This is a genomic window from Cyanobacteria bacterium GSL.Bin1 (assembly GCA_009909085.1).
Lineage (GTDB): Bacteria > Cyanobacteriota > Cyanobacteriia > Cyanobacteriales > Rubidibacteraceae > Halothece.
This window is the reverse complement of the sequence record JAAANX010000090.1, coordinates 1-45,426: the sequence shown is the minus strand read 5'-3', so window position 1 is coordinate 45,426 and position 45,426 is coordinate 1. Positions and strand designations below refer to the sequence as shown.

Below are 45,426 nucleotides of genomic sequence, written 5' to 3'. Positions count from 1 at the left end.
GTCCCTGCGTTTGACGCAGATTGCCCAAAGCAAACCAAGCTTTGACCGCATCGGGCTGCACTTGGGTCGCTTGAGTGAATAAGTTTTCAGCCTCTAAAAATCTTTGGCTTTGCTGGGCAATGAGACCTAAGCCGTATAACGCCTCGGGATGGTGGGGCTGAATCGATAAAACTTGCCGATACGCCGCCTCGGCTGACTCGAAATGCTGGTCCCGATGGGCTTGGAGCGCCCGGCGCAAGGGTTCGGCTACCGGAGTGGTTAGGGATCTTCTCGGCTTCCCAACAACATGGCGTAAAAAGTCCTCTAAGGCTCTGACGGGTTTGAGGTCGCCATAGAGGTAATGCTTGTTCTGAGCGATGAGCTGGGAAATCGACTGGCGAGATTGAAGATCTTGACCTAAGCGAACAGCCATTTGCACATATTCTTCTTTACTCGAAGCGATGGTTTCTTCGATGCCCATCATTTTGAGAATTGCCATCGAATGCCGTCCCCGCATTAACTCTCCCGGTAGCGTAACAACAGGAACATGATGAGCAATGGTTTCTAAGGTAGTGTTGCCTCCTGACCAACCGAGGCTATCGAGACAAACATCTGCGATGGCTGCTGTGCCGCTAAAAGTTTGGGTATCCATGCGGGGCAGAAAAATGCAGTAGTCTCGATCATGCAGCCCGAATTGCTTAAAGGCAGCTCTTAAACGTTGGCAAAAGACTTCAGTGATATATTCACTCTGATGTTTGATAAAGACAAACTTCGCCTGGGCTAACTCCCTGGCAATTCGGGGAAAGACATCGTCATGTTCGGGTAAATACTTAAATAGAGATTGACAACACCAGAACATGATTTCATCTTCAGCCAAGCCCAAGTCTTTTTTGCTAACCGCTTTCGTTTCCAGGGCTAACGGGGTGTAAGAAATCGAGAGATTGGGCAATCTGACTAATTGTTCGGTGTAGTGTTCTTGAGCGTTTTCCGGTTCCATCAAATCGCTGCTCAAGTAATAGTCAATGGTGGGCAAGCCGCTGGTATTTGGGTGTCCCCAAGAGGTCATTTGAATCGGCGCCAGTCTTAAACAACCCAGCTTCAGTGCCGTTGGGTCCATGCCAAATTCAGGAAAAATCAAGACGTGTAATTGATCTTGTTGAATTAAGTTACACCACTGTTCTAGCGAACGCGAACCTTGAGTAAATTTGTCAAATGCTTTTGCAGTTTTGGCAGTCTGCCGATCGCGCTCAAAGCCAGTGTGATACCCAAATAATTCAAACTCACTCCGATTGAGGTTTTCGACCCAACCCTTCATGACAATCTTCCAAACGGAATGAGTGTAGAAAAATCGAGAAACAAACCCGACGCGAATTTTCTCGTTAGCTTGTAATTTGGGCAGCGGAAGCGCTTGACTCCATTGGGGATATTGACTGGACATAATCCGAACCAGCATTTCCCCATAGGTTTGCTGTAATGCGCGATCATTTAAACCTTGATACGCCAAATAAAACGGCTGTAACGCTCCGACCAATTCGACGGCTGCTTTGAGTTGTTGAGCATCGGCGTTTTGATAGTGTTGGGCTAATTCATTGAGGTGTTGCCGATAGTCATTTCGTCTCTGTTTGATTTCTTCACAACTGGAATAGATAATCGGCAATTGATTGATGAGAATCCCTAATTTAGCCAGAGAATAATCAGGATTAATTTTTAAAGCCTGTTGGTACGTTTCTATGGCTGCGTCTAATTTACCCTGGTTGGAATAGATATTGCCCAAGTTAAAATAAGTATTCTTACGAGCCGAGTCGGGCAAAAATTTTAGGGCTTGCTGATAGGATTTTTCGGCAGCGTCTAGTTGCTCTTGCGACTCAAAGACACAACCTAAACTGTGATGAGCTTCGGCATGATCCGGTTTAATTTTCAAAGCTTGCTGATAAGCTTCTCTCGCGGCGTGTAACTGACCTTGTTCCTGAAAAAGTCTGCCTAAATTATAATGCGCCTCAGCATAATCCGGTTTAATTTTCAAGGCTTGCTGATAAGCGTCTCTCGCGGCGTGTAACTCGCCTTTGCGCTGGAAAATTCGACCTAAATTGTAATAAGCGCCAGCATAATCCGGCTTAAATTTTAAAGCTTGCTGATAGGAATCTCTTGCGGCATCGAACTGACCCTGAAACAGGAGAAGATTGCCTAAATTGTGATGACTCATCGCATGATCCGGCTTGAATTTTAAGGCTTGCTGATAAGACTCTATGGCAGCATCTAACTGACCCTGAGACAGGAGAAGATTGCCTAAATTGTGATGACTCATCGCATGATCCGGCTTGAATTTTAAAGCTTGCTGATAAGAGTTGATGGCAGCATCAAACTTGCCTTGTCGCCGGAGAACATTGCCTAAATTGTAATGAATTTCGGCATAATCGGGCTTAAGCTGTAATGTTTGTTGGTAGTGCTCTGCTGCTGCCTCTAATTTGCCCTGTTGTTCAAAGATATTGCCCAAATTGCCAAGTACAATCAGTTGATATTCTTGTTCGCCTAAAGATTGGGATTGAACTTGTAAGAGTTGTTGGTATAGTGATTCAGCTTCCTCCAATTCCCCTAATTTGTGTTTTTTCAAGGCAAGTTGGATCAGGGATTTAAGATTAGATTCTGAAACGTTTTCGTTATTCATAACTCTTATCTAGCGCTGTTCAGGTTGGATAAGCCGCTAATTCTTGGTTTTTATTACATTCAGTGAGAAAAAAAAGGCTCAAGTCTCTCCAAAACTTTTCCGAGAAAATCGTTATCTGAAGGAGCCGCTAGTGTTCTGATTCGGAACCAAATTTCTTTTAATGATCGGCTTGGAAAAAGAAACCCTTTTCCCCTTTCCCTTGAACCAACCTGAGCGATCAGTGTGTGTGATTGATAACTCAACGAGAAGTATGGCAAGCTGAAGGGATTGATTCAGCTCTAGAAAAAATCCTAGAAAAAGTCTTGCCAAAACAGGGCAAATATTTTATACTCACGTAAGTAACTTCTCCTAGGTTGCAAGAATTGTGCTCACCCCTTTTCAACCAGGAAAGTTCCTCCTGGTTAAAGTTTCTCCTGGTTGAAGACTAAGCAGATCCTCCTGGTTAAAGATCTGCATTAGTTGACAGCTTAAGAGAGGGATACTTTGGGTTAAAGATCCTCCTGGTTGAAGGCAAAGGGGTTGAGTGCAGCAGCTATGTAGTTCAGGGTTTTCGTGGCTGGTAATTGACGAGTTGATTTGACGAAAAGTCGCCCCTACCGCGCTTAGGCTACTAAGTCACCGCCAGCGTTAGGATTCAGGTCAAGCGCAGAAGTCGATTCAGCATAAGCAAATGCTGTTCCTCCTTCACCTGGGATGCCTTCAATTCGATCAAAGATACCGGCTTGAAAAGCCCAATCAGCTTCGATGTCTTCTAGCCCCGCATCTTGAGCATCCTGAACGAAAGCAGTCACTTCAAAAGGAGTATCTATAGGACTATCTGGAGCTAGATCTCCTTCTAGATCATCATGAGACCACAGAATTGGGTCACCTTCAGGTGCTGAAGCAAATTCAAGCTCTATTTCCCCGTTAGCCAGTTCCTCTACGAAGAAGGTGGACCCGGCAGGAATTGTCAGTGTTAGTTCATCATCAACTGAGTTTCCGTCACCATTGAGGTCAAGATCTTGATTTCCGAAACTAACTACAACATCATTATCAATACTATATTCAGCCTCTGCCGTTGCTGGATTCCCAACTGCAATCTCTTGAACAAAGCTAAGGTTCAGGTCATTATCGAATGAGAGAGGAGCATCCGGTACTGATATCGGAGTATCGGTAGTAGCGCTTCCATCCAAGGAGGCTAACGAACCGCCAGCATTAATATCATCTGCATCTGGCAACTCTCCGTCAGAGTTGCTAAGGTTAACAGTGATATCTTCTGGTAAGTCACCATCACCCCCCACAATTTCTACTGAGCCCTCTAATCCAAAGTCAGTTGTATTACCTACAACATCGATCGCGCCGCTATCCTCAAATACTTCTCCCGGCATCTCAGTTGGTGGAGTCACTAAAGTATAAGCATCCACTTCAGCCAAAGCATTCGGACCAAAGGCTTCCGCATCCGCTTCTGCTGTTGCCAACTGGTCGGGGTTATTAACGTTGACATCAACATTTTTGTTAATGTCCATCTGAACTTGTTTATTCAGATTGACATCCTTAGCAATATTAAAATTGATATCACCCATTTGATTTCTCCTAGGTTGTATTTCTACACAACTAAACAATAGGAGAACTTCCAACGGCTCTGTTGCCAAGTTGGCAAACTTATGAGATATTTTCTGAAACGTAAGCCCTCGCTCAATTCTTCTCCTTTAAGAAATGCTACTTTTGCGGTGAAGATGGGAGAAGGCGGGAAAGCTTAAGTTAAACGACCACAGTCGAGTTCTCGATTCGGTTCATTAAGATCAGAGCGACGGACTACTACAGTTATTGGCTTGGTTCGGGTAGCGGAAAGGTCCAAATCCTATTTAAGATTTCTTGCCGCGGCTCGTATAAGCGCACGACGTAATTCCAACCTTCCATGATGGGCAGGCAATTGACACGACTGTCTTCGCAACGGCCAAAGTTTACAGTATAGCTGTCATCGGCATTGCGCTCAGCTGTGTAGCTGTTTACTGTGTACCGCTCCCGGTCGTTCTGCTCAAACAAGCCTTCAGCATTATACAAGCTGATTGACCAGAAGGCATCCACCGGCACATTGCTTACGGTTAGAGAATGAGGCGTATTGCCGTCGTTATTCTCGGGAGTGACAGGAATCGCAACTAAATGCTCCTCAGGGAGACTCCCCCAGCCAAAAGCCATTTCGAGCAGTTGATAGAGCGGAGCGATCTCTTCCGGTTCACCGACAAAATTCGAGGTATCTGTCAAGGTGCTGGCGAGGAGGAGGAGCACATCGGCAAGGGTCTGCCCTTGCTCGCGGTTCCAGTTCCTTATATCGAGCGTTCCCTCTCCACCCTCCACTCCAATTTGATCCTGAAGCGCATTCACCGCCTCGATATCCGCTGGGTTAGAGGCATCAACGAAGGTGCGGATAATGATGTATGCGTACCGTGTTCCCACTTCCTCTTCGCTGATACGATACTCACCGGGAGTCGTGACAATCCTCGCCTCTTCATTGGGGCTGACGATTTGCAAACTCATGTAGCGTCCGTTCGTTTCAGGCATCGTGATGGTGGCTGGTTGACTGAGATCCAGTACTGCTCTTGAATCAAGCGTGTCACGATTCATGCGAATTACATTCTGTTGATCAATCGGCGTCGGTACCCGACTATGGATTAACTGTCCTAAAGCAATATTCATCACTAAAATTGGTGGTTAATGTCATCATAGATATTCTACCACTTATTTAATGATTTTAGTCATATAATAAAATGACTAAAATTAGTAATAATTGATCGGTTTGGTAACGGAGGTGAAAGGTGAAGGGAGAATGGTCATTTAAGTTGTGCGAAAAGTAGTGGAATATCATCCACTCGTTTAGTGGTTACGGTGACAGGTTGGTTCATTCCCTGACTTTAATCTAATCTGATCACCTTGTTGCAAAATGAGCGAACCCTGAGTTAGAAGCATTTCATCCCCTTATTAAACTTTTCATAATTTTAAGACTGTCGATCTTTAACGCTTTGCTAAAACAAAATTAACGTTGCCATGAGAACGTCTACGTAGTTGAAAGTATTGATGGTAGAGGTTCTCATCATGTTAAAAGGATTTGCTGTTTTACCCGCCGATACATTTGCTGAAGGTCCCCCAGCCGGAGAGGGGATTGCTGCTAACGGACGAACCGGTCCCTTTGCCGGTCAACCGGTACAAGGCTTTAGTGGCGTGCAATTTGCTCCAGAGGGAGAAGGAAAGTTTTGGTTTCTTTCCGATAATGGGTTTGGCTCACAAGACAATAGCAGTGACTATCTGTTACGCATCTATGAATTGGATCCCAACTTCACGGGAACAGAAAATGGCGATGGCACAGTTGTTGTGGAAGATTTTATACAACTGTCTGATCCGAATAATCAGATTCCCTATCCCATTGTTAATGAAGATACATCGGAACGACTGCTCACTGGGGCTGATTTTGATATCGAATCTTTTGTCATTGATGCCAATGGCGAGATCTGGGTGGGAGATGAGTTTGGTCCCTTCTTACTCCATTTCAACGCTGCAGGAGAACTGTTAGAATCCCCGATTCCAACACCTAATACCAATGAACTCAATACCTTAAACGAGCAAGATCCAATTGTTATCGCTCATCGGGGCGCCAGTGGCGACTTCCCGGAACATACCTTGGAGGCTTACAACGCCGCGATCGCGCAAGGGGCAGACTTTGTTGAACCTGACCTTGCCATCACCAGCGACGGCGTATTAATTGCCCGTCACGAACCAACCTTAGCTCAAGTAGAACTGGATGAAAATGGGGAAATTCTCTTCGACGAGAATGGCAATCCCATTGTTAAAGAAAATAGCACCTTAACCACCAATATTCCGGATTTACCCCAGTTTGCCGACCGACTGACCGTCAAAAATCTTGATGGTGAATTAGTCGGGGGTTGGTTCGCCGAAGACTTCACCTTAGAAGAAATTAAAGAGAATGTTCGCGCAGTTCAATCTCGGGACTTCCGTGACCCGTCTTTTGATGGCTTATTTGAAATTCCCACCTTTCAAGAAGTCATTGAACTGGTTCAACAGGTTGAGGCGGATACCGGACAAGAAATTGGCATTTATCCCGAAACGAAACATCCTACCTTCTTCGATGAACAGGGTTTATCGTTAGAAGAACCGTTAATTGAAACCTTACAAGAGACAGGCTTCACTGATCCGAATCGCATTTTTATTCAGTCTTTTGAGTTCCAAAACCTGATCGAACTGCAAGGACAGCTTGATGCAGCAGGATTAGGCGATTTGCCGTTGGTTCAACTCTATGGCAACGCCACCGCTTCTGCGAGTCCCGATAGTGGTTTCTCCGTTCCCTACGATATCCGCTTTAATGTGGAACAAGGGAATGACTTAGCCGCCATTTACGGTGAAGATTTCCTCGATGCTGCTGAAACTCCCCTGTCTGAAAATACCGTTTACAGTGACCTCGATAGTGCCGAATTTCTCCAGGTCATCAGCGAAAAATATGCTGAAGGCGCCGGTCCTTGGAAAAATAACATCTTGCTGCGGGAAGACCTCGAAACGCCTGTTGATGGGGATGGCGATGGGGAAGCCGAAATCGATACTCAACTCACCGGTGAAGTCACCCCTTTTGTCGATGATGCCCATGAGGCAGGGTTACAGGTTCATCCTTATACCTTACGAGATGAAGAACAGTTCTTAACCCTAGAAGCAGACGGGACTCCTCAAACCCCAGCAGAAGAAGTTGAACAACTGATTAATATCGGTGTCGATGGCTTCTTCACAGATTTCCCGCGTACAGGGGATCCGGTTCGGGATGCGATGGTGGCCGAAGAAGTGCGTTCTCCGCAAAATCCTGACTTTGATTTTAATACGCTGACTGAGGAACCCCCTCTCGTCATTGCCCACCGGGGTGCTAGTGGCGACTTCCCGGAACATACCTTAGAAGGCTATCGTGCTGCGATTCTGCAAGGGGCAGATTTTGTTGAACCCGACCTGGTTAGTACCAGTGATGGGATGTTAATTGCCCGTCATGAGCCAACTTTAGCCCAAGTTGAGTTAGATGAAAATGGGGAAATTCGCTTCGACGAAAAGGGCGATCCCATTGTTAAAGAAGATAGCACCTTAACCACCAATATTCCCGATTTACCCCAGTTTGCAGACCGACTCACGGTCAAAAATCTTGATGGCGAGTTAGTGGGCGGTTGGTTTGCCGAAGACTTCACCTTAGAAGAAATTAAAGAGAATGTTCGTGCCCTTCAGTCTCGGGATTTTCGCGACCAATCTTTCAACGACGAGTTTGAAATTCCCACCTTCCAAGAGGTCATTGAACTGGTTCAACAGGTGGAAGCAGAAACAGGGGTTCAAGTGGGGATTTATCCGGAAACGAAACATCCCACCTTCTTTGATCAACAGGGTTTATCGTTAGAAGAACCTTTAATCCAAACCTTACAAGAGACAGGTTTTACTGATCCTAGTCGCATTTTCATTCAGTCCTTTGAGTTCCAAAACCTCATTGAATTACAGGAAACTCTTAATGAAGAAGAATTGGGAGATTTGCCTCTGGTTCAACTCTATGGCAACGCCACCGCTTCTGCGAGTCCTGATAGTGGTTTCTCCGTTCCCTACGATATCCGCTTTAATGTGGAACAAGGGAATGACTTAGCCGCCATTTACGGTGAAGATTTCCTCGATGCTGCTGAAACTCCCCTGTCTGAAGCTACCGTTTACAGCGACCTTGATAGTCCTGAATTTCTCCAGGTCATCAGCGAGAAATATGCCGAAGGCGCAGGACCTTGGAAAAATAATTTCTTGCTACGAGAAGACCTCGAGACCCCTGTTGATGGCGATGGGGATGGGGAAGCGGAAATTACCACCCAACTCACTGGCGAAGTCACCGCTTTTGTCGATGATGCCCAAGCAGCGGGATTACAAGTTCATCCTTACACGCTGCGGAACGAGGAACGCTTCTTAACGTTAGAAGAAGATGGGACTCCTCAAACCCCAGGGGAAGAGTTTGAACAACTCATTGAAATTGGTGTGGATGGCTTCTTTACTGACTTCCCTGCCACTGGCAGCACCGTACTCGAACCGTTGATTGAAGAGCCAAATTTACCGCGATCGCGCGGCTTTGAAGGGATGGCCTTTAGCCCTGATCGCGCGACAGCTTATCCCCTGTTAGAAGGGTCAGTCACCGGCGATCCCGATACCGCGTTGCGGATTTACGAGTTTGACCTCACTAGTGGTCAATATGAGGAAGACATTGTTGGCTTTTATGAAAAAGCAGAAGCCAATCACGCGATCGGTGATTTTACCCCGATTAATGAAACCGAATTCCTCGTTATTGAACGGGATGGCGGACAAGCAGAGAACGCAGAGTTCAAGAAAGTCTTTAAAGTTGATTTCTCCAACATCAACGAAGAAGGCTTTGTTGAAAAAGAGGAAGTGGTTGACTTACTCAACATCCCTGATCCTGACGATCTGAATCAGGATGGTGAAACCACCTATACTATGCCTTTTGTCACCATTGAAGATGTGTTAGTCATTGATGAAAACACAATTTTAGTGGCCAACGATAACAATTATCCCTTCTCTGTCGGTCGTCCCCCAGAAATTGATAATAATGAAATTGCCCTCATTGAGTTGGAAGAATCGTTGGATCTCAATCCACGTTTGGGAGCAAATTCTGAAAACTTACCCAATGGAGTTACCTCACCCCAAGAAGTCATCTTTGGGACTCGTGAAAACGACCTCTTTGATGGTGAAACGGGTAACAATGACTTCGATGCCCTTGGCGATCTCCTCTTCGCTGGCGCTGGCAATGACTCGATTGATGTAAGTACCGGTTCTAGTAATCGCATCTTCGGGGAAAGTGGAGATGACCGCTTCTTTGGCGGTAGTGATAACCGTTTAATCGGAGGAGAGGGCAATGATCAGTTCTTCTTTCCGGGCGGTGGCGCTAATAACATTGTTACCGGTGGCGCGGATGAGGATCGCTTCCAAATTCTAGGTCCTGATTTCAGTGACGGAACCAATACCATTACTGACTTTACTTCCGAGGAGGACATACTTGCAGTTGCGGGCGTAGAAGCCAGTTTTGCTGATGTTGTTACCACTTCAATTGATGAGGGAACCTTAATTAGCTTGAATGGTGAAGACTTAGCCATCTTGCTGGGAGTAGAGGCAAACAGCTTAAGTGAAGCTGACTTTAGTTTTGGCTAAGTTTACTCTCTAAGCGTCTGCCAAGGCAGTTGTGATCGGTAGCGGTTGAGCGATCAAATCTTCTCTTCCCCTTTCCAGGTCAATTACTACTTTGACGGGACAGCTTTTGCCGTTGTCCCGTTCGTTATCCTTGTCCGTTAGAAAGATCCGTAAAGATCTGGTTTAACTCTCCTTGGTAGTATTCGTTACTGGCTTGCTGCGTCCTCAGCGCTGGGAAATTAAGATCGATGGGTGTATTGCGTGGGCGATCGCGCCATTGTTCCCCTCTGACAATCAAGCGTTGGCGCGTCCAAGCCATGCCTTCTAACCAGGGGGTTAAGGTGGGGGGAACTGTTTCGGCTAAACGAAACGATAAGTTAGGGGTCGAGAGGAATTGCGCATATTCTGGGGTGAGAAACGGTTCATACTCTCTCGCTTGCGGACTATCCTGCTTCAAAAACGCCAACGTTACCCCACGAATCCAACCGCGTAGCGGTTCCGCCTCTCTTCCCATGATTTCTGGAACCAGGGTGCCTCTTCCCATCGCACTATGAATATTCTTAATATCGGTGACACTCATGTGAGTCGCACCAATGGCAGTCAGGAGATACTTTTCTCCTGAGAGTTGGGTAAAAGGTTTCAGTTGATTAGTAAGAGTCGGGGTAATCGTATCTTCGCTACTACTAAAAATAACTGTGGGGATCGCTACATTTTCTAATCCTGCTTCCCCAAACAAGTGACTGGTCATCGGGTTGAGAGCGATGACTCGTTTCACCCGTTGATCTCGCAAGTGCAGCGTGCTATTCGGCAACTTTGCACCGGCACATTGTAACCAATCGGCAGGAGACCGTCCTAAGGGGGTTACCTGACGACAAAAGCGACGAACGGCTTTTAAGTCTAATTCTCCTCCAGCTAAAGCCAAGGCCGTGTAACCGCCGAGAGAATGACCAATCACTGTTACATTTTCTATATTAAATTGATTGTCTAACATCCGAGAATAATGGTTCAGTTCCCCTAGTTCGTCCAAGAGAAAGCTAATATCTTCCGGACGATTCAGTAATTCTTCAGGTGACAATAACGCTCCGGGGTTAAGAGTAAAATCACTATCAGATAACAAGTCAATATTACTGCCCGGATGTTCCAATGCCACCACTGTATAGCCATGAGAGGCTAAATGTTGCGCTAAATAAATTAGGAAACGGCGATTTGCTGCGTAGCCGTGAGACAAAATGACCAGTGGACCCGCTTTAACCTCTGGAAGATAAAAATCAGTGAGGATTGTTCGCTCGCGCAAATGATCCCGAAAAAATAAACTCCGTTCCCGAAACTGATAATTCCCTGCTGCACTGGGATCAAAATCAGGACGAAACGAGGAACGAGAGTCCACTTTTAGTTCTTGAGCCAGAATCGGGGCCAATAATTTACTTTGAAGATAAGAGAGGTTCACTTGTACTCCCAACGCAACGGCAGCCGTTGCATCAACCGTTAACGTTTCTTCCGGATAAGCGGTAATAAAATCAAGAACATTTAAGCCACTTCCTTGCCGAAACGCTAGGTATAACCCCACCATTAATTCTTCCAGGTCAGCTTCCGGTAACGCCGTTTGTAACTGTTCAATCAGCGGTTCGAGTTGCGGTGATTGCAGAGTGCCAACAATAAACCGATCCACGACTCCCTCCTCGAACTCAAAGCGACGGGTTAACAGATGTTGCACTTCTTTTGTTAGTAAAGGTTTTAATAATTGTAAGGAATCTGGAACCTCTCCTGTTCTCGCATACTGTTCTAAATCTTGCACCTGAATTTCACGTTCTAAGGGACCAATGCGAACCTTAATTTGTTGCGCTGCATTCGCATTTCCCATCATCAGTAACAAACAACCCCCGATCATTGATGAGATCAACTGCTTAGACAGCCAATGTTTAGCAAAAGTTTTTTTCACACCTCACTCCTCCCCCACGCTATTATCTATTGTGACTCCCTACACCTCATTAAAGATTCAGATTCTACGACCGTTTTTTACACTTTGGAGTTTAAACGGTATCCGGATCAATCCCTAACTCACGGAGTTTCGCTGCCAGCTTCATGTTTTCTGCTTGGGCTTGTATGGCAATTTCTCCTCGGGTGGGTAGCACATTGCCCTCTGGATCCGCCCATCGGATCCAAGTGGCGGTCACTCCTTCATAGTCTCCCTCCCACCGGATGAGATAGAGTTGTAAGCCTTCCGAGAAATAGCCGGGTTCTTCCCAAGTTAACGGTTCATAGTTTCTTCCATGCAAGCGAAAACCAGCAAAATCTTCTGGATTGAACGGATCATACCAAAAGTATTCGGGCACGCGCATCTGGTCTTGATAAACATCCTTTTTAGTCGTTTTATCGTTATCGATTGTGCTATCCGAGAGTAATTCAATGACGACATCCGGGGCTTTCCCTTCTTCCCAAACCACCCAACTTTTCCGTTCCACTTTCGGCACATCTAACACCGCAAAAAAATCAGGTCCTTTGAAGTCTTGATTTTTGATCTGGGCTGCACTGTAATAAATAAACATATTACCGCCAATGTAGGCGTTATCTCGTTTTTCCAGCCAAGGATAGAGGCTATGAATCAGCAAATCCATTTGCATTTTATGCCGTTGGGTTTCCATGGGAACGCCGTCATCACAGGGAAGTTCATTTTGGGTAGGTAAAGTAATGGGAGTAACTGTCATAGTTAATTAGTAAAGACGAAGTAGAATGTCGATGAGGGAAAAAAGGGACTTTAAACTACCCTTGACCCTTGATCTTTGTGATTCAATGATTACTGGTCACTGCTATTAAGATCGGAAAGGAGTACCCTATATAAAATCATTTTACTGTGAGTGTCTTTTCTCAAGAGCGTCTCTTATTTAACCCTGCTTCTCCTCAAAGCGATGCTTTACCGGTCATTTATGCGTTTCCCAACACCTACACCATTGGCATTACCAGTTTAGGTTATCAGGTGATTTGGGCAACCTTTGCCCAGCGCGAGGATGTTGCGGTAAGCCGTCTTTTTACAGATACTCAGGAATCTTTACCCCGCGATCCGGAATTGTTCGGCTTTTCTGTTTCTTGGGAACTCGATTATATTAATATTCTCAATCTTTTAGAAGCATTTGATATTCCGTTACACAGTGATCAAAGAAGTGATGAACATCCGCTTATTTTTGGCGGTGGGCCCGTTTTAACCGCTAACCCGGAACCGTTTGCAGCATTTTTTGATCTCATTTTATTGGGGGATGGAGAAGATTTACTGCCCAATTTAATTACAACCGCGAAAGAAGTACGAGGGCGCGATCGCGCAACAAAATTAAATGCTTTTGCCCAAATTCCAGGCATTTATGTTCCCTGTTTATATGAGGTTAATTACGAGTCACCCGAGGGAAAAATTAGCCACATTTCCCCAATTGATACCAGTGTTCCAAACACAGTTGAAAAACAAACTTATCGGGGCAATACTCTATCGGCTTCCACTGTCGTTACCGAAAATGCCGCTTGGGAAAATATTTATATGGTGGAAGTGGTCCGGAGTTGTCCGGAAATGTGTCGGTTTTGTTTAGCGAGTTATCTCACATTACCGTTCCGAAAAGCGAGTTTAGAAGGGTCACTGATTCCAGCCATTGAATCGGGTTTAAAAGTCACGAATCGCTTAGGTTTGTTAGGGGCTTCTGTCACCCAGCATCCTGAATTTGAGGATTTATTAAACTATTTATCTCGCCCCGAATATGAGGATGTCTGTTTAAGCGTTTCCTCAGTCCGAACCAATACTGTGACGGAAAAATTTGCGCAAATTTTAGCTAGTCGCGATGCGCGATCCTTAACCATTGCGGTGGAAAGTGGTTCAGAAAACGTCCGCCAAATTATTAATAAAAAACTGAATAATGAAGAGATTATTCAAGCGGCAATCAATGCCCAAGCCGGAGGCTTAAAAGCCCTGAAACTTTATGGTATGGTTGGTATTCCCGGTGAAAAAGAAGAAGATATTGAAGCAACGGTTGAGATGATGGCAGCAATCAAAAAAGCAGCGCCGGGCTTAAAATTAACCCTCGGTTGTTCCACCTTTGTTCCCAAATCCCACACCCCTTTCCAATGGTTTGGCGTGAATAAAGATAGTAAAAAACGCCTCAATTTCTTACAGAAAAAGCTGCGATCGCGCGGGATTGATTTTCGACCGGAAAGTTATAATTGGTCAGTCATTCAAGCATTGATCTCTCGCGGAGATCGGCGGTTAACGCCTCTGCTAGAACTCACTCGTGAATATGGGGATTCTGTGGGGAGTTATAAACGGGCATTTAAGGAATTAAAAGGACAATTACCCCCTCTCGAATACTATGTTCATCAAGACTGGGAAACGGAGCAAATTCTGCCCTGGTCGCACTTAAAAGGGCCTCTCCCGCAAGCGACATTAGAAAAACATTTAGCCGAAGCCATGACCCATGTTAGGGCAGAAAAACGATTAGCGAAAAACCAAAAATAAGAGAATAATTCCGATTAAAGCCACCCAAATAAAATTATTATCTTTGCGATTAATTTCACTGGGATCAATGGGTTCTGGTTCTGGCAGTTTCCGACGGCGCGGTTTAACACGACCTGCCGGTCGATACTGACTCGTTTTAGTATCGTCTTCTGAGAGTTGAGATAAGTCTGGAATTTTCGTTAACCATTCATCAGGGCGTTTGAGGGCGGGTGCCTTTAAAATGTAGAGAATGCGCTCACTTTGCTTACGAATTTCTCCAGACGGATGTTTGGCTAAATCTTGACAAAGCGCGATCGCGCTCTCGATTTGACCCGCAGCTTGATAGGCACTGACCAACCAAATCCGCACCTCTCCTCCTAATTTTGACTGCGGATTAATCAGCTTTTTGGCGCGTTCTAATTCCTCGATACTTTCTTTATAGCGTCCTCGTTCTAACGCTAATTTTCCTCTTTGATAGGCTTCGTTAAATTCTTCTTTTCGCTCCATCATTCACTTTTGATTTTGCAAGCCGTTTCTCTTCTAAAAACTACAATCATTTCCGAAATTCTTCTTCAAGCTCGTGAAATTGAGTGTCCTTGGTCGCTATTGATTCATCATTTGTACTAAGGACAAAGCAGTGGGCTTCACCCGTCGCTTTCTGTGACGACTGATTGACTCATTTCGACTTCTTGTTCATTCGTTACCGAAGCAAACCGATTGCGCTGATTAATTAAATAAATACTAATCAAAGTTAAACCCACGCCCAACCATTGTAAGCTGCTGAGTTGTTCCGATAGTAATAAATTACCAAATAATAAAGCAAAAACCGGGGTTAAAAAAGTTAAGGCAGCAAAACTGGTTAAATTGCGAGTCGAAGCTAAATAAAAAAACAATCCATACGCGATCGCGCTGCCAAAAACGGTGGCGTAACTAATCGCCAACCAGCCATCAAAACTAATATTTTGCCATTGCTGCGTCTCCTGCCATCCGGAAAGCACAAACAGGGGAATCCCGCCTAAAATCATGTGCCATCCCGTTGCCATAACCGCATCCGCGTGGTGACAAACATAGCGAATCAAAATCGTTCCGACGGCCATTGACAGTGATGCGAGTAGCATTAACCATTCGCCACTAGCCAACAAACGAGAACCGCTGACCTCAAAACTGGCAAAATTCCCCTGTAACCCCTGCCAAATCCACTCATCCGGTAAACCAATGCAACTGACGCCGATAATGCCAAAAAACAGTCCGATCCAGCCAATTTTTCCCACGCGATCGCCGAATAATAAACTGGACAGTAGCGCCACAGTTAAGGGCTGGGTATCGATCATCACTGAACCAATGCCAGCGCCGGTACGCACTAAACCTTCCGCTAAAAACCCTTGAAACAGTGTCCCATCAACCAAAGCAAACAAGCTAATCCATCCCCAGGCTAACCATCCTCGCGGTTGGGGACGCTGAAAAAGAATCCCGGCGAGGAGAACGAGTAAGCCAGCAGGAAGGATACGCATTCCCGCAAGAAATAAGGGTGTTGTGTCAGCAATAACGCCCTTCATCGCCACCATTGCGGTTCCCCAGAGGAAAAACGGTGCAATGAGTACAATTGGGAATAGGGAGCTTGGCGGTTGCTTGGGTTTGACTTCCATTTGATTTAGCTTTCAGACAATGCTTTTCATTATTGTATAGTTTTATTAAGAATTCTTGCATAACACCTGGGGATCACTAATCCATCAGGAATGGAATCGTTGGGTTACAATAAAAAGTTCAAATTGGCGTACAGAAATTTATGGTTTGGTTGATTGGGAAACGACGAGGAAAGAAAATTGCTCGGATTGAAATTACCGGCGCGATCGCGTCAGAAACCCGCCAGCGAGTCCTCAAAGCCCTCAAGACAGTAGAAGAACAAAAATGGAAAGCCCTGTTGTTACGCATCGACTCTCCAGGAGGAACAGTAGGAGATTCACAAGAAATTTATAGCGCCCTGAGACAATTACAAAGAAAGGTTAAGATTGTCGCCAGTTTTGGCAATATCTCAGCCTCAGGAGGCGTCTATGTTGGAATGGGTGCCGAAAAAATTGTGGCTAATCCGGGTACGATAACCGGTAGTATTGGTGTCATTTTGCGAGGGAACAATTTAGAGCGACTCCTCGACAAAATAGGCGTTTCTTTCAAAGTCATTAAATCCGGTCCTTACAAAGACATTTTGTCCTTTGATCGCGAACTCACTGACGAAGAAAAGCACATTTTGCAAGCATTGATTGATACGAGCTACCATCAATTTGTTCAAACCGTTGCGGAAGCTCGCCATCTCAGTGTGGAAGCGGTACAAGGTTTTGCTGATGGACGGATTTTCACTGGTGAACAAGCCCAAGCTTTAGGGGTTGTTGATCGCCTCGGTAGCGAGGAAGATGCCCAACGTTGGCTGGCTGAACTGGTTGGTTTAGACCCCGAAAAAACGAAATGTGTCACCATTGGAGAAAAGAAATCTCCCCTGCAACGGTTCTTACCCGGTCGCAATCAAGTTGACACCAATCTTACCTGGAAAACAGCAAGAGATTGGCTAGAATTTGAACTAGCAACCAATGGACAACCATTATGGCTCTATCGCCCTTAAAATAAGGGGGAGAAAGACTCAATCATCACAATCAAGCAAAGAAGGGAGGAAACTTCGTGGTGGAGTGGAAAGTGCGAGCAATTCGTGGAGCAACAACAGCTTCTGCAAACACAGAAGAAGCGATTCGAGAAGCAGTAACCGAACTGCTCGACGAACTAGAAGCTCGAAATCACCTCGATCCCAGTGATATCATTAGTGCGGTTTTTACGACAACCCGTGATTTAGATGCGACTTTTCCCGCAAGTATTGCACGAGAACGACCAAATTGGGATAATGTAGCCCTACTCGATGTGCAACAGATGCACGTTGAAGGGAGTTTATCTCGTTGTATTCGCTTTTTAATTCATGTGAATACCGCCAATCCCAACTGGGAAATTGTTCACCCCTATCTGCGCCACGCTCAGGATTTACGCCCAGATTGGAATTTAGCGCAGATGGGATCTTAAGTCGCGCGATCAAAAACTTGTAATTAAACGCATGATCAAAATGGATTGGAATGCTTTAGCTGAGAAAGTTCTCGCTGGAGACACCCTCACCCGCAAAGAAGCCCAAGCGGTATTAACCGCCCCCAATGAAGAATTATTGTCACAGCTAGCTGCTGCTTATCGTATACGCTATCACTACTGGGAAAACCGAGTCCGTCTGCACTTTCTCCTCAACGCCCAAAGCGGCTTATGTCCAGAAGATTGTCATTATTGTTCTCAGTCAAAAATTTCCACCGCAGAAATTGAAAAATATCCCCTCTTAGCGAAAGAAAGAATTTTAGATGCCGCCGCACAAGCGGCAGAACTCAAAGCAGGAACGTTTTGTCTCGTGACCTCTGGGCGCACCCCCACTGAGTCTCTCCTCAGCAAGGTTTGCGAAGCCGTAACAGCAATTAAAGCGCAACATCATCTGAAAGTTTGTGCTTGTGTTGGCTTACTCGATGAAACGCAAGCGCAGCGGTTAGCCGATGCGGGTGTGGATCGGGTCAATCATAATCTGAATACCTCAGAAAATTATCATGAGGCAATTTGTTCGACTCATACGTTTCGCGATCGCGTCACAACAGTCAACCACGTTCATCAAGCCGGGATGACTACCTGTTCAGGAGGTATTATTGGTATGGGAGAGTCGAATGAGGATATTATTGATCTTGCTCTAGCTTTAAGAGAACTAAATATCACAAGTATTCCGGTTAATTTTCTGATTCCAATTCCCGGCACTCCTTTATCAGAAACCCAAAAACCCAAGTTAACCCCACAATTTTGTTTGCGAGTCTTATGTTTATACCGTTTTCTCCTGCCGGAACGAGAAATTCGGATTGCAGGGGGAAGAGAAGTTCACTTACGTTCTCTCCAACCGTTAGGCTTATATCCGGCTAACTCGATTTTTGTGGCTGATTACTTGACAACTCCTGGACAAGCAGCCGAAGAAGATTGGCAAATGATTGAAGATGCGGGATTTGTTTTAGAATCGGCAGATGGTTCTCCTCTGGTTGCTTTATCTCATTAATCTTGAGGAAAATACGCCACTTCTTTGACTTCTCCTAGATTGCCCAAAACAGTTGGCGATTGTTGATTAGGTTCAACAACCACCCCTCCCGCATTGCCCGTACGAAGGGTTAGGGATTGTTTTGCGGTCCAACTCTTCTCATTGCCAGCAGAGAGGATCCCTTCATACACAGTCTTGCCATCACTGGTGACTCTCACCCAAGCGTCTTTTTTGATTGATACTTTTAGTTCAATTGGATGCGTCTGAGTTTCTGGAGAGGATGGCGTGGCAGAGGGAGGGTTCGCGATCGCTAATTGCGAATTGGGAGTTTCGACAGTTGGTTTTGTGCTCACTTGTTCTTGAGATGATTGTGGGTTGGCATTATTCCCTGCTGATTGTTGTTCAACCAAGTAGGATAAACCACTGACTGAAACAACAATCAATAAAATATAAATGACGTACAAGTGGAGAGGGCGCAGTTGAGCAGCAGGCAGTTGTCGCCAAGAGGGGCTAATCGTATACGTTTGTTGTCCAATTGGAAAAGCACTTGCATAATCTCGTCCATTTAACCCGAGCGCTTCTGCAAATTGCTTGATCAGACCTTGTATGTAAACGGGTTCTGGAAGCGCATCCAAATTCCCTTCCTCAATGGCAACCAGCAATCGTGCTTGAATGCGAGTCTTAGTAGCAACTTCATCAATGGACATAGATTGTTTTATCCGGACTTGATGGATCTGTGATCCAATTTCTTTCAGTTTTTCCACTTGCTGTTGTTGAAAAGTTGCAGGTAAACCTTGATTCTTGTCAGTAAACATAATCTTAATTAGCGATATGGGGATAAGACTGCTGTTTAAGATAATCAACTTCTTGAGTTGTTAAGAAACGATAATTGCCCAATTTTGATAAAGACTGATCTTGATTGTTGAGATGGATGGCGCCGATCGCGCTACGATGCAGAGCGAGTACCGGAAACCCCAACTGTTCAGCAACACGCCGAATTTGCCGATTTCTCCCTTCGGTCAGCGTAACTTCTAAGAGGGTCCGTTGACGTTCTTGTTTTAACACGTTAATCTCAGCAGGTAAGGTCTTTTTCTGATCGAGGAGGATGCCATGACGCCATTGTTCTAACACCGACTCGGGTGGATTCTGTTCAACCCACACCTCATAAGTTTTGGGTAAATGGTAACGTGGATGGGTCAGGTGCAGTGTCAAATCTCCATCATTGGTTAATAATAGTGCCCCGGTTGAGTTAATATCCAGCCGACCCACTGGATGTAATCCTTGTCTGTGATTTAATGAATTTGGGAGTAAATCCAGCACGGTTCGGCGATTTTGGGGATCCCAACAGGTGGAAACCACACCGAGGGGTTTATTGATTAAGATATAAAGGTTTTGTGGGCGTTCCTGAAGCGTAATGGGTTCGCCATCGACAGTGACGCGATCGCGCTGCCGGTCAATTTTTTGACCGAGTACGGCTACTTCGCCATTCACTTGCACGCGCCCGGCTCGCATCATTTTTTCCGCTTGGCGACGTGAAGCGATTCCCCACTGTGAGAGAATTTTTTGTACCCGTTCCATACTTGAAAACTCCTTAACCCACTTTAATTCTAATCAAAGTTGATTCGATCTTTAATGATGATCTGGAAAAAAAGTTATTTTCTGACCGCCATTTTGACCCCGGCTTTAAAAGTGTGGCTCAATTCACAATTAGAAACTGTGCAAGGTTTGCAATTACACTTGACAAGTAGTGATCAGCAATTATTAAGAGGAATTATTCCGCAAATTTTCTTAGAAAGTGATTTTGCCATTTATCAGGGATTGCAGTTCGATGAAATTTCTCTCACTGCCGAACAAATTTGTGTCAATGTGAGTAGTGTCTTCAAAGGGCAACCCCTACAATTGCTCAATCCGATTCCGCTTTCCGGCAATATCCGCATTACGAAAACTCATCTTAATCACTCCTTGGCTTCTCCTCTTCTCCAGTCCGGGGTGAAAGATTTACTGTCTTTACTGCTCAAAACTGATGCTATTCCTGCTTTGCATTGGGAAAAAATTACGTTGGATCACAATCAATTTATCCTCGAAGGAAAACAATCTTTCTTTCCTTTTGTTCCCATAAAACTTCAAGCAGAAGTCACCCTCAATAGTCCTCAACATTTATTAATTTCTCCAGTCAAATTAGAAGGAATTCATTCAGAAGAAAGCATTGCACCAGTTGAGTTTAATTTAGGGTCACAAGTCCATTTAAAAACGCTGAATTTAACCCAAGAAGCAGTCTTTCTTCAAGGCTGTTTAACCGTGCTTCCTGAGGAAACTGCCACTAACCAAGGTGATATGGTTTCATGAAATTGGTCAGGACATTCGTCATGGAGACAATGACCCACTCGCGGCAGCATTACTAATTCCAAATCAGGATTGAGATTAACAAATGAGCGCGCTAGTTTTGGCGGAACCATCTGATCTTGTTCTCCCCACAGTAAGAGGATGGGAATCTTTAAATTGGGTAACAATTCTTTGACAGCAGTGCCAAAACGGGGATGTAATGCCGACTTCACAAGCGCAACAAAGGCATCTGCTGCAAATTCATCTTGAGGGGGAGTGGTTAAAATATCGACTAATTCCTCATCTAAGGTTGCCACTTTCGGATAGGCAATTTTTGCCCAACGGCGGATCACCGAGCGCGATCGTAAAATCGGGAATAACCCCCGTAACAGCCAAGGGGCACTAAAGATCGATTCAATCCCGCTGACAACTTTTTGCAGGGGTGGCGGGAACATCTCCGAACGAATGGAAACATCGGGTAAATTAATCAAAATCAGCCCCTGTGCCATTTTTGGATAGTAGGCAGCGGCCGTTAAACTGACCAGTGACCCCAAAGAATTGCCAATTAAAATCGCTGGGGAACCAATGAGTGTTCGCCAGAATTGATACAGTTGTTCCGCCCAAAACTCCATACTATATTGGGCAACGGCTTTGCGAGATGCCCCAAAGCCTAATAAGTCTAAAGCATAAACCGTATGGGTTTCACTGAGATGGGAAAGATTATAGCGCCAGTGCGCGATCGCGGCGCCAAATCCGTGAACCAGGAGAATAGGCGGATTATGATGTCCTTGCGGGGAGCGCGATCGTAAGTAAGTATAGCGAATTTGCCAACCTCGCCAAACCCAATCGCGTTGTCTTCCCAAATCTACTTTTGTTTGCTTACTCATCACTCAATTGTATCTGTTACTTTTGTGTTAACATTTGGCAAAAATTCCAACAGGATTATTACAATGGCAAGGGAATAACCTTATATTGTGAGACCTAAATTTAAGCCTAACTGAATTTCCATAAACGCCTGTGAAGAATAAAAAACGCAACCGCCAGCTTCCCCAAATCAACGAAAATATTCGTTTTCCGAAAATTCGCGTCATTGACAGCGAAGGAGAACAACTCGGAATTCTCACCCCTGACGAAGCTCAAAAAATTGCTGAAGACCGAGATCTTGACTTGGTTCTGGTCAGTGACAAAGCAGATCCGCCGGTTTGCCGAATCATGGACTATGGCAAGTATAAGTACGAGCAGGAACGTCGAGCCAGGGAAGCGAAAAAGAAACAACACAACGCCGAAGTTAAGGAAGTTAAAATGCGGTATAAAATTGACGAGCATGACTATGAAGTGCGGGTCAACCAAGCTAAGCGCTTCCTGAAAGGAGGAGATAAAGTTAAAGCGACAATCAACTTCCGTGGCAGAGAAATTCAACACATTGATCTGGCCAAAGACTTATTAGAACGAATGGCTGCAGACCTCAAAGAAACCGCAGAAATTCAGCAGTCCCCAAAACGAGAAGGTCGCAACATGATTATGTTATTGTCACCGAAGAAAGAATAATTGTATCTGAGCGGAATTTTCAAGACCTTCAAGACGGCCTCAAACTCTGGAATGGCAACGAATCATAAAAATTGAGGTAGCTTATTCTGCCGACTATAGAATTAAGCAGCAATTGGGTTAATTAGAAATAGCTGTGATCTGAAATTGCTACTCTAATTAATCCTTTATTGTGTTGGGGTACGACCTGATTAATTCAGGAATTGCTGAAAATTACGATAGACGCGGTAATAATTAATGATTCCGCCGACTAAAAATAAAATACTACCGACAATGTATTCCCAAGCAACATAGGTAAACAGTAACCACTGTTCCTGCATATCTAAGGGTTGCCATAAGTAAGGAATGGATGCTACTAAGAACAGCGTTGAACCTAAGGCAAACGTAATGGCAGTAATATTAAGTAACTGCAATTTAATCAATGAGGTTGCTTGCAGAATTTCGATAATATTAATGCACGCTCCCACTAAAAAGAGAAAACTGCCAATAATAAAGCACCAGCTGCCGAAAACAATCATATGAATTTCTGATAAAAAGAAAAGACTACCAACAATGAAAAGAATTGTGCCGACAATATAAACATTAGCAGCTAAAAACTCTAGCCAATCCCAAATGCTTAAAAGAGGCTGAGACCGGAGATAATGTAAGGACTCCCACAAATCTTGACCGGTGACAATCAAATAAATAATTGACCCCCCAAAGAAGATCCAAGCCCCAATATCCAAAAATTCTTCATATTGAGGTAGGAAAAATACGCTCCCAATGACAAATGTGATGCCGCCGATGATGTAAAGAATCCCATTGGTTAATTCCCAGTTCAAGTAGCTGATACCGAGCTTTTTTTGAGTGAAGAGGGTATATTGACGCGGACGGTTTGTGAATAAATGTGGCATTGTGCTCTTTTTTAACCGAGGAGAAATTGAGCATGATGCTCGAGATGTTTTCTCATAAAACTCATTATAAAAAAGTAGCTATGATCATAGCCTTCTTGATAGTGTAAGTTTAGAGGCTGTCCTACACTTTTGCAGGCTGCTGCGAACTTTTCCGGTAACAGTTGCTGCTGCGCTAAAAAATTATCTTCGGTTCCTTGGTCAATTAAAATTGGTTTATCCACCCAAGTTTTTTGCTGGACTAACTCCGTTGCATCATAATCCTGCCAAAGCCTTTCATTGTTCCCTAAATAATAACTAAATGCCTTTTGCCCCCACGCACATTGTTTTGGCGCAGCAATTGGCGCAAAGGCTGATACAGAAAGATAACGGTTTGGGTTACGCAAGGCACAAATCAAGGCGCCATGTCCACCCATCGAATGTCCAAAAATCCCGCATTTGTCTGGAAGAATCGGGAATTCACTTTCCACTAAACGCGGTAATTCTTCCACAACGTAGCTATACATTTGATAATGTGCTTGCCAAGGCGATTCGGTGGCATCCACGTAAAATCCTGCGCCTGTTCCTAAATCGTAATCCGTCTCCTCTCCTAGAATACCAGTATTACGAGGGCTAGTATCAGGAGCGATAATGGCCATTCCGAGTTCGGCTGCATCTCTTTGGACGCCTGATTTTACCGTAAAATTCTCTTCTGTGCAGGTTAAACCGGAGAGGAAATACAAGATCGGAACCGAATGATCCTTAGCTTGAGGTGGCAAAAACAGGGAAAACCGCATCGGTCCATGACACACTTGGGAGGAATGCTGGTAGTAACTGACACTGCCACCGAAACATCGATGTTGCGCATTTAAGGTAAGTTTAGGCATAAAGGGTTCATTTGATCTCAATGTGCATCAGAAGACTTCCAACGTAATTTTCATGGTCGTCTCACACCAATTAGACTAAAGACAAATTAACATTAAATCAGTCTCTTAGGGCATAAGTTTCCTCCCGCTTTTTCGCTAAAGTCGTTTCAATTCTTATTTAAAAAAAGTTAGCAGTCACAAGTTTTGCGCTTTTTTGTTCAGTACCGTCGATAAGACCTTGACCAGTTAACGAGCAGAGGAGGCAAACTGTTGTGCGAGAACCGGTGCCAATAAAAGAGTACTGGTAAAACCGGAAAAAATATGGATGCCTTCGTAATGTCCCACCTTCCCAACAACAGATTCCCGATTTGGGCTAAAGGCAATCAGACAATGGTGCCATTGGGCAGGAACATCTTTTAAGGCGGGTAATAAGGTTCCGATTTCTTTCCGTAGCCATGCCTCACTTGCTGCCGGATCAACAGTGGCTTCTGGATCACTCATTGTCCGACTAATTTGACCAATACACAAATGCCGATCGCGAAATTGAATCGCTCCTGGATCCATCACCGGTGACGCCAGTTTCTGTCCTGATTGATCCCACAAAGGTTCTTTTTCTGGGTTAGTGGCAGCGCTTTCTAAGCCCAACCGTTGATCATTAGCAGGCATAATTAACGTTTTTAATTCGAGATCCAGGGGTGGGGTTTCTAAGAGTTCGGCGTGAGTAAAGTAAAGGGGACGTTTAACCCCAATTGAGGTTAATAACTCACGGGTTAACCCCCCTGCACACAGGACCGTATTTTCAGCAGAATAGCGATTTTTAGCCGTATTCACACCGACGACTTTTTCCTTTTGCCATTGGAAGGAATTGACGGCTTCATAAGTGATAGTACCGCCGAGACGAGTAAAGGTTTGGAGATAAGCTTCATTCGTTTTTTGGGGGTTAATATGACCGTGGGGAAAACAAATTGCACCCGCGATCGCGCTGGGATTCAAAAGCGGTTCTAATTCGCAGCTTTCTTCTACACTTAATAGTTGCGGCGGAATGTCACAGTTCTGATATTGCTTAATACTCTCTTGGGGCGACTCATTGTTTCTAATGGTTAATAACAGATTGATTTCACGAAACTCTGTATCTTGATCGAGAATTTGCGGGAGATCGCGATGCAGTTGGAGTCCATCTGCACACAGTTTTCTCATCTCTGGGGAAGTCCCTGACCAAAATGGGAGTCCGCCATAGCTGTAACGGGTTGCATTCTCTAAAGTTGGACTGAGTTCTAATAATAAAACGGTTGCCCCTTGAGCTTGCAATTCGTAAGCGAGGGCACTTCCCGTTATGCCACCGCCAATGACTAACCAATCATAACTAACCATAATTTCGGCAAATGCCACAATAATGGATCATTTTCTCATCAATTCTAAACATGGGGCTTTTATCCTTCCCATCCGCTCAAAAATATGGCCTCTTGAAAGAGGACTTCACTTTCAACTGATTATGAAGCCCCTCCCCCCATTGGTAACAACTTAACTGTAGTTTAGACTAATAAAAATCATCACAAAATCATTCAGCCAGTTCAAACTCATCGTTTGCTCAATTTTTCGAGTGTGGGTGGGTAAAATCAAAGGTGCGGCAGTCTTTTTGAAGTTAGGTGGTGGTATGACTAGAGAATTTCCTTGGTTGAAGAAGAAGCTGCCGAGCTTGTGGACAAGAAGCTATTTTGTATCAACAGCGGGTTAAGTGTCTGGGGATACAATCAAAAAATATGTAAGGAGCCAAGAAAGGATTGAGATTGTTTGTTATCGGGGCATTGAGCCCCTCAACTCACTCACCTTATATCTAACCGCTGAAGCACGTTGGCTTTACGGTGACTCCTGTAATTTTTATCTTGGGTCTTCTCCTCGCTTTTTTCCTAATTCAGACCAGAGGTATTAGTATTCTGGAACAGAAGAATCCACCTCTTGACTCCAAGCACGAATTCCGCCCTTGAGATTTGTCCCTTCAATTCCAGCGTCTTTCAAGATCTGCAGGGCTTTGGCAGAACGTCCGCCCATCTTGCAGTGAGCAATCAAACGATGACCATTGGTCAGTTGTTTCACTTTTTCCACGCCACTTCCATCTTCAATTTCCGACAGGGGAATGAGGGTTGCCCCAGGAATTTTCGCAATTTCGTATTCATTGGGGTTGCGCACATCAATCAGAACGTAGTCATTCGCTTTTTGTTCCATTAACTGCTTCAACTCTTGAACCGTCATTTCAGGAACATCGGTTTCTTGTTCTTGCATTTGCGGAATGCCACAGAACTGTTCATAGTCAATGAGTTCTTTAATTTCAGGACGTTCTGGATTAGGACGAAGTTTTAATTCTCGGAAAGTCATGGTTTGTGCATTATAAAGCAACAAACGTCCACTGAGAGTTGTATTCATGCCAAGAATGACCTTAATCGTTTCTGTGGCTTGAATCGACCCAATGACACCACATAGAACACCTAAAACACCCCCTTCAGCACAAGAGGGAACCATTCCCGGCGGTGGGGGTTCAGGAAAGACATCGCGGTAGTTAGGTCCTTCTTGGTAATTAAAAACGCTGGCTTGCCCTTCAAAGCGGAAAATCGAGCCATAAACATTCGGCTTACCGAGTAAAACACAAGCATCATTCACTAAGTAACGAGTGGGGAAATTATCCGTTCCATCGACAACCACATCATAAGGCTTGAGAATTTCCAGAGCATTGTCAGAACTAATGCGGGTATTGTAGAGGTCAACTTGACAAAACGGATTGATATCAAGGATGCGCTGTTTGGCTGATTCTAGCTTGGGTTGACCGACTTTGGCAGTACCGTGGATAATTTGACGTTGTAAGTTGGAGCGATCCACAATGTCAAAATCAACAATGCCAATGCGTCCGATACCGGCTGCTGCTAAATATAGCAGAAGGGGAGAACCGAGTCCACCAGTCCCGATACAAACAACACTGGCTGCTTTCAGGCGTTTTTGCCCTTCTAGTCCGACTTCTGGGAGGATAATGTGACGAGAATACCGTTCGTATTCTTCTTTGTTGAGTTCGATTTCTTCTAGGTTTGGATTGAGCATAGTGGTCTCACGCCCGATAAGGTGTTAATTTGCTATCTACTATTGTGCTACGGGAAGGAGATGGGGCGACGTATTCAGGATAATATCGCCGCTGCTGACTAATTGAGATAGCCGTGCGGTATTTTAGGATAAGGGCTGGGTTGGGTTAATGGCAACCTTCTGTTACAATTATTTCTTCTTGAAATTGTTGTTGCTCATCTAAAATCCAACTGCAACAATCAACAACAGTTCCGTCTTGTACTGACATAATGAGGTAAGAATAGGTATCCCACGCGATCGCGCGATCAAATTCTGAAGGATCGGTGGTGTGGTCAGGATGAGAGTGATAAATGCCGACAATACTTAAATGATGAGTACGGGCATATTTCTGTGCCTTTAAAAGGACTGCCGGATCAATCGTAAAGCGGTTGCGCTTACTCAGTCCGTCATCAGCAGCTTCCGGGCATACGGCTTCAAACCGTTGACTTTCTACTTCCCAAGCATTTTCCGTTTCCCACACTTCTGTGACAATGGTTTCTCGATTCGCTTGAAACGTTCCGAATAAAATCCCACAACACTCTTCGGGATAAGTGTGCTGGGCGTGACGATACATTTGTTCTTGCTGTTGTTGAGTGAGTTTAAGCACGGCTTGATTAGACTTTTGGCATAAAAAAAGCGTATTTCGCAAGTAACCCGAGGAGGGCAATGCCAAAGGCTACCAAAAACCCCCACAAGCGATTATCTTGCCGTTTCAGGTTGTCTTCAATGCGATTAAAACGTTGATCTGAAGCTTCAAAACGTTTGTCGATTGCTTCAAAACGTTGGTTCATCCCATTCATTTTTTCTTCTAATCTGGCTTGTCCAACTTCTAAAACTTCAATGCAATTCATCAATTGATCTAGCTTTGCTTCTGTACGAGTTTGACCAGTTTCAATTTTATGCTCTAGTTTTTCTAAAATTTGAGTAAAGTCAGTTTCTGTCGGCATTTTTTTGCAATTGATTCATACCTAAATGTAGGATAACGCTTGATGATTAGAAAAGAATGAATCATCTATTATCCCCTCCCGAATGAGAGAGGATTCTTGTTATTGCTTCGTTGCTTTTGACCAGACGCGGACAGGCATTCCCCAGATATAGATAAATCCTTCTGCTGCTTTATGATCAAACTCATCTTCTGCACCATAGGTGGCTAAGTCTTCAGCGTACAAGGAATAGTCTGATTGGCGACCGACAATGGTTGCATTCCCTTTAAAGAGTTTTAAGCGGACGGTTCCAGTTACCCGTTCTTGGGTTTGTTGGATAAATCCTTCTAAAGCCTTTTTGAGGGGACTATACCATAACCCGCGATAAATCAGTTGGGCATAAGTATCTTCAATTCCCCGCTTATATTGAGTAACATCAGCCGTTAACGTCAGGCTTTCTAAGTCACGGTGTGCCAAAATCAACGCCAGGAGTGCCGGGGCTTCATAAATTTCTCGAGATTTAATGCCCACAACCCGATTTTCCATCATGTCAATGCGACCAAAGCCATGGTGTCCAATTTGTTGGTTGAGGGTTTCCATCAAAGTGACTGGTTGATAGCGAATGCCATTAATGGTGACAGGAATTCCTTTTTCAAACCCAATATCCAGATATTCAGCTTCATCAGGAGTATTTTCAATAGCATTAGTCATACTAAAGACTTCTTCTGGGGGTTCCGCCATCGGATCTTCTAAAATCCCTGCTTCGATACTGCGTCCCAACAGATTTTGGTCAATACTATAGGGAGAAGATTTTTTGACTGGTGCAGCCAGTCCGAAGCGTTCTCCATACGCGATCGCGTCTTCACGACTCATCCCCCATTCTCGCGCGGGGGCAAGAATTTTCAACTCGGGATCTAAAGCAGCAATCGAGACATCAAAGCGTACTTGGTCATTTCCTTTACCAGTGCAGCCGTGCGCCACGGCATCTGCCCCCTGTTGATGGGCCACTTCCACTAACATTTGACTAATTAAGGGACGCGCCAAAGCAGTGGAAAGAGGATAACGGTTTTCATATAGGGCATTGGCTTGAATCGCAGGAAAAGCAAAGTCTGTAACAAACCGTTCCACGGCATTTTTCACCAAAGAAACGGAGGCACCAGCAGTGAGGGCTTTTTCTTTAATGGGCTCTAAATCTTCCCCCTGCCCCAAATCAGCAGCGAGGGTAATCACTTCTTTTACCCCCCATTCTTGTTTGAGATAAGGGATACAAACGGAGGTATCAACCCCGCCGGAATAGGCTAAGACAACTTTCTCTGCGCGACTCATATTAAACTCATTTTTCTAAACTGGACTAACTGGTCATTTTAGCGGTTTCAAGGACGGGCGCAAACCAGGCATTGGCAAATTAAAAACCGCTAGAGAACTTCCCTAGCGGTGTCATTTTGGGATGAGTCGGATCTAGACGGCAGAACCCACTCCGGCGTAAGAACCGTAGAAAAAGATCCCGACAACAGCAATAATCCCTAAACCAGCAATCGTGGCAACAATCCAAAGGGGTATTTTCCCAGACATCAATTTTTTCCTCCTAAATCAAGCTAGACAAATGTCAACAGTGTTAAATGGTTTTTAGTTAAAGAAGTAGCTTGAGAATAGAATTCCCAAGACAAAAACGAGTAACAACCCTAAATAAAGGGATGTCCGATTGAGTTCAACCGGTTGTTTATTGGGGTTTTGATTGCGATCTACCATCAATAGCTCCTTTCTATCTTTGAATAAACTGCATGGCGGCGATCGCGCCTAAAAAGAACACGCTGGGGACAGCTAAGGTATGAACCGCTAACCAACGGACTGTAAAAATGGGATAAGTTACCGGTTCATTCGGACGATTTGTGGTCATGTTTCTCCTCCTTGCTAAGAATACTTACTTATTAAATTCTTCGACTTCTTCTCTCGCCTGAAAGCGGTCGCTAATAATGGGCAATTCTTGCCGTTGTTGAGTGAAATATTCATCCGGGCGAGGGGTCCCAAAGGCATCATATGCCAAACCCGTTTGGACAAACAACCAACCGGCAATAAACAACATAGGAATCGTAATACTATGAATTACCCAATACCGAACGCTGGTAATAATATCACCAAAGGGACGTTCACCTGTATCTCCTGCCATTTGATCCTAACTCCTTTTACAAAAATTGACGGTTCATTCATACATGTTGACGACTCACCCTCCTTCAGGTGGGTGATTCTTCCTTCACTGAAAAATGCCTCCTCAACTCAGTTGATTTGGACTTACTTTTTCTCCAGAAGCTGACACGATACGCCCTACCGCCTTTGAGAGCGCGTTTCCTGACGCCGTACGCTGGCGTGGGGTCACTCTTCTTCTGCAACCGTTTAGCTAGTTGATTGTTCGACTTGGTTTTTGTCGATACGGATTGCATTGATTCAATTTCTAGATTCATTCTACAACACGAACCCGTCAAGGGTCGGGGGTTTAGACCTGTGATTTAAGGATGAGAAGTGTTTTAACAATTGCCACGTTTTCTTTACGCCGCATTGCTGGATCCCTCATACTTGAGGACAGTACCGCGATCGCCAAGAATAAATCCTTTCTCCGGATTAAAAAATTTCACCCGATAAAAATTCCCTGGCACTTGCTGCACATCACGGTCTTTTTTCCAAACGCCTTCGGTTTCAAAGCGACGGAATAAATCGCCGCTACCGCCCCCAACCCAGAATTCATCAGCATTACGATAGCCAATGTCGAGCAAGCCTTTCCCGCTAGAAAATTCAGGATATTCTGGATCTTGCCAACTCTCAAAGTCTGCAGATTCGGTAAACTGAACTTGACCACCGCGCGCCAGTAACCACACCCGTCCATCCGGGGTAAAGCCCATATTTTGCACCCGACGGGAGGTATTCCGTTCATGGGGTTGCCAGGCTTTATCCCCAGGGGTCCAAGTGGAGTAGAAGTTACCACGAGCGGATACCGCCACATACTTCCCATCTGAGGAACGAGAAATATTACGAGAAACCCCCACTGCTTCTTCCACAAGCGCTTGCCAATTTTGCCCACCATCAGTGGTTTGGTAAATTGCCCCGACATTGGTGGTCATTTCAGCCGAGTTTTTGCCAGTGGCAACAATGCTATAGGGTTCCCCTGGCAATTTTTTACTGAGGGGAATCCGAGACCAATGTTCTCCGCCATCAGTGGTATGCAAAAGAACCGAGGGTTCACCAACAATCCAACCCTCTTCTCCTTCAAAACTGACAGAAAGAAAGTCTAATTTTTCGTCTCCGAGTTGTAACGCTTCTTTCTGCCAAGTCTCTCCGCCATCTTCGGTTTTCAACAAGGTCGCTTGGTTTCCCACCATCCAACCTTGATCCGGATTGCCAGTAAAGTCAATATCCAAAACGGTTTCTTCGGTGGGGAGATTTTCCAAGACTCGCCAAGGGTTTGATTCGGTGGAGGGCACCTGACTACAACTCACCGTTAAGAGCGCGATCGCGCCCCAAATGATAATTTGCTTAATATTGTTTAACAAAATACTCATAATTTGCTGTTCCAAACTGGGTCACGGAACTGATCCCAAATCAACTCCTGGGCAAATTTCACCAGATTAGCAGTTTTTGTGCCCTTTGACACGCTTTTAACCCAGACCATAAAAACTCATAAAGATTAAAAAGCCCAAAGCGAGAGCCCCAAAAATCAGAATATTTTTTTGTCTTGGCGTCAACTGATTGACGCCGAACCCGTAGGAAAGATTCTCGGCAAAGCCCGATGGTGCATCAACAGCGCCAATGTCATCGAAGACATTTCGTCTCGCCCCACAAACGGGACAACGCCACTGTTCAGGTAAGTCGGCAAAGGTTGTTCCTGCCGGAACATTTTGACTGCTATCCCCTTTATTCGGTTCGTAAACATAGCCACAACTGCGACACTCATAGCGCGAGGGCGCAGCTTCAGCTAGGGTCTGTTCTTCAGTCGGCTCAGTCATGGTTAAAGACGATTTATGAGAACTCTGTTAAAAATTATCGCACAATTTGTTTCATCATTAGTCATTGTTGTGCAGGTAGATGTTCCTCGATTAAGAGCTATGTTGCCACCCAAGGGCGTTGGGATAAAAATAGAGCCGATTCGCTTGTGTGGGGCGTGCTATGGGGAAGCTCCTTACCATAAGTAAGATCGAGTGGCAGTTGAAACTTATGGCAAAGCGAAGCAAACCTGGTTAGAGACCTTTTTGGAATTGCCCAACGGCATACCGTCCCACGATACCTTTTCGAGAGTCTTAGGCTTGCTCAACCCGTACTTACGCTTGGGGAGAAACAGCCTCTACTCTGGTAGAATCCGTTCTGTCAGAGCAAGCAGCCTCGACGAACCAAGAATTCCACGCGCTTTAGCCGTGGGAGTGTCAATGGCTTAACCATGTAATCGCATTCCGGATCCACTCTTCTGGATTCGGACTTTTTGCCAGTAAAGAATCTTGACTGATAACTGATAGCGCTTGTTCAATTTCCTCTTTCGTATAACCTAACGCCAGCAATGTCATTTCCACATCTTCTCGAATGGCTGGCTTGGGGGCAACACTTTCATCTCCTTTCACCACTAGCCCGGCTTCGGTGCGCCATTGCGCAAGTTTTGTTTTCAATTCTAAGGCAATCCGTTCCGCTGTTTTTTTGCCCACACCGGGGGTTTTGGCTAAAAGTTGAGTATTTTCGGCAACAATTGCCTCAACGAGTTCTCTTAAACCTAAGGTATCAATCAGCGCGATCGCGACTTGACTACCCACACCATTTACAGCGGTTAATTTGCGAAATAAATCCCGCTCTGCTGCACTGTTAAATCCATACAAAATAATGGCATCGTCTCGAATTTGCTGATGGGTAAAAATTTGCGTTGATTCTGAAATGGCTTGGTCTAATTCTCGCGCTAGCCGAGAGGGAATTTGGATTTCATATCCCACTTGATTCACTTCTAGAATGAGGGTCACTCGATTTCCCGTGGTTTTGACAAGGTTAATCACCTCTCCTCGTAAATAACTAATCATCTTGTAGTCCCTTGTGCTTGCTCTCTTTCTCTTGCCAGAATCAATTTGTAGCAGAGATTGACCCATTTGTGATCAAATCACGCTGTTAATTGAGCAATGACCCAGAGTCGAAATTGCTTCATTAGTGAGACTTTTCCTTGGTTTTTGCTGGTTGCTAAATACTGAGGGATGACCTTCTGTAAAGGAAACTCAATGCGCGATCGCGAAACATACCCTTAATGAGAAATGAGCGTTTCTACACCCTCTGATGACAACGTTGCTTGTCATAGAAAACAGAGAGTGGGCAACTTGCCCACCCTGATTTTTCTGGTTATGCCCCCACGGCTTCTTTCGCTGCGTAAATCACTTCCGCATTAATATTTTCAATGCCATTCTCTCGGGCGTATTTTTCGGTATTGCGTTTCACTTTCCCACGAACAAACCCAGGAATTTTATTTAATTCCGCTAAGCCGTCTTTGGTCCAATTCAGATCGGAATCGGCAGAAACCGTTTTCGTAATCACTTCTTTGGTATCGTGTCCACCAAAGATTTCTAAGAGGTGATCCTCCATCCCTAGAGTGAAGGAATTATAGACCAAATCAACGACTTGGTTTGCCCCTTCATAGCCTAAGAACGGACGATAACCCACAGGGAAGTCTTGAATATGAATCGGTGCTGCAATGACACCACAGGGGATGTTAATCCGTTTCCCGACGTGGCGTTCCATTTGCGTTCCGAAAATGGCTGCCGGTTCTAAGCGCGCGATCGCGTCGCCAATCGCCCCATTATCATCACTGACAAGGACTTCATCACAGTAATCTTGTACTTGCGCTTTAAACCAATCTGCATCATAGGTGCAGTAGGTTCCCGCTAAAACAACACGGATGCCCATTTCCCGCGCTAAAATTTTTGTCATCGCGATCGCGTGGGTATTATCCCCAAACACAACCGCTTTCTTCCCGGTTAAATTCTGACAATCAATGGAGCGAGAGAACCAGGCCGCTTGTGAGACAAACCGCGTCTGATTATCAATATAATCCTCGTAATCAACATTTGCCCCTTGTTCATTCAACACCTTCTGAATCGTGCGAATACAACGCGCCGTTTCTACGATTCCCATCGGCGTCACCTGCACCGAAGGCATACCAAAAGTTTCTTCTAAATATTGCGCCGCCATCGGTCCCACTTCTCGGTAAGGAACCAAGTTAAACCAGGCTTGCGGAAGCGTTTTTAACTCATGAACGGACGCCCCTTGGGGAATGATCTGATTAATTTCAATCCCGAGATCAGCCATTAACCGTTTCAACTCGGTGAGATCATGTTGATTATGAAAACCAAGGGTTGTGGGACCAATGATATTAACGGAAGGCTTTTCTGTTTTCCCCTCAGGAAGGTCGCCATTTTTCTGCGCCTTATTCAGATAGAACTTCACCACCTGCGCCAGCGTTTTATCCGCAGCTTGCAACTCATTGACACGATAATGGTTGACATCGGCAAGCATGACATCCCCTGCACTATCGAGTTGCGCCCGTTGGACAAAGTTTTCTAAATCTTCCTGCAAGATACTAGAGGTACAAGTAGGAGTGAGAATGGTTAAGTCAGGGTGGATTTCTGCATCTTTGCGAGTAATGTTGTCAACCACTTTTTCTTGGGAACCCCGCGCCAACACTTTTCGATCCACAACACTGGTTGTAACGGGAGTGAAATTGCGATCGCGCTCTAACATCGACCGCATGACATTAAAATAATCATCTCCCAAAGGCGCGTGCATGATGGCATGAACATTTTTAAACGAGCTAGCAACGCGGAGCGTCCCAATGTGAGCCGGTCCTGCGTACATCCAGTAAGCCAGTTTCATAAATTAAAGTCTATTTTCCATGTGAGCATTTAAATTGCATTGTCTCAAATGTCTGCTCAAAAATTCTGACAATTACTACCGATTCAAAAATCGCTCTATCCCTTGCTATGAGGTTCATTTCTCTTATTCCAACTTGAATTTAAACAACACAAATTTTGTTTAATCTATAGGTTTCTTAAACTCTTGGCAAACTTCTTAAACAATGGAGAAATCAACAACAATAATTTTTAGCATTCTATAAATTGATAGAAATCGGGGATCTCCCCTGGCACTTTGATCCCAAATCGATGTAGCATGATCCAAAAGCGGAATCATTCATTTTAATAAAACTTTATCAACGTTATGGTAGCGACCGTTAACGAAACTAATTTTTCTCAAGAAGTTCTCTCTTCACGTCAACCCACTTTAGTTCACTTTTGGGCGCCTTGGTGTGGTTTATGCCATTTAATTATGCCAACCCTGATTACCTTCCAAAATAGTTGGGATCAGGAAATCAAGTTAGTCAGTGTCAATGCTGATGAAAACTTTAAACTTGCTAATACTTATCGTCTGAAAAGTTTACCCACCTTAATTTTATTTGATCAAGGCAAAGTTGTCTCACGTTTAGAAGAATTAAAAGGGCGCGATGAACTGTATCGCACCCTTGAAACTCTAATGAGTCATGCTCTGCCTAATTCAGCTTAGATTGATGAAAAGTCGATGCCTCTTGAGCATTTTCGTGATGATTATTAACTAAAGCCTCTTGCAATGTCTCAGGTAAAGTTCCCGTTTTCAACCAATTTTGAAAGTGTTCTGGGGCTTTAACCTGGGATAGTTTTTCAGTTAAACTTTCCCCATCTAAAACTTCTTCTGCTAAGAGATGTTGTGCCGTTTCTTCTAACACCTCTCGATTTTCGCTAAGAATATGTTGTGCCATGGCATGAGCCGTTTCCACAATATTCTTGACTTCTTCATCAATGGCTTGAGTAACTTGTGGACCCACGGAACGGCGGGGACTGCTTAACCCAGGAATATATTGTTGCTGGGGCTTCTCGAATGCAATGGGACCGAGGCGGTCGCTCATGCCATAGAGGGTAACACAACGTTCTGCTAAATCCGTTGCTTTCTGGATATCGTCACTCGCGCCCGTCGAAACTTTGCCAAAGACGACTTCTTCGGCAGAGCGTCCGGCTAACATGATGGCAATCCGACCGCGAATTTCATCTTCCGCTACGAGGAAGCGATCTTCTTCCGGCAACTGCAGGGTGTAGCCTAAAGCCCCTGCGCCACGAGGAACAATGGAGATTTTTTCCACGCGACCGGCACCTGGCATCAAACTGCCAACCATGGCGTGACCCACTTCGTGATAGGCAACGGTCTTTTTCTCTTCCTCTTGTAAAACCCGCGATTTTTTCTCTAAACCAGCAATGACCCGTTCTAAAGCCTCATCAAAGTCTGCCATTGTCACGTACTCATGATTATTCCGTGCTGCCAGCAGGGCTGCTTCATTGACTAAGTTGGCGAGATCCGCACCGGCAAAGCCAGGAGTGCGACCGGCAATCACCGATAAATCCACATCTTCAGCCAGTTTAATGTTGGGGACATGAACTTCTAAAATTTCTTTACGTCCTTTCTTATCGGGACGATCAACCCCAACTTGGCGGTCAAACCGTCCGGGACGTTGGAGCGCTGGATCAAGCACTTCCGGACGGTTGGTTGCGGCTAAGACAATCACACCGGTATTGGCATCAAACCCATCCATTTCGTTGAGTAACTGGTTGAGGGTTTGTTCTTGTTCATCATTACCGCCACCACCGGTCATTGCACCATTGCCACCACGGGATTTACCGAGGGCATCTAACTCGTCAATGAAGATGATACAAGGCGCTTGTTGTTGCGCTTGTTGGAATAAATCGCGGACACGGGAGGCACCGACCCCAACAAACATTTCAATAAATTCAGAACCAGAAATGCTAAAGAAGGGCACATTGGCTTCTCCGGCAACCGCTTTAGCAAGGAGGGTTTTGCCGGTTCCCGGTGGTCCGACCAGTAACACCCCTTTGGGGATTTTTGCACCGAGGCGGCTGTATTTCGTGGCGTTTTTAAGATAGTCCACCACTTCTTTTAACTCTTCTTTCGCCTCATCAACCCCGGCGATATCATTAAAGGTAAAACCGGTATCGCCTTCAGAATAAATCCGCGCTTTGCTTCTACCAACGGACATAATAGGGTTACTTGCCCCACCTTGAGCGCGATTAAAGAGGAAATAAGCCAGACCGAAAAAGAGCAGCGGCGGTAAAATCCAACTGAGGGCACCAATGAACCAGCCCGCACCACCACCAGAGGGTTGCCCACTGTATTCAACGTTATTGGCTTCCAGAACTTCGGTCAAATCGCGATCGCTGGGAACGGCAAAGGTTTGTCGGATTAGAGGCGCGTTTTCCTCTTCGACAGCATCGGGTTTCAGCTTATACTCAATCCGTTCCGGTCCGATACTGACTTCTTCAACTTGATTATTTTTAACTTGCTCAATAAATTGACTATAGGGAACTTCCTCTCCGTCTGGACCAGAGAAAAAGCTTGCGACCAAAAGCGTTAAAGCAACAATTGGAAAAAGCCAACTGGCATTAAACCTTGGCTTCTCATTTGCATTATTATTTTGAGAATTACGATTATTATCTTGGGTTTTTTCTGTAGCCATGCCTTTTAATTGATTTTAACCTCACAGTAGAGGATGAAACGTCAAGTTTATCTCTCAACGATCTGCTTTACTACTGATCATCGCGCTCATCATCGGCAAAATCCGCTATCTTGAGTTAGAAATTTGTGATGAGTTCTCTGTCATGAGTTATTCGTCATTAGTTAGAGGAAACGGCAAACGTTCACTATTAGGGATTTACTTCTGTTTTTGACCAATTTCCGGCTTCATCACAAGAGTAGAGATAACGATTTTGTGGGTTTCCTTTGAGAGTGAGATGATCCACTTCCTGAGGAGAAAAGAGTAAAACGGTAAACGTATCAGGAGGATGCTCAGTGGCAGGAGTGGCTTCAGTAAATGTTGTTTCTGGTTCTATGCGTTCAGCCTTCGGATGTGGCCAAACGAAGAGTAAACGGCTCTTAACTGATAGTTTTTCCCAGAGGATTTGTCGCAGGCTACTCAAAGTCTTATGGTCAGAATCGACAACGGTGATAATTCCTTTAATCCGAAATTGTTCTTGTGATTTACTGAAGTACCAACAAATTTCTCCTTGCGGGTTTTGTTGTAAATGAGCATTTTTTTGGCTGCGAGCATCGCTTACAATTTGTAAATCGTTGCTATTTTCTCGAAACTCCCGAAAGACGACAGTACGGTTAGCCGGCTGATGATGAGGAGAAATCGTCGCCAATTGAAAGTAACGAGACTCGCGAAGAGAACGGTTAACATGGAGAGCGCGGGCAAGAGAAGACCGCCAAGGAGCTAAAGGCATGATACAAAACTTAATTATCCTTGCTATTCCTAACGCACTTTTTTGAGAAATGGCAAAACTTTTCATAAAGAATTATTGTTTTTGAAACTCAAGTGTGAGCCATAGTGATATAATCCTTCAAGTTTTGTGACCTAAAGAAAAGACTTGACCTGCCATAGCGCAATTTTTGAGAAGTGGCAAAACTTTTTTTTAGACCTTTACCTTACCGCGAGAGTTAATTAAGATTAGAATCTCAGTCATTCAAATTAGAGCCTGTTATGGTCAGAGAGCTTGAGCGTAAACAATCGACAAACTTCCCGGAAAATGCGCCAGTGGCGAATCCTGTATTTTTCCGAACCTATAGCCGACGTACCGCGCAAGGACGAGAAACTTGGGAACAAGTGCGCGATCGCTGCGTTTCTGGATTGGTGAAACTCGGTCAACTCACAGCAGAGGAAGCCCAACTCTTAGAAAAAACCATGACTCACCTCAAAAGTCTGCCAGCAGGGCGTTGGCTTTGGGTCGGGGGAACCCAGTGGCTGGAAAATCCGAAAAACTATTCCGGTGCTTATAACTGTACTTCTACCAATGTTGTAGATTGGCGCGCCTTTGGCTTAATGATGGATTTAGCGATGATGGGCTGTGGCACCGGGGCTGTCTTAGAAGAAAAATATATCAGCCAGTTACCTGTTATTCGCAATCACCTCAAGATTTTTCTAGTGGGAGCAATTGGCACCGTGCTCCCAGAAACTCGTCAAGAAGAAACCACAGTTAAAATTAGTGATTCAAACAACGTAAAAATTTGTATTGGTGACTCCCGCGAAGGCTGGGTACAGTCCTATCAGGCACTATTAGAACTCTCTAGTAATGAAAATTTAGACACAACAGTCAATGTTGAAATCGATCCGAGCCATGTGCGTCCTGCAGGAGAAGTCTTAAAAGGCTTTGGTGGTGTGGCAAATCCCATTAAAATTCCAGAATTGTATCCTCGTCTGGCTAAAATCTTGAATCGCGCGCAAGGACGGAAACTGAATGCAGAAGAATGTTGTTTGTTGATTGATGAAGCGGCGGCAACGGTAGTGGCGGGAAATATTCGCAGGAGCGCGGGGATTCGTCAGTTTGACGCTGATTCACCACTTTTAAAACAAAATCTCTGGCAACCGGATGCTGAAGGCAATTGGCGCATTGATCCCGAACGGGATGCACTGCGGATGGCAAATCATACCCGGGTTTATCACCAAGCCCCAAGTTTAGAAGAATGTGTGGATGCTGTACGCAGTCAATTTTATTCTGGGGAAGGGGCGATTCAGTATGCACCGGAGGCGATCGCGCGCGCAAACACTGATCTGCTTAACGAACCTTCAAAACGGCAAGAATTTCTAGAGATTTATACCAATCAAGGTGTAGAAGCGGCGAAAACTTGGTTCCAACAAAAGTCCCCAGGAATGTCAAAAAATGAACTTGAACATCGTTTACAGCGCTATGGCTTGAATCCTTGCGTCACTGCAGAGACTTGGGTTCATACCGAAAATGGGGCGAAACAAGTTAAAGATTTAATTGGAACACAACAGAGTGTTTACGTTAACGGTGAGTTATTTAGCACCACACCAGAAGGATTTTTCTATACGGGAACGAAACCCATAGTAAAATTAGCGACACAAGAAGGTCATACCCTACGTTTAACGCCGAATCATCAAGTACTGAAAGTGACCGCGCAAACGCTGAAAAAACAATATACAGAATGGATCGCTGTAGAAAATTTAAAACCGCGCGATCGCGTGATGCTTCATAATCATCAGGATATTCGTCCTTGGGATGGAAAAGGAACGTTTGAAGAAGGTTGGCTACTGGGTAGTCTAGTGGGCGATGGGAGTCTTACTCATACGCCATGGAATGATGTCGGAATTCTTCGCTATTGGGGAGAAACCCAAGATGAACTCAGCCAGTATGCTGCTACAACACTAGAACAATCAGTCGAGTACACCCGACGCACTCCTGTCGCTTTTTATCATAAGCAACATCATCTTCGACAAATTAGCTCATCAGGATTAGCCAAACTAGCTTCTTCCTTCGGAATTATTTGCGATAATAAGCATATCACTCAAGAAATTGAGCAAGGAAGTTATAACTTCTATCAAGGATTTTTACGGGGGTTATTTGATGCTGACGGCAGTGTGCAAGGGACTCAACTCAAAGGAGTGAGTGTTAGATTAGCCCAGAGTAATTTAGAAGACTTGCAAGCTGTGCAAAGGATGTTGTTACGTCTGGGAATTGTATCAACTCTCTATGAAAATCGACGCGACAAAGGAGACAGAGCATTACCCGATTCTCAACGACAACCTAAACTCTATGAATGTCAAGCCAATCATGAAATTGTGATTACAAAAGAAAACTTGTATCATTTTCAAAATATTGTTGGGTTTCGTGATCCACAAAAAAATGCGAAGTTAACTAATGCACTGAACTCGTATCAACGAAATTTAAATCGAGAAAGATTTACGGCAACGATAGCAAGTATCGAGCCAGATGGAATAGAACCGGTTTATGATTGCACGGTCCCGGGGGTGCATCGCTTTGATGCCAATGGCTTAGTTGCTCATAACTGTGGTGAAATTTTGGGTAGCGATTTTCACTGTAACCTGAGCGAAATTCACTTAAATCTCATTGATCCCAATAATGAACAAGAACAAACCGAAGCCTTCCAAGCTGGTGCTTTAGCGGTTGCCACCTTACTCAATCATCAATTCCAAGAACCGCGCTACCAGTACAGCCGAGAACTGGACCCCATTGTTGGTGTTTCCTTTACCGGATTATTTGATTTCTTTGTGCAGGCATTTGGCGTAGACTGGTTGCGCTGGTGGGAAGAAGGTCGCCCTGATACGGAACAAGGACGGCACTTTAAGCAGCGAGAACAAGCCTATCTGAAAAAATGGCGCGAGATTGTTCACCAAACGGTTTGGGATTATTGTGATCGGCATCAAATTCAACGCCCGAATCGTTGCACTACCGTTCAACCCAGTGGCACGAAATCTTTATTAACGGGCGCTTCTCCCGGTTGGCATCCGCCGAAAGCAGTGCGATTTATCCGTCGAGTGACCTTTGGCAAAAATGATCCCGTTGCGTTAGCTTGTATTGAGTATGGCTACAGCGTGGTTCCTTCCCAATCAGACAAAGATGAACAGGGCAATCTTCTTAAAGATCCCTTTGATCCCCGTTGTACCGAATGGTTAGTTGAAATTCCCGTTGCTGTTCCGTGGGCCGATTTACCAGGGGCTGATCAGATTGATATCTCTAAATTTTCTGTCTTGGCACAGTTTGATTTTGCCATGCAAGTCCAGAAACATTATGTTACTCACAATACCTCAGCAACGCTGGAACTCAGGGAACATGAAATTGAGGATTTAGGGCAAGCGATTTATCACGCTATTAAAAACAATGACGGGTATATTTCTGCCGCATTACTCGCCCGGTTTGATGCTTACCAAACCTTTCCTCGTTTACCCTTTGAACCGGTGGCTGAAGCAACCTATAACCAACTCATGCAAGAGGTGGAAGCACGGCGGAAAATGGATGATTTTCATGCTGCATTACTGAAGTATGATCAAGGAGAACTCTCTGAAGCAGGTCCCACTGGGTGCGATAGTGATAAATGTATGTTCCCAGAGTCTTTCCCGAATGAAGTCTAGGGCAATTCAAGGGAGTTTTCAACTCTGACTGAGGATTTGGCATGGGTACCCAGTTACCTATGCCATTGCTGGTCAAAGATTACGCTTTCGGAAACCGCGGAATGCGGTGCCGCTTTCCAACTGGAATTCGATTCCAGTTGGGTCGGCACAGAAGGCGCCTGCTTTGACCGTTGGTAAAGATAGGTCGGGAGTCGGTAGCGCAATAAATGATGAACAGTGTATCTTAACTCATAGTATTGAGGAATCAACTGACCCTTGTCTTATCTTTTGTTATCCGTTTCACCAGGGCTACCTATTTTCCCTTTAGTGCTTGTTGTTGCCTTTCTTGGCGCGGTGATCCTGCTGGCTGAAAGTTTGAATCGTATGATTGCTTCGGAAGCGGAATTAACCCGTAAAATTGTGCATATTGGGGCAGGAAACGTCATTTTAATTGCGTGGTGGTTTCAAATTCCGCCTTGGATGGGCATTAGCGCAGCAGCGATCGCGGCAATGATTGCCTTGCTATCTTATTTTTTGCCAATTTTGCCCAGTATTAATAGTGTGGGACGGAAAAGCCTCGGCACCTTTTTTTATGCCATGAGTATGGGGATTTTAATGGCTTGGTTTTTTCCAGAAACTCCCCAGTATGCTGCCATTGGGATTCTTACGATGGCGTGGGGAGATGGCTTAGCAGCCTTAATGGGTCAAAACTTCGGTCGTCATCCCTACAAAGTGCTGGGTAGTACCAAAAGCTGGGAAGGATCATTAACAATGGCAACCGTCAGTTATTTCGTTTGTTGGAGTATCTTACTCCTCCAAGAAGGCAATTTTTGGCAAAATTGGTTAATTCCACTGATTATTGCGGTAATTACGACGGTTTTTGAAGCCGTTTCTAAATTAGGGATTGATAATTTAACGGTTCCTATCGTTAGCGGTGGCTTATCTTTCCTATTGGTTCAAGTATTGCTTCATTCCTAGGTTTGGTCACATTGAATACAGTTTGTTTTCTCTAAGGGATTCAGGCTAGATCAAAGTAACTTAGGGGGAAGAATGACTAATCAGTTAAGCTCTCAGCAACAACTTCGTTTCAATTTTTTACCGTCTTGGGCAAAGAGTCTGCAACCAAAAGACCTCTTTTTAAGTTTAATGGCTGGTGGCATTACTGGTATCATTGGAGTAATCCGCGCAATTTCTTATGCGGCTTTAATTTTTTCGGGCAGCTTAGGATCAGAATTAGGAGTCGGTGTGGGATTAACAGTTTTCAGTACAGGAATTGTTAGTTTTGTCGCTGCTATTTTCAGTGCGCTTCCAGGCATGATTGCCACTCCTTTAGCGGCACCGACCGCAATTACTGCGATTTTGGCAAGTGAAATCGTAACTGATTTAAAGGCAAATCTCTCTCCTTCAGAAATTTTAGTAACCGTGTTGGCGGCGATCGCGCTTTCTTCTATGGGCACTGGCTTATTTCTTTTACTTTTAGGACGTTTCAAACTGGGCAGTAAAATTCGCTTTATCCCTTACCCGGTGGTGGGTGGATTTATGGCAGGAACCGGTTGGCTTTTAGTATCCGGTTCAATTCAAATTACTACTGATATTTCTTTAACATTTACTAATTTATCAACCTTTTTACAAGCGGATCCTTTAATCCATTGGGGAGCTGCTTTTGTGATTGGTTTAATTATCTTATTTATCTCTAGTCGCTACCATCATTACCTAGTCATGCCAGGCACTTTATTAGGATTGATGGTGATCTTTTATGTGGTTTTGTGGACCAGTGGGATGTCGCTGACAGAAGCAAGAGAACAAGGCTGGTTATTAGAAACATTCGCCTCGGGTGGACTTTGGAAACCCTTAACTGTCTCTGATTTTAGCGCCATTCAATGGCCAGCAATTTTATCCCACTGGGGACTAATTGTTTCTTTAATGCTGGTGAGTTTACTCTCTTTAGTCCTGAGTAATAGCGGGATAGAATTAGTAGTGGGTCGCGACATTAGTTTGAATCGAGAATTAGAATCAGTGGGGATTGCTAATGTTGCCTCTGGATTAGGTACTGGTATGACGGGAAACCAAGCGCTGCCGAGTACATTATTAGTGGATAAAATTGGCGCAAATAGTCGTTTGGCCGGAATATTTTCCGGTATATTTTGTTTCTTTGTCTTAATTCTGGGTCCTTCTTTTATTTCTTTATTTCCTAAACCTATTTTAGGGGGACTGATTTTATATCTCGGACTAGCACTTTTAATTCAGTGGGTTTATAAAGCTTGGTTTAAACTGAATTTTTCCGATTATTTAATTGTTATCGCCACTTTAATTGTTATTAATGCTGTGGGTTTTTTAGAAGGAATTGCTGTCGGCTTTATCATGAGCGTCATTTCCTTCATGTTTAACTATAGTCAACTCAATGTTGTCAAACAGAGTTCTTCGATTGTGACAACAAGAAGTAATATCCATCGCACCGAACCGGAACGAGAAATTTTAAATAAGAACGGAGAAAAAGTTTATATCTTAGAATTGCAAGGCTATGTCTTTTTCGGCACAGCAGATTATCTTTTGCAACAAGTGCGCGATCGCGTTGAAACCATAGAAGAAAAGCCCTTAAATTATATTCTCATTGATTTTCGAGAAGTGGAAGGACTCGATGCTTCCGGTGTGCTGACGTTTATTAAACTCCTGAAAATTGCCCGTCAACAAAAACTGACCTTGGTCTATACCAATCTCCTGCCTAAATTAGAAGCCCAACTGCGCCAGGGTGGAGGCATTGATGAAGACGAACAACTTTGTTATATTCTCCCCGATTTAGATCGGGGTTTGGAATGGTGTGAAAATCAACTCTTAAAAGATGCCTATTCAGAAACGACAAACAAAAGTTCTTTGAAAGAACAACTCGCTGATTTATTTCTCAGTGCAGAACAAGCAGAAGAGTTTGTCGAATATCTGGTGCCTAAAAAAGTTGTTGCGGGTGAAGTCATTTTTGAAGCAGGAGCCGATCAACAATGTTTATATTTTATTGAGTCGGGACAAGTGAGCGTGCTTTTAGACTTACCGAATGGTCAGACCAAACGGCTACAAACCCACTGTCAAGGTTCAGTTTTAGGAGAAATGCGATTCTATGGCAAACCCCCTCTTTCTTCCCTGGTCGTTGCGGATCGTCCCAGCCAACTCTATCGGCTCGATCGCGCCACCTTTGAAAAAATGAAGCGAGCCCATCCGGAACTAGCCTATGCCTTACAAGAATATATTGTCCGCTTCCTGTGTGATAGCTTGACGCGCCGAGAAGAACAAGTGCGAATCATTGCTTAAATGATAATTAGTCATTACAGTGACATCCTCCAGCACTCAATCAAAGATTAGAGTGCTGGCTTCCCATCCTCACGAATGGGCATTGCTCCCCTACGCCAGTTATCTAGGCACATTGCCCCCGACACCTCGACGGGGCTTAC

General features: G+C 44.6%; 38 protein-coding genes and 2 pseudogenes. 13 read left to right on the top strand and 27 right to left on the bottom strand.

From position 1 onward, the window contains the following. The 3 genes from GVY04_11905 to GVY04_11895 form a co-directional block, all read right to left on the bottom strand. Positions 1 to 2,644 (bottom strand): tetratricopeptide repeat protein (locus GVY04_11905; GenBank protein ID NBD16804.1); only part of this gene is annotated, 2,644 nt, incomplete at its 3' end. A gap of 602 nt (positions 2,645 to 3,246) precedes the next feature. After that, positions 3,247 to 4,206, bottom strand: a complete 960-nt coding sequence (locus GVY04_11900) for a hypothetical protein (GenBank protein ID NBD16803.1) — start codon at positions 4,204 to 4,206, stop codon at positions 3,247 to 3,249. 241 nt (positions 4,207 to 4,447) lie between these two features. Continuing rightward, entirely contained in the window at positions 4,448 to 5,320 is an 873-nt protein-coding gene (locus GVY04_11895; GenBank protein ID NBD16802.1) for a DUF1254 domain-containing protein, read from the bottom strand. 396 nt (positions 5,321 to 5,716) lie between these two features. Here GVY04_11895 and GVY04_11890 point away from each other — a divergent pair, with 396 nt between their 5' ends. Further along, positions 5,717 to 9,850 (top strand): glycerophosphodiester phosphodiesterase, encoded by a 4,134-nt coding sequence (locus GVY04_11890; protein ID NBD16801.1) that lies wholly within the window; start codon positions 5,717 to 5,719, stop codon positions 9,848 to 9,850. 124 nt (positions 9,851 to 9,974) lie between these two features. Here GVY04_11890 and GVY04_11885 read toward each other — a convergent pair whose 3' ends face one another. Further along, positions 9,975 to 11,717, bottom strand: a complete 1,743-nt coding sequence (locus GVY04_11885; GenBank protein NBD16800.1) for an alpha/beta fold hydrolase — start codon at positions 11,715 to 11,717, stop codon at positions 9,975 to 9,977. 142 nt (positions 11,718 to 11,859) lie between these two features. Then, on the bottom strand, positions 11,860 to 12,534 hold the full coding sequence (locus tag GVY04_11880; GenBank protein NBD16799.1) for a Uma2 family endonuclease: 675 nt from the start codon (positions 12,532 to 12,534) through the stop codon (positions 11,860 to 11,862). Positions 12,535 to 12,680: 146 nt separating this feature from the next. Between GVY04_11880 and GVY04_11875 the strand changes: the two genes are divergently transcribed. Next, a complete protein-coding gene (locus tag GVY04_11875; GenBank protein NBD16798.1) occupies positions 12,681 to 14,318 on the top strand; it encodes a radical SAM protein in 1,638 nt (545 codons plus the stop codon). Here GVY04_11875 and GVY04_11870 read toward each other — a convergent pair. Beyond that, positions 14,298 to 14,804 carry a tetratricopeptide repeat protein gene (locus GVY04_11870; protein ID NBD16797.1) on the bottom strand — a complete coding sequence of 169 codons (507 nt, stop codon included), beginning with the start codon at positions 14,802 to 14,804 and terminating at the stop codon, positions 14,298 to 14,300. The genes GVY04_11875 and GVY04_11870 overlap by 21 nt on opposite strands. Positions 14,805 to 14,941: 137 nt before the next feature. Continuing rightward, positions 14,942 to 15,943, bottom strand: coding sequence for an EamA family transporter (locus tag GVY04_11865; protein NBD16796.1), 1,002 nt, complete (start codon positions 15,941 to 15,943; stop codon positions 14,942 to 14,944). A 140-nt stretch (positions 15,944 to 16,083) separates the two neighbouring features. On the opposite strand from GVY04_11865, the gene sppA reads away from it, so the two are divergent. From sppA to bioB, 3 genes are read left to right on the top strand one after another with little or no spacing between them, the layout of a single operon-like run. Continuing rightward, positions 16,084 to 16,911, top strand: a complete 828-nt coding sequence (gene sppA, locus GVY04_11860; protein ID NBD16795.1) for a signal peptide peptidase SppA — start codon at positions 16,084 to 16,086, stop codon at positions 16,909 to 16,911. 56 nt (positions 16,912 to 16,967) lie between these two features. After that, positions 16,968 to 17,357: a chorismate mutase gene (gene aroH, locus GVY04_11855; protein ID NBD16794.1), complete on the top strand. Its 390-nt coding sequence runs from the start codon at positions 16,968 to 16,970 to the stop codon at positions 17,355 to 17,357. Positions 17,358 to 17,388: 31 nt separating this feature from the next. Beyond that, positions 17,389 to 18,405 carry a biotin synthase BioB gene (gene bioB / locus GVY04_11850; GenBank protein ID NBD16793.1) on the top strand — a complete coding sequence of 339 codons (1,017 nt, stop codon included), beginning with the start codon at positions 17,389 to 17,391 and terminating at the stop codon, positions 18,403 to 18,405. Here bioB and GVY04_11845 read toward each other — a convergent pair. Both GVY04_11845 and GVY04_11840 read right to left on the bottom strand, forming a co-directional pair. Continuing rightward, a complete protein-coding gene (locus GVY04_11845) occupies positions 18,402 to 19,199 on the bottom strand; it encodes a DUF4115 domain-containing protein (GenBank protein ID NBD16792.1) in 798 nt (265 codons plus the stop codon). The genes bioB and GVY04_11845 overlap by 4 nt on opposite strands. Positions 19,200 to 19,203: 4 nt before the next feature. Then, on the bottom strand, positions 19,204 to 19,962 hold the full coding sequence (locus GVY04_11840) for a pseudouridine synthase (protein ID NBD16791.1): 759 nt from the start codon (positions 19,960 to 19,962) through the stop codon (positions 19,204 to 19,206). Between the two features lie 54 nt (positions 19,963 to 20,016). On the opposite strand from GVY04_11840, the gene GVY04_11835 reads away from it, so the two are divergent. Further along, positions 20,017 to 20,730 (top strand): LmeA family phospholipid-binding protein, encoded by a 714-nt coding sequence (locus GVY04_11835; GenBank protein NBD16790.1) that lies wholly within the window; start codon positions 20,017 to 20,019, stop codon positions 20,728 to 20,730. On the opposite strand, the gene GVY04_11830 is transcribed toward GVY04_11835, so the two are convergent. Next, on the bottom strand, positions 20,667 to 21,593 hold the full coding sequence (locus tag GVY04_11830; protein NBD16789.1) for an alpha/beta fold hydrolase: 927 nt from the start codon (positions 21,591 to 21,593) through the stop codon (positions 20,667 to 20,669). The two genes, GVY04_11835 and GVY04_11830, sit on opposite strands and share 64 nt — an antisense overlap. Before the next feature lie 130 nt (positions 21,594 to 21,723). On the opposite strand from GVY04_11830, the gene GVY04_11825 reads away from it, so the two are divergent. Beyond that, positions 21,724 to 22,254, top strand: coding sequence for a translation initiation factor IF-3 (locus GVY04_11825; protein NBD16788.1), 531 nt, complete (start codon positions 21,724 to 21,726; stop codon positions 22,252 to 22,254). A 188-nt stretch (positions 22,255 to 22,442) separates the two neighbouring features. Here the strand turns inward: GVY04_11825 and GVY04_11820 are convergent, their stop codons facing one another. From GVY04_11820 to GVY04_11810, 3 genes are all read right to left on the bottom strand, one after another. After that, positions 22,443 to 23,144 (bottom strand): hypothetical protein, encoded by a 702-nt coding sequence (locus GVY04_11820; GenBank protein NBD16787.1) that lies wholly within the window; start codon positions 23,142 to 23,144, stop codon positions 22,443 to 22,445. Between the two features lie 11 nt (positions 23,145 to 23,155). Further along, positions 23,156 to 24,007, bottom strand: coding sequence for an S-formylglutathione hydrolase (fghA, locus tag GVY04_11815; GenBank protein NBD16786.1), 852 nt, complete (start codon positions 24,005 to 24,007; stop codon positions 23,156 to 23,158). A 225-nt stretch (positions 24,008 to 24,232) separates the two neighbouring features. Beyond that, positions 24,233 to 25,357 (bottom strand): FAD-dependent oxidoreductase, encoded by a 1,125-nt coding sequence (locus GVY04_11810; protein ID NBD16785.1) that lies wholly within the window; start codon positions 25,355 to 25,357, stop codon positions 24,233 to 24,235. Positions 25,358 to 25,640: 283 nt separating this feature from the next. Between GVY04_11810 and GVY04_11805 the strand changes: the two are divergent. Beyond that, positions 25,641 to 25,721, top strand: a pseudogene (locus GVY04_11805) (IS200/IS605 family transposase). Between the two features lie 191 nt (positions 25,722 to 25,912). Here the strand turns inward: GVY04_11805 and moeB are convergent. The 10 genes from moeB to GVY04_11755 form a co-directional block, all read right to left on the bottom strand. Next, positions 25,913 to 27,073, bottom strand: coding sequence for a molybdopterin-synthase adenylyltransferase MoeB (gene moeB, locus GVY04_11800; GenBank protein NBD16784.1), 1,161 nt, complete (start codon positions 27,071 to 27,073; stop codon positions 25,913 to 25,915). A gap of 145 nt (positions 27,074 to 27,218) precedes the next feature. Further along, the gene (locus GVY04_11795) at positions 27,219 to 27,698 is read right to left on the bottom strand and encodes a hypothetical protein (GenBank protein NBD16783.1); all 480 of its coding nucleotides are present in this window, start codon (positions 27,696 to 27,698) and stop codon (positions 27,219 to 27,221) included. A gap of 7 nt (positions 27,699 to 27,705) precedes the next feature. Continuing rightward, entirely contained in the window at positions 27,706 to 28,038 is a 333-nt protein-coding gene (locus tag GVY04_11790; GenBank protein NBD16782.1) for a hypothetical protein, read from the bottom strand. Positions 28,039 to 28,137: 99 nt separating this feature from the next. Continuing rightward, the gene (locus tag GVY04_11785) at positions 28,138 to 29,340 is read right to left on the bottom strand and encodes an argininosuccinate synthase (protein NBD16781.1); all 1,203 of its coding nucleotides are present in this window, start codon (positions 29,338 to 29,340) and stop codon (positions 28,138 to 28,140) included. Positions 29,341 to 29,472: 132 nt separating this feature from the next. Continuing rightward, complete coding sequence (locus GVY04_11780) at positions 29,473 to 29,586, bottom strand: photosystem II reaction center protein J (GenBank protein NBD16780.1); 114 nt, start codon at positions 29,584 to 29,586, stop codon at positions 29,473 to 29,475. A 54-nt stretch (positions 29,587 to 29,640) separates the two neighbouring features. Next, positions 29,641 to 29,763: a photosystem II reaction center protein L gene (locus GVY04_11775; protein NBD16779.1), complete on the bottom strand. Its 123-nt coding sequence runs from the start codon at positions 29,761 to 29,763 to the stop codon at positions 29,641 to 29,643. Positions 29,764 to 29,776: 13 nt separating this feature from the next. Beyond that, positions 29,777 to 29,911, bottom strand: a complete 135-nt coding sequence (locus GVY04_11770) for a cytochrome b559 subunit beta (GenBank protein ID NBD16778.1) — start codon at positions 29,909 to 29,911, stop codon at positions 29,777 to 29,779. Positions 29,912 to 29,935: 24 nt separating this feature from the next. Beyond that, on the bottom strand, positions 29,936 to 30,181 hold the full coding sequence (psbE, locus tag GVY04_11765; GenBank protein ID NBD16777.1) for a cytochrome b559 subunit alpha: 246 nt from the start codon (positions 30,179 to 30,181) through the stop codon (positions 29,936 to 29,938). Between the two features lie 376 nt (positions 30,182 to 30,557). Beyond that, on the bottom strand, positions 30,558 to 31,565 hold the full coding sequence (locus tag GVY04_11760; GenBank protein NBD16776.1) for a photosynthesis system II assembly factor Ycf48: 1,008 nt from the start codon (positions 31,563 to 31,565) through the stop codon (positions 30,558 to 30,560). Between the two features lie 96 nt (positions 31,566 to 31,661). Beyond that, on the bottom strand, positions 31,662 to 32,009 hold the full coding sequence (locus GVY04_11755) for a rubredoxin (protein NBD16775.1): 348 nt from the start codon (positions 32,007 to 32,009) through the stop codon (positions 31,662 to 31,664). Positions 32,010 to 32,201: 192 nt separating this feature from the next. Between GVY04_11755 and GVY04_11750 the strand changes: the two are divergent. Continuing rightward, positions 32,202 to 32,312 (top strand): annotated as a pseudogene (locus tag GVY04_11750) (ISAs1 family transposase). A gap of 111 nt (positions 32,313 to 32,423) precedes the next feature. Here the strand turns inward: GVY04_11750 and ruvA are convergent. Together ruvA and GVY04_11740 are read right to left on the bottom strand one after the other, a co-directional pair. After that, positions 32,424 to 33,059, bottom strand: a complete 636-nt coding sequence (gene ruvA / locus GVY04_11745) for a Holliday junction branch migration protein RuvA (GenBank protein ID NBD16774.1) — start codon at positions 33,057 to 33,059, stop codon at positions 32,424 to 32,426. A gap of 310 nt (positions 33,060 to 33,369) precedes the next feature. Continuing rightward, complete coding sequence (locus tag GVY04_11740; protein ID NBD16773.1) at positions 33,370 to 34,896, bottom strand: ferredoxin:protochlorophyllide reductase (ATP-dependent) subunit B; 1,527 nt, start codon at positions 34,894 to 34,896, stop codon at positions 33,370 to 33,372. Positions 34,897 to 35,238: 342 nt separating this feature from the next. On the opposite strand from GVY04_11740, the gene GVY04_11735 reads away from it, so the two are divergent. Beyond that, complete coding sequence (locus GVY04_11735) at positions 35,239 to 35,580, top strand: thioredoxin fold domain-containing protein (protein NBD16772.1); 342 nt, start codon at positions 35,239 to 35,241, stop codon at positions 35,578 to 35,580. Here the strand turns inward: GVY04_11735 and hflB are convergent. Both hflB and GVY04_11725 read right to left on the bottom strand, forming a co-directional pair. After that, positions 35,567 to 37,576, bottom strand: coding sequence for an ATP-dependent zinc metalloprotease FtsH (gene hflB / locus GVY04_11730; protein ID NBD16771.1), 2,010 nt, complete (start codon positions 37,574 to 37,576; stop codon positions 35,567 to 35,569). The genes GVY04_11735 and hflB overlap by 14 nt on opposite strands. A 187-nt stretch (positions 37,577 to 37,763) precedes the next feature. Beyond that, positions 37,764 to 38,342 carry a pyridoxamine 5'-phosphate oxidase gene (locus tag GVY04_11725; GenBank protein NBD16770.1) on the bottom strand — a complete coding sequence of 193 codons (579 nt, stop codon included), beginning with the start codon at positions 38,340 to 38,342 and terminating at the stop codon, positions 37,764 to 37,766. A gap of 257 nt (positions 38,343 to 38,599) precedes the next feature. On the opposite strand from GVY04_11725, the gene nrdJ reads away from it, so the two are divergent. The 3 genes from nrdJ (at position 38,600) to GVY04_11710 (ending at position 45,286) form a co-directional block, all read left to right on the top strand. Beyond that, positions 38,600 to 42,007, top strand: a complete 3,408-nt coding sequence (nrdJ, locus tag GVY04_11720) for a ribonucleoside-triphosphate reductase, adenosylcobalamin-dependent (GenBank protein ID NBD16769.1) — start codon at positions 38,600 to 38,602, stop codon at positions 42,005 to 42,007. Positions 42,008 to 42,262: 255 nt separating this feature from the next. Further along, complete coding sequence (locus GVY04_11715; protein ID NBD16768.1) at positions 42,263 to 42,964, top strand: phosphatidate cytidylyltransferase; 702 nt, start codon at positions 42,263 to 42,265, stop codon at positions 42,962 to 42,964. Positions 42,965 to 43,036: 72 nt separating this feature from the next. Beyond that, a complete protein-coding gene (locus GVY04_11710; protein ID NBD16767.1) occupies positions 43,037 to 45,286 on the top strand; it encodes a cyclic nucleotide-binding domain-containing protein in 2,250 nt (749 codons plus the stop codon). Positions 45,287 to 45,426: the final 140 nt, after the last annotated feature.

Coding starts and splice junctions, on each gene's coding strand:
- GVY04_11775 (NBD16779.1), bottom strand. CDS start 29,763: ATGGTAGATCGCAATCAAAACCCCAATAAACAACCGGTTGAACTCAAT.
- nrdJ (NBD16769.1), top strand. CDS start 38,600: ATGGTCAGAGAGCTTGAGCGTAAACAATCGACAAACTTCCCGGAAAAT.
- GVY04_11760 (NBD16776.1), bottom strand. CDS start 31,565: ATGAGTATTTTGTTAAACAATATTAAGCAAATTATCATTTGGGGCGCG.
- GVY04_11865 (NBD16796.1), bottom strand. CDS start 15,943: ATGGAAGTCAAACCCAAGCAACCGCCAAGCTCCCTATTCCCAATTGTA.
- GVY04_11735 (NBD16772.1), top strand. CDS start 35,239: ATGGTAGCGACCGTTAACGAAACTAATTTTTCTCAAGAAGTTCTCTCT.
- GVY04_11790 (NBD16782.1), bottom strand. CDS start 28,038: ATGCCGACAGAAACTGACTTTACTCAAATTTTAGAAAAACTAGAGCAT.
- sppA (NBD16795.1), top strand. CDS start 16,084: ATGGTTTGGTTGATTGGGAAACGACGAGGAAAGAAAATTGCTCGGATT.
- bioB (NBD16793.1), top strand. CDS start 17,389: ATGATCAAAATGGATTGGAATGCTTTAGCTGAGAAAGTTCTCGCTGGA.
- GVY04_11890 (NBD16801.1), top strand. CDS start 5,717: ATGTTAAAAGGATTTGCTGTTTTACCCGCCGATACATTTGCTGAAGGT.
- GVY04_11870 (NBD16797.1), bottom strand. CDS start 14,804: ATGGAGCGAAAAGAAGAATTTAACGAAGCCTATCAAAGAGGAAAATTA.
- GVY04_11880 (NBD16799.1), bottom strand. CDS start 12,534: ATGACAGTTACTCCCATTACTTTACCTACCCAAAATGAACTTCCCTGT.
- GVY04_11885 (NBD16800.1), bottom strand. CDS start 11,717: ATGATCGGGGGTTGTTTGTTACTGATGATGGGAAATGCGAATGCAGCG.
- psbE (NBD16777.1), bottom strand. CDS start 30,181: ATGGCAGGAGATACAGGTGAACGTCCCTTTGGTGATATTATTACCAGC.
- GVY04_11810 (NBD16785.1), bottom strand. CDS start 25,357: ATGGTTAGTTATGATTGGTTAGTCATTGGCGGTGGCATAACGGGAAGT.
- GVY04_11780 (NBD16780.1), bottom strand. CDS start 29,586: ATGTCTGGGAAAATACCCCTTTGGATTGTTGCCACGATTGCTGGTTTA.
- GVY04_11900 (NBD16803.1), bottom strand. CDS start 4,206: ATGGGTGATATCAATTTTAATATTGCTAAGGATGTCAATCTGAATAAA.
- GVY04_11845 (NBD16792.1), bottom strand. CDS start 19,199: ATGTTTACTGACAAGAATCAAGGTTTACCTGCAACTTTTCAACAACAG.
- GVY04_11785 (NBD16781.1), bottom strand. CDS start 29,340: ATGAGTCGCGCAGAGAAAGTTGTCTTAGCCTATTCCGGCGGGGTTGAT.
- GVY04_11755 (NBD16775.1), bottom strand. CDS start 32,009: ATGACTGAGCCGACTGAAGAACAGACCCTAGCTGAAGCTGCGCCCTCG.
- GVY04_11725 (NBD16770.1), bottom strand. CDS start 38,342: ATGCCTTTAGCTCCTTGGCGGTCTTCTCTTGCCCGCGCTCTCCATGTT.
- hflB (NBD16771.1), bottom strand. CDS start 37,576: ATGGCTACAGAAAAAACCCAAGATAATAATCGTAATTCTCAAAATAAT.
- moeB (NBD16784.1), bottom strand. CDS start 27,073: ATGCTCAATCCAAACCTAGAAGAAATCGAACTCAACAAAGAAGAATAC.
- GVY04_11840 (NBD16791.1), bottom strand. CDS start 19,962: ATGGAACGGGTACAAAAAATTCTCTCACAGTGGGGAATCGCTTCACGT.
- GVY04_11770 (NBD16778.1), bottom strand. CDS start 29,911: ATGACCACAAATCGTCCGAATGAACCGGTAACTTATCCCATTTTTACA.
- fghA (NBD16786.1), bottom strand. CDS start 24,007: ATGCCTAAACTTACCTTAAATGCGCAACATCGATGTTTCGGTGGCAGT.
- GVY04_11820 (NBD16787.1), bottom strand. CDS start 23,144: ATGCCACATTTATTCACAAACCGTCCGCGTCAATATACCCTCTTCACT.
- GVY04_11830 (NBD16789.1), bottom strand. CDS start 21,593: ATGAGTAAGCAAACAAAAGTAGATTTGGGAAGACAACGCGATTGGGTT.
- GVY04_11710 (NBD16767.1), top strand. CDS start 43,037: ATGACTAATCAGTTAAGCTCTCAGCAACAACTTCGTTTCAATTTTTTA.
- GVY04_11835 (NBD16790.1), top strand. CDS start 20,017: ATGATGATCTGGAAAAAAAGTTATTTTCTGACCGCCATTTTGACCCCG.
- ruvA (NBD16774.1), bottom strand. CDS start 33,059: ATGATTAGTTATTTACGAGGAGAGGTGATTAACCTTGTCAAAACCACG.
- GVY04_11895 (NBD16802.1), bottom strand. CDS start 5,320: ATGAATATTGCTTTAGGACAGTTAATCCATAGTCGGGTACCGACGCCG.
- GVY04_11740 (NBD16773.1), bottom strand. CDS start 34,896: ATGAAACTGGCTTACTGGATGTACGCAGGACCGGCTCACATTGGGACG.